Genomic DNA, 54,787 nt, shown 5'->3' with positions numbered 1-54,787 from the left:
CATGCCGGCGCCGGCGGCCTCGCACTCGCAGGCCGTCTCGACGAGCTCCTCGAGCGTCGTCGGGAGCTGCGGGCAGTCGGCCTTCGCGGTCTCCGCGCCGGTCGGGGCGACGGTGATGAGGATCTGGTCGGGTGACGTCGTCGGCACGGGTGCATCGTGCCAGAGGGAGCGGTTGGGGTGCCTCGGGCCCTGCCTCGGCTTACGGGGTCTCGACGACGCTCACGCGCTAGCGCGCCTTCGCTGCTCGACCACCGGCACGTCGTACCCCCCGGCCCAGCCTTCCCTTACGGGGTCTCGACGACGCTCACGCGCTAGCGCGCCTTCGCTGCTCGACCGGCGGCGACACCCAACGCGGCCTTCGCTGCTCGACCACCGGCACGTCGTACCCACGGGCCCAGCCTTCGCTTACGGGGTCTCGACGACGCTCACGCGCTAGCGCGCCTTCGCTGCTCGACCACCGAGCGAGAGCTCGACCACCGGGCGAGAGACTGTGCGGCGTGAGAGCGGTGATCCAGCGGGTGCTGCGGGCGAGCGTGGAGGTCGACGGCGTGGTCGTCGGGGCGATCGAGGGACCGGGGCTACTGGTCTACCTCGGGGTCACGCACGGGGACGGCGCGGACGAGGTCGCGTGGGTGGCGCGGAAGATCTGGGACCTGCGGCTGCTGCGCGAGGAGCGGTCGGCCTCCGACGTCGGGGCGCCGGTGCTCGTGGTCAGCCAGTTCACGCTCTACGGCGACGCGCGCAAGGGCCGGAGGCCGACCTGGGAGGCGGCGGCCCCCGGCCCGGTGAGCGAGCCCCTCTACGAGGCCGTGTGCGCCGAGCTCGAGCGGCTCGGCGCCCACGTCGAGCGCGGCGTCTTCGGCGCCGACATGCGCGTGGAGTCGACGAACGACGGGCCGATCACCCTGCTGCTGGAGCGGTGACCGGCCCGTCGCCGGCGTCAGATCGAGACGAGGACCTCGGCGACGGTGCCCACCGAGGCGTGCACCTTCTTGTCCACCGGGTCGGCCTTCGGCGCCAGGGTGCGCAGCGTCCACTCGCCGTCGCCGGCGAAGAAGCGGAAGTGCCCGGTCGCGGAGGTCGGGACCTCGGCGGTGAACTCGCCGGTGCGGTCGAGCAGGCGCACGTAGGCGTTGCTCACCGGCTCACCGGCACGGACGACCTGGCCCTGGACGATCGCTTCCTTCTTGGTGTCGATGCCGTCGAGCGACAGCCCACCCTCGGTCGCGCCGCACATCAGGCGTCACCGCGGTCGTCGCCGAGCGCGACGGGGACGCCGACGAGGGAGCCGTACTCGGTCCACGAACCGTCGTAGTTCTTCACGTTCTGCTGGCCGAGCAGCTCCTTGAGCACGAACCAGGTGTGCGAGGAGCGCTCGCCGATGCGGCAGTAGGCGATGGTGTCCTTGTCCCAGTCCACGCCGGCCTCGGAGTAGATCTCGCGCAGCTCGTCGTCGGACTTGAAGGTGCCGTCATCGTTGGCCGCCTTGCTCCACGGGACGTTCGCGGCGGTCGGGATGTGGCCCGCACGCTGCGCCTGCTCCTGCGGGAGGTGCGCCGGGGCGAGCAGCCGGCCGGCGTACTCGTCGGGGCTGCGGACGTCGACCAGGTTCTGCGCGCCGATCGCGGCGACGACCTCGTCACGGAAGGCCCGGATCGAGGAGTCCTGCTCGGTGGCGGTGTAGGAGGTGCCGTCGCGCTTGACCGGCTCGTCGGTCAGCTCGCGGGAGTCGAGCTCCCACTTCTTGCGGCCGCCGTCGAGCAGCTTGAGGTCCTGGTGGCCGTAGAGCTTGAAGTACCAGTAGGCGTAGGCCGCGAACCAGTTGTTGTTGCCGCCGTAGAGGACGACGGTGTCGTCGTTGGCGACACCCTTGTCCGAGAGCAGGGCCTCGAACTGCTGCTTGTTCACGAAGTCGCGGCGGACCTGGTCCTGGAGGTCGGTCGTCCAGTCGAGCTTGATGGCACCCCGGATGTGCCCCTTCTCGTAGGCGCTGGTGTCCTCGTCGACCTCGATCAGCACCACCTTCGGGTCGTCGAGGTGGTCCTCCACCCACTGGGCGGTGACGAGGGAGTTCTCGCGGGTCATGTCTCTACCTTTCTTGTGCACCGGGGAAGCGGCGCGGGGTCTGGGGGTTGCGTTGGCTCTTGGGTTCGGGGGTCTCGACGACGCTCACGCGCTAGCGCGCCTTCGCTGCTCGACCACCGGAGGCGCGCGCTGCTCGACCACCGGTGGTGGCGCGCTTGAGGAGGAGGTACATCTCGCAGCCGAGGCAGAAGCGGAAGACCGCGTTCAGCAGGGCGGCGACGAGCGCGAACGCCACGGCCACGTAGCCGACGACGTCGAGGCCGGTGAGGAACCCGGCCAGGCCGACGAGGGCGAAGACCAGGCCGACGGTCTGCGCGAACCGCGGCGGCGCCGGGTCCTCGAGCTCGGTCGGCGCCGAGAGCCGCGGCCGGACGGCCGTGCGGAACAGCCAGGCGTACGGCGTGTGCTGGATGCCGCGCAGCGAGCCGATCGCGAAGACGACGGCCTGGGCGGCGAGCACGATGACGGCGGCCGGGCTCGGCGCCAGCAGCAGGGTCACGACCAGGACCACCGAGGTGAGGGTCGCGGCGAACTGCGGGCCACGCGGGTCGATGCCGGCGGCGGTGCCGGTGCCGGCGGCGGGCCGGTGGGTGCTGGTGGTGGACATGTCTCTCCTGCGGACGGATGCGGGTACCGGTGGGTGCAGGTCACGGCGCGAACCGAGCGGCGGCCACCAGCTCAGATTAGTCGACTATCTCAGTAGAGATAAGGGTTGCGCGCGACCCTCAGCGCATTCGACACAGGGACGAGCGCACGCGGCAGTGGTCCACTGCGCGGCGCTTCGTCAACATGGTCGAGGACATGACGACCACAGTAGGGACGCCGATCCGCGACAGGCAGTCACCGTCTCGGTGGGCGAGACGGAAGTCCATCATCTGGACACTCACGCCCAGCCCAGAGCGGCCAGCACCTGGTCGCGGCGCGGCGCCCCGGCCGCGCGGGTGACCTCGCGGCCGGCGCTGTCGAGGACGAGCGTGGTCGGGGTCCGCACGATGCCGAGGGCGCGGACCAGCTCGAGGTGGTGCTCGGCGTCGACCTCGAGGTGGGTGACCCCCGGCACCAGGTCGGCGACCTCCGCCAGCGTGCGGCGGGTGGCCCGGCAAGGGGCGCAGAACGCCGAGGAGAACTGGAGCAGCGTGGCGCGCTCGCCCAGGTGGGCGCCGGGGACCGCGGTGGTGACGTGGGCCCAGGGGGTCGGCGCCGGGGTGGTTTCGAGGCTCGTCGCTGGCGCTCCTCGCACCTCAACCACCGCAACCGACTCGCTCTCGCTGCCGCGCACCGCGTGGGTGCCGCGGAAGCGGCCGTCGGTCAGCAGCCGGTAGCCGCCGAACGCGAGCGCGACGGCGACGGCCACGAGGGCGACCCAGGCTCCGGTGCTCACGTCGGGTCAACGGCCGGGGTCGCGGAGTCATTCCGGGTCATCAGAGGTGCGTTCCGGTCACGGCGCCACGAGCGGGAACGACACGCAGAAGGTGCTGCCCACGCCGACCTCGCTCCGCACCTGCACCTCGCCGTCGTGGGCCTCGACGATCGCCTTGACGATGTTGAGCCCGAGACCGGTGCCCGGCGTCATCCGCTGCTGCGCCTGGCGGCCGCGGAAGAAGCGGGTGAACAGCCGGTCCAGCTCGGCCTCCTCGATGCCGATGCCCTCGTCGGCGACCTCGAACACGACCCGCCGGTCGCTCGCGGCGAGGCGGACCCGGACGGTGCTGCCGGGGTCGGAGTACTTCAACGCGTTGGACACCAGGTTGTCGACGACCTGGCGCATCCGCTGCTCGTCGACCATCGCGGGCAGGCTGTCGGGCGCCTCGAGCAGCAGGTCGATGTCGCTCGCCCCCGCGATCGGCCGGACCGCCTCGAGCGCGTCGCGGACCAGGTTCGCGAGGTCGACCCGGGTGCGCGCGATCTGCACGCCGCCGTACCGCACCTGGGCGACGTGCAGCAGGTCGGAGACCAGGTGGCCGAGCCGGAGCGCGTTGCGCTCGACGATGAGGACCTGCTCGGAGGCGTCGGACGGGAGGTCGGTGCGGTCGCGCAGCATCTCGAGGTGGCCGAGGATCGAGGTCAGCGGGGTGCGCAGCTCGTGGGAGACCGACGCGACGAACTCGTCCTTGACCTCCAGCGCCCGCATGAAGTCGGTGACGTCCTTGTAGGCCAGCGCCGCCCCGGCGAACTCCCCACTCGGGTCGTGGACGGTGCGCGCGGAGACCGACAGCGCGCGGCGGGTGATCGGGTCGGCGCCGACCCAGATCCGCTGGTCGTCGAACTCCTCGCCCCGGGTGGCGCGGTAGGTCGGCATCTCCTCGCGCGCCAGCAGCGTCGTGCCGTCGGGCTGGAACACCTCGCCGAGCTGGCCGGCGACGCCGCCGTGCCCGTCGGGGAAGGCGAGCGCCATGAAGTCGTGGTGGCGTCGGTTCATGCCCTCGTAGTGGCCCTCCCGGTCGATGAGGACCAGGCCCACGTCGACGGTGTCGTAGACCGCCTCCAGCATCCGCCGCTGGTGCCCGATGAGCCGGTTGGCGGCGGCGATCCGGAGCTCGTACTCCCGCTGCGCCGTCACGTCGATGATCTGGGAGATGAAGTGGATCGGCCGGCCGTCGGGGTCGCGGAGCAGCGAGACCGACAGGTCGCCCCAGACGATCTTGCCGCCGGCGTGGAAGTAGCGCTTGACGATCCGGTACGACGACCGCTTGCCGGCGAGGGTCTCCTGGAGGAGCTCTATGTCCGCGGCGAGGTCGTCGGGGTGGGTGATCTCCTGGAAGGTCTTGGCCCGCAGCTCCTCCGTGCTGTAGCCGAGCATCTCGCACAACGCCCGGTTGACCGCGAGCAGGCGACCGTCCGGAGCCACGAGCGTCATCCCGACCGGAGAGTTCTCCAGCGTCATCCGCCAGAGCTCGCCGCCCTCCGGGAACTGGTCCACGAGCACCTTCCTCCCTCCCCGTGGCTCCAGCGTGTCAGGTCGGCGGGAATCTGTCGCAGACACGACGAAACAGCGTTTCGACGCCCCCACGGCCGGTCTGACACAGTGGCCCGCCGTGGGGGCGTTGAGGGTGGACCGTCGGCTGTGCCAGGTGGCGCTGGCGATCTACGCCGTCTTCCTCGCCGTGGTGCTCCTCTCCCCCAGCTCCGGAGCCCAGTCGACCTCGGTCAGCTGGTTCGCGGACGTGTTGCGGGCCTTAGGAGCCCCCGACTCGCTGGTGACCGCCGGACGCGCCGAGCTCGTCGCGAACGCGCTCATCCTGATGCCGGTCTCCGCGCTCGGGTCGCTGGTGTGGCCGACGACCGGCTGGCGGGACTGGACGGCCTGGGCGTTCGTGATCGCCAGCGGCGTCGAGCTGGCGCAGGGGCTGCTGCTGCCGGCCCGCAGCGCGACCATGGTCGACATCGTCGCGAACACGCTCGGCGGGCTGCTCGGGGCGCTGGTGGTCCTCGCCCTGCGTCGGTGCGGCTGGCTCAGCGGCTGAGGTGGTGGTTTCGAGGCTCAGGCGCAGGGCGCCTTCGCACCTCAACCACCGAGCGGGTCAGGCGCTGGGCGCCTTCGCACCTCAACCACCGAGCGGGTCAGGCGCTGGGCGCCTTCGCACCTCAACCACCGAGCGGGTCAGGCGCTGGGGCGCCTTCACACCTCAACCACCGGGCGGCTCAGGCGCAGGCGCCTTCGCACCTCGACCACCGAACGGATCAGCCGCCGGCGAACGGCGGCAGGAACTCGACCGAGGAGCCCGGCTGCACCCACACGGACGCCGGGTCGTCGGCGTTCATCGGCCGGTCGCCGACCAGGGTCGAGCAGATCTGGAGCACGTCGCCGAGGCGGGTGCCCGGGTGCAGGTCGAGGGCGCGGCGCACGACGTCGGCCAGCGTGATCGGGCCGTCCACCACCAGGTCGTCGCCGGCGACACCGGCGGCCGAGCGTGCTGCGGCCCAGTAGTGGACGCGGATGACGTCGGTCTCATCGCCGTTGGATCGTTCCGAGGTAGCGCCCATGGTTCGGTATTCTTCCCGAACACGATCCGGCCGAAGCCCAGCGCTGCGTTTCGGTCCCCGTCCCGTCCTGGGAGGAGACCACGCCTTGAGCACGCTCCTGCTCCTCACCAGCGCGCTGCAGCCGTCCGCCGAGGTGCTGCCCGGTCTTGCCCTGCTCGGCCACCACGTGCGCATCCTCCCGGCCGAGGGCAGCGCGCTGCTCGAGGCGCCGGACGCGGACCTGCTGCTCGTCGACGGCCGCCAGGACCTCGCGCACGCCCGCGACCTGTGCCGCCTGATCCGCACCACCGGCACCGACATCCCGGTGCTGCTGATCTGCACCGAGGGCGGCCTGGCCGTCGTCCTCCACGACTGGGGCATGGACGACGTGGTGCTGCACACCTGCGGGCCGGCCGAGCTCGAGGCCCGGATCAAGCTGGCGATCGGCCGGCTGCTCGCCCGGCGCGAGGCCGACGACCCCGAGTCCCACGTGATCCGCTCCGGCGAGGTTCTCGTCGACGACGCGACGTACACGGCGAAGGTCAGCGGCCGCACGCTCGACCTCACCTTCAAGGAGTTCGAGCTCCTCAAGTTCCTGGCCCAGCACCCGGGCCGGGTCTTCTCCCGCCAGCAGCTGCTCCAGGAGGTGTGGGGCTACGACTACTTCGGCGGCACCCGCACCGTCGACGTCCACGTCCGGCGCCTGCGCGCCAAGCTCGGCCCCGAGAACGAGACCCTGATCGGGACCGTCCGCAACGTCGGCTACCGCTTCGTGCTCCCGGCCAAGGAGCAGCAGGCCGCCGCCGACGTACGCCGCGAGGAGCGCGCGGCCACCTAGGCTGGCCGCGTGCAGGCCATCTCCGAGATCGCCGCCGCGGCGGAAGCCGCGGACGGTGCCGCCCCGCTCGACGAGGCCACCTGGCTCGCGCTGCGCCACCACCCCGAGACGGTGACCACCTGGGTGCGCACCGACGGGTTCGCGCTGCTCATCGGCGAGGACCTCAGCCTGGTCGTGCGTCCCGAGGCCCGCGGCCAGGGCCTCGGCCGGTCGCTGCTCGAGGAGGCGCTGCCGGCCACCGGTCCGCTGCGCGCCTGGTCGCACGGGGACCAGCCCGCGGCCGCAGCGCTGGCCCGACGGTTCGGCTTCGACCGGGCTCGGGAGCTGTGGGTGATGCGGCGCCCCACGGCCGAGCCGCTGCCGGCGTACCAGGCCCCGGCCGGGCTCACCGTCCGCGGCTACCAGCCGGGCGACGCCGACGAGGTGCTGCGCGTGAACGCGGCCGCCTTCGCCTCCCACCCCGAGCAGGGCGCCATGGACGCGGCCAACCTGGCCGAGCGGATGGCCGAGCCGTGGTTCGACCCGGCGGGCCTGCTGGTCGCCACCGACGGCGACCGGCTGCTCGGGTTCCACTGGACCAAGCAGCACTCCGAGACGCTCGGGGAGGTGTACGTCGTCGGGATCGACCCGGCCGCGCAGGGCCGAGGTCTGGGCAAGCTGCTGACCCTCGCCGGGCTGCACCACCTCGCCGGTCTCGGCGTCAACGAGGTGCTGCTCTACGTCGAGTCCGACAACGCCCCCGCGGTGGCGGTCTACTCCGGTCTCGGCTTCCGGCACGCGGCCGCCGACACGCACGTGATGTACCGGCGCCCGTAGCCGGTCCAATCCACTCCTCCAAGAAGCTGCGAGGTTCGGCGGTTCTGCCGTCGGCGCCCGGGCGTCCTTCCTATGCTCGCCGCACTTCTCGGTGACCCCCGAGCGACAGTCCGCGCGACAGGCTGCCTCTCGTCCACACCTCTCGGGAGACAACCGTTGGAGAAGGTTGACATGGCCGTCGCCCACGACCCCGAGATCGCCGAGAGGCTCGGCCTCGACGTCGACGTCGAAGCCGTCATCGTGCTGAGGGCGAACCAGCCGTCCTCAGGGAGCATGACCGGCCGCCGGCCGGCCGGGGGGACCGACCGACGGCCGCCCCGTCCGAGTGCGCAGCGGTGACTCGGGGCGGGGACACCCGCCGCGCCGCATGAGGATCCCGAGTCCCGCGGCCCAGCACGATGACGTGCCCGGCCCCGAGGGGCTGCAGAGTCACGCCACCTAGGTGGTACAGACCAGCCTACGAGGGCCGTTCAACCGCACGGTCACCCGCCCGGTCACCCGCCCGGTCACCGGAGCGGGCGCACGTGCAGCCCGACCTCCGGGTCGACCACCATCTCCTGGGCCACGGGCATCCCGTCGACGGTGAGCTGGGCGTCCAGCGGGACGTTGCGCTTGACCATCGCCAGCGCAATCGGGCCGAGCTCGTGGTGGCGCGCCGAGGTGCCGACGAAGCCGACGACCTTGTCGCCGAGCAGCAGGTCGGCGCCGACGGCCGGGAGCCGGTTCTCGGAGCCGTCGAGGTGCAGCAGGGTCAGCCGGCGCGGCGGACGGCCGAGGGTGTGCACCCGGGCGACCGTCTCCTGGCCGCGGTAGCAGCCCTTGTCGAGGTGCACCGCCGGGCCGATCCAGCCGGCCTCGTTGGGGATGGTGCGGTGGTCGGTGTCCAGTCCGAGCCGCGGCTCGCCGCGCGCGATCCGGAGCGCCTCGAAGGCCCACAGGCCGCAGGCCGGGCCGGCGGCCTCGGCGTACGCCGTCAGCTGCTCGCGCGGGACCAGCTCGTAGCCGGCGTACGGACCGTCGCCGCTCGCGGACGGCCGCCAGGTGGTGGCCAGCTCGTTCGTCACGTCGGTGACCTCGACGCGCATCATGAAGCGCATCCGGTCGAGGAACGCGACGAGCGGGGCACCCGCCCCGGGCTCGGTGTGGGCGGTGAACGCCTCGCCGTCGTCGTACCCGAAGAACGCGTGCTCGACGTGGCCCTGCGGGCTGAGGACCAGCACGCCGGTCCACACCCTCGGCGGGAGCGCCTCGAGGTGCTGGGTGGTCAGCGAGTGCAACCAGGTCAGCCGGTCCGGACCGGAGACGCGGACGACGTCGCGGTGGGAGAGGTCGACGAAGCCCTCCCCCTTCTCGAGGGTGCGCTGCTCGCCGTTGAACGAGCCGTAGTGGGCCGCGACGTCGCGGTCCACGCCGTCGCCCGCGACGGCGCCGGGCAGGTCCAGCAGGGGGCTACGCATCTGTCTCCTCGGTCGGGTCGCACTCCACGCAGTGGCCGAAGACGGCCAGGTGGCCGATGTCGAGCACGAAGCCGTGCTCCTCGCGCAGCCGGTGCGCCAGCGGCGCGACCACCTCTGGGTCAACCGAGACGACGCGGTGGCAATTCCGGCAGACCAGGTGGAAGTGCTCGTGGTCGGTCACCGAGTGGTACGTCGGCGCGCGGTCGGACAGGTGCGTGTGTCGCACCAGCCCGAGCTCCTCGAGCACCTCCAGCGTGCGGTAGATCGTGGAGATGTTGACGGCGCTGGACTGGGTCTGGACCTCGGCGAGGATCTCGTCGGGGGTGGCGTGGCCGAGCTTCTCGACCGCCTGGAGCACGAACTGGCGCTGCGGCGTGAGCCGGTAGCCCAGGCTGTGCAGCCGCGCAGCGAGGTCCTCGGTCATCGGGCCTGCCTCCGGGACGGTGCGCCGAGCAGCGGTGACCTGTCCACCGAACCGGCAGCGGAGAAGGTGGCTCTCTCACCGCTGCCCCGCATGGCCCCACGCATGACCGGCCTCCTACTGGCGCTCGAGCGTCGCCCACAGGTGCGGCTGCAGCTCCTGGCCCATCGCGGCCATGTCGTAGGCGTAGAGCAGCCGACCCTCGACGTTGCCGTAGAGCCGGTGGCCGGCGGTGACCTCCTTGGCCGACTCGGTGAAGCTGACGCCGGCGGTGTGCAGCTCGAGCTTGCCGTCGGCGGCCTGGCCGTACCAGATCTCGGAGACGCCGGAGGAGTGCGCGAGCACGAGCTCGACCTTGCCCTCGGGGCGGCAGCGGAGGAACCCGGTCTCCTGGGCCGCGTCCCGGACCTTCTCGCCGTCCTCGTCGACGATCCACGACCTGGCGAAGTAGTGGAAGAACGGGCGGCCGTCCTGCTGGAACACCAGCTCCTGGCCGTAGTCGTAGGCCTCGATCGTCGGGTAGTCGCCCTTGCCGTGCCCACCCCACCGGCCGAGCAGCCAGGCCACGGGACCGCAGTCGGGATGGAGGTTCTGGGGCAGCTCGAAGGGCATGAGGTCACTCTAGGCTGGGCGACATGCCCCGCCCACTCGTCGTCAAGGTGACCTGCGGTGCCGACGACCCCGAGCGCAGCAACCAGGGCCTGACCGTGGCGGCCACGGCGCTCGCCGCGGGCGCGGAGGTCAGCCTGTGGCTGACCGGCGAGGGCGCCTGGCTGGGCGTCGCGGGGCACGAGGCGTTCACGCTCGAGCACGCGGCCGACCCGGTGGGGCTGGTCGGGTCCGTGCTGGCGGCGGGGCGGGTGACCGTGTGCACCCAGTGCGCTGCCCGGCGAGGGATCACCGAGGAGACCGTGCTGCCCGGCGTACGCATCGCCGGCGCGGCCGCGTTCGTCGAGGAGGCGCTGGCGCCCGAGGTGCAGGCGCTCGTCTACTGAGACGCCACCCACCCCTGCGGGCGAGTTCTCGCTGTTTCGGCTCGCGTCAGGACGTCCTTGACTAGCGTCCTCCTCACACCGGAACCCCGTGGTCGGAGGGGTGTCCGACGAGACGGGGGAGCTCGGGCATGCACGGGGGACACATCGGGACGCCGCGCCGTCCTCGACAGCTGGTGAGCGTGGTCGTAGCGGTGCTGGTCGCGTGCGGCGGACTGCTGGCACTGCCGCCGGCGCCGGCGACCGCAGGCGGGCACCACCCGGCCAAGGTCCGCCCGACCGTTGCCTCGGTGAAGCCCGCCAGCGGCGGGGTCACCGGCGGCACCAGGATCACCATCCGCGGGAAGAACCTGACCAAGGTCCGGTCGGTGACCGTCGGCGGGCTGCGCGCCGACTCCGTGCGGACGCTCTCGTCTCACAAGATCGTGGCGGTGACCCCGGCCGGGCTCCCGGGCCGCAGCCCCGTCCAGGTGCGCACCCAGGGCGGCACCAACAAGCCGAGCAGCCACAGCCGGTTCACGTACGTCGAGCCGCAGCCGGCCGACAGCTCGAGCTACGAGCCCGCCGAGGACACCGTCGTCGGGGACGGCGTGCAGTGGGTCTCGGGCGGCTCCGGCGTCGAGGACCCCCAGGCCGGCTCGACCGAGCCGTGGCTGGTTGGGCTCGCGCCCGGTGCCGATGTGCCCGACGTGGGCAGTGACTACTACCTCCCGCCGGGGGGTGACGTCTTCCCGAGCGGCCTGGCCGGGCGGGTCGCCGACGTCGCCACGCAGGCCGACGGTGGCACGGCCATCACGGTCCAGCCGGTCGCCCTCTCCGAGGTGATGGACGGCGTCGCGATCGACTACGCGGGCCCGGTGGGCGAGGACGTCGCCGAGCGACCCAGTGGGCGCCGCTCCTCCGGCGACTCGGTCACCTTCTCCAAGCTCGGGGCGAGCGCCTTCGAGTGCACCGACCGCAACCACCAGACCGTGGACATCACCGGCGAGCTCTCCCTGAGCGCCGAGAACGTCCGGACCAACTTCTACCTCCAGACCCCCGGGATCGGGGTCGAGCCGGCCCTCGACACCTGGGTCCTCGCCGACCTGGTGCTGAGCGGCAAGGTCACCGCGAGCACCGCTGCGTCGTGCAAGCTCCGCCCGGCGTGGCAGAACGCCCAGCGCAAGGTGATCCCGATCGGCACGACCGGTGCCACGATCTCGTTCGCCCCCACCGCGTCGTTCTCGGTGTCGGCCACGGGGACCGTGGAGATCACCCAGCGCACGCGGCGGATGTTCGGCCTGTCGATCTACCACGACCACCCCGAGGTCATCGACATCCGGAACAACCTCGGTATCGAGGTGAAGGGCTCGCTCAGCCTCAGGGCCAAGGCGAGCGTCGGGGTCTCCGTGCAGTTCGGCGCACTCGACCGGGTCGGCCTCGAGGGCAAGCTCCAGCTCGCCGCCGACGCGAAGCTGGTCGCGAGCGCCCCGCCGCCGAAGGTCTGCGCCGACGTCGACCTCAGCGTCATGCTCAGCATCGGCGCCTTCCTCGACCTGTGGGTGGCCCGCTGGGAGTCCCCGACCTACGACAAGACCTGGCACCTGGCCACCTGGGCGGGCTGCACCGGGCCGACCGACGACGCACCGGAGTCCAGCGACCCGGCGATCACGAGCCTGCGCCTGCCGGCGGCGACCAACGGCACCGACTACGAGGCACGGCTGACGACCGCTGACAACCGCAACGGCACCTGGTCCGTCGCGAGCGGCTCGCTACCGACAGGGCTGTCACTGGACCCGGGCTCGGGCGAGGTCACCGGCCGACCGCAGGCCGCCGTACGCGACTGGTCCTTCGGGATCCGCTTCACCGACGGCGACGGCCGGTCCACCACGTCCACGGTCCGGATCCAGGTCAAGCCGATGCCCGTGGGGTCCGGCGACCTGCAGGTCTCGCTGCTGTGGAACAGCCCGGCCGACATCGACCTGCACGTGGTCGACCCGTGGGACGAGGAGATCTACTACAGCAACCCCGAGTCCGACTCGGGTGGCCTCCTCGACCACGACGCCAACGCGGCGTGCGACGAGAACCTCGAGCACCCGATCGAGAACGTCTACTGGCCGCAGGGCACCGCCCCAGCCGGCACCTACACCGCGTTCGCCCGGGTGTGGTCGGAGTGCGCCACCTCCGACCTGAGCTGGCACCTCGTCATCCGGATCGGCGGCCACGTGGTCGTCGACGAGACCGGCTACGGCGACTCGGTGGGCTACACGGTGAACCTGGGCTCGGGCGCGGTCGGCGTGGTCCGGGTCCCGGCCTCGGTCGGGCACGGGCCGAAGCCGACCGACTGACCTCGGCCAGGCCGGTCCGTCAGCGCTGGGAGTAGTGCGGCAAGCGGAGCTCGGTGCGGACGCGGGGTGCCGGCACGGGTGGCGGCTCGGGCACGAAGCGGTACGACGGCGGGGCGGGCTGCCGGCACCAGCGGCAGCGCCGCGAGTCGGCGAGCAGCCGGGCGTGCCGCGGGCCGCGGACGTCGCCGCTCAGGGCGAGCCGCAGCATCGCGACGTTGTGCTTGAGGCAGGCCATGGTCGGTCAACGCCGGGCCGGCGGCGCGGTTACGAACTCACGGGGAACGCCCAGCGTCCGGCTCGTCTCCTCTCAGGTTCGGTTCCTAGGGTCGGCAGCGAGTACCGAACGACGGCGTAGCCCAGATGTGCCCCTTGGCCCGGGTACGCCGATGGTGCCGGGACCGACAGGAGACTGGGGAGCTCCTGACGCTCCGGCACCGCCGAACAACGGGGGGTGCTCGACGGCGTGCGTCCGCTGGCCTGGGCGCACGATCCCGGACCCGGTGCCGACCCGACCCGGCGGCACCGGTCCGGGAGACCGGTGGACGCTCCGCCTCTGCATCGGACGTCCACCGGTCCTTCCGGCGCCCGCGACGGTCGGCCGTCGCGGCAGTCGTCACACCCGGCGGGTAAAGACTGCGAGCCGCCGCGCCAGCCTCTAGGCTCGCGGCTGATGGACTCGAACGATCCAACTCCCACGCGGTGGTGGCAGCGCAAGGCCGACCAGCCGGACGCCCAGCAGGGCGACGAGCAGGACGCCCGGCCCGAGGCTCCGGGCGCCCCACCGGTGGCGCGCACGCCCGCCGACCTCCAGGCCGCGATCGAGCGCGCTGCGGAGCTGCGCCGCCGGGCCGAGCAGGCCGCCGCCGAGCAGGCCGCCGAGCGGCTGGTCGCCGAGGAGGCCGCCCAGGCCGCCGCCCTCGCCCGGGCCGAGGCTGACGAGAAGGCCGCCGAGCACGCCGCCGCGGCCCAGGAGGCGTACGCCGCCCGCCAGGTCGCCGAGGAGGAAGGGGCCGCCCACGCGGCCGAACGAGCCCGGCTCGAGGAGCTCGCCACCGAAGCGGTCCGCGCCAAGGTCGAGGCCGACGAGGCCGCCGTCCGCCTGGTCGACACGGCCAAGGTCGCGACCGCGCTCCGGCTGGCCGCCGAGCAGGCCGCCGCCCAGCAGGCCGTCGACCGCACCGCCGCCGAGGAGGCCGCCCAGGCGGCCGAGGCCCGCGCCGAGGCCGCCGCCGAGGCCCGCGCCCAGGCCGAGGAGGCCGCCCGCGCCCACGCCGAGCGCGCCACCGCCGACACCCGCGCCCGCGAGGAGGCCGACCGGGCCGCCCGCGACGCCGCCGAGTCCGCGCGCCAGGCGCACGCCGACCGCGAGGCCGCCGAGGCGCGCATCGCCGAGCTGGTCACCGCGCTCGCCGCGGCGCAGGAGGCCCGCGACGCCGCCGCTCAGCAGATCGTCGAGCGCGCGGAGCAGCAGGAGGCGGCGTACGAGACCCGCGTCGCCGAGCTGACCGCCCGGCTCGAGGGTGCCGAGCAGGCCGCGTCCGCGCGTCTCGCCGCGCTGGCCGACCAGCACGAGCAGGAGCTCGCCGCCGGCGCCGCCGCCCGCGAGGCCGCCGCACAGCAGGCGGTCGAGCGCGCGCAGGAGCAGGAGGCGGCGTACGAGGCCCGGCTCGCCGAGCTGACCGTCCGCCTCGAGGGCGCCGAGCAGGCCGCCTCCGCGCGCCTGGCCGCGCTCGCCGAGGAGCACGAGCAGGCCCTGGCCGCCGGCGCCGCGGCTCGCGCCGCCGCCGAGGAGCAGGCCGCGCAGCGCGCGCAGGAGCAGGAGGCGGCGTACGAGACGCGCCTCGCCGAGCTGACCGCCCGCCTCGAAGGCGCCGAGCAGGCCGCGTCCGCACGCCTGGCCGCACTCGCCGAGGAGCACGAGCAGGCCCTCGCGGCCGGTGCCGCCGCCCGGGCCGCCGCCGACGAGCGCGCCGCCCAGCAGGCCGAGGCGCGGGCCCGCGCCGAGCAGGTCGCGCAGGAGCAGACCGAGCTGCGCACCGCCGCCGAGGACGCCGCCGCCGAGCAGGCCCGGCTCGCCGGTGCCGCGCACGCCGCGCGGACCGACGCCGAGCAGGCCGCCCAGGCGCAGACCGAGCTCGCCGCCGCGGCCACCGCCGCCCGCGAGGAGGCCGACCGGGCCGCCCAGGCCGCGGCCGACGCTGCCGCCCAGGCCCACACCGACCGCGCCGGGGCCGAGGCCCGGGCCGGGGCGCTCGCCGAGCAGGTCGCCGCCGCCCACCAGGAGCACGAGGACTTCGTGCGGGTCACCGCCGAGGCCCGCGCCGCCGCCGAGCAGGAGGCCGCCGACCAGGCGACCGCTCGCGCCGCAGCCGAGGTCCGCGCCACCGAGCAGGCCGAGGCGCGCACCCGCGCCGACGCCGCCGCGGAGGAGCACGCCCGGCTCGCCGAGCAGGCGCACGCCGCACAGCTGGCCGCCGAGGAGGCCGCCCAGGAGCGGGCCGCCGCGGCCCAGCAGGCGCACGCCGACCGCGCCGCCGCCGAGGCCGCCGCCCGCGAGCAGGCCGACCTGGCCGCCCAGGCCGCGGCCGCCGAGCAGGCCGCGCACCACACCGCCTCCGAGCTGGCCGAGGCGCTGCGCACCGCCCACGAGGCGCGGATGGCCGCCGACGAGAACTCCCGCACCCACGCCGACCTCGCCCGCGAGGCCCACGAGGCCCGCACCGCCGCCGAGACCGCCGCCGCCGAGGCGGCCGCCGCGCGCCAGCAGGCCGAGGAGACCGCGCACGGCCACGCCGACCTCGCCCGTGCGGCCCACGAGGCCCGCACCGCAGCCGAGACCGCCGCCGCCGAGGCGGCAGCCCGGGCCGAGGCGGCGCAGGAGGCGCGGACCGCGGCCGAGATGCGCGCCCACGAGCAGGCCGAGGCCGCGGCGTCGGCCGCGACCGACCAGACCTCGGCGCACCAGCGGGCCGAGCAGCAGGCCGAGGCCGCCCGGCTCGCCCACGAGGCCCGAGCCGTCGCCGACGCCACCGCCCAGCAGCACGCCGAGGCGCGTGCGGCCGCGGACCAGGCCGCCGAGCAGGCCGCCCAGCAGCGGCGGGCCGCCGAGGAGGACGCCCGCGCGCACGCCGAGCTCGCCGCCGAGGCCGCCGCCGAGCGGCAGGCCGCCGACGCGCGGCTCCAGGAGGCGCTTGCCCAGCTGCAGGCCGCCGTCGCGGCCCGCGAGGCGGCCGAGCGGGAGGTCGCCGAGCAGGCCCGGCTGCGCGGCGAGGCCGAGGAGGCCGCCTCCCAGCGGGCTGCGGACCGCAGCGCGGTCGAGGCCGCCGTACGTCGGCAGGCCGAGATCGCCGAGGACGCGATGCGCGAGCGGGCCGAGGCCGAGGAGAAGGCGCGCGACCTGGCCGTCCAGCTGGAGCAGGCCCGGGCCGAGCTGCTGGAGCAGTCGCAGAAGCGCGGCCTGTTCCGCCGCTGACCGTCTCACGAAACGCACTGTTCACCCGATTCGGTCACCAGACCGACGAGACGTGTCCGAGAATGAGGACATGATCTCGGGGGATGGTGAGGTGTGCGCGCGCTGCGGTCACTCTCGCAGGGTTGCAGTCAGCACGACGACGAAGTTCGCGAGGAAGCTGCGCGGGAGGACCGCCCGCGCCACCTGCGGCGAGCCGACCGAGCACGGGTGGGTCTGTCCGTGCCGGAGCCGCTTCCACGTGCTGTGAGCGCGGGGCTGCTTGCAGGTTTCCCCGGCTGACCGGGGAAGCCTGGACTTAGTGGGCGTTGCAACACCCACTAGGTCCAGGGATTGCCCACGGAGTCGTTGTCCACAGATCCGAGATCGGCCGCGTGCGGTGATCCGGCGGCGGGCAGGCGACTTCCATGATGGTGCGAATGAACGATCCCCGCCGCGGCCAGGTCATGCTGCGCAGCCAGCTCCTCGCGGAGGGGTACGACGACCGCTCGATCGCCAAGCGGGTGAAGGCCGGCGAGTGGGTGAGGGTCCGGCACGGCGCCTACACCGAGCGCGCGTCGTGGGACCGCCTCGATGAGGCAGGGCGCCACGCGGTCGTGGCTCGCGCCGCCGTCGCCCAGTCCAAGACCGACGTGGTCGTCTCGCACGTGTCGGGGACGCCCTTCCACGACTCACCGACGTGGGGGCTCTGCCTCGACCTGGTGCACCTCACCCGAGTGGACGGGCGGGCCGGGCGCGCCGAGGCCGGCATCAGACAGCATCGGGGGACGATCATCGAGGGCGACATCGTCGACCGCGACGGGCTCCTGGTGATGTCGCCGACCCGGACGGCGCTGGAGGTGACCACGGTCGCCGACGTCGAGGCGAGCATGTGCGTCGTCAGCCACCTCCTCCACACCAAGCAGACGACGGCGGCTGCCCTGCAGGAACGCTACGCGCTGATGATGCATTGGCCGGACACGCTTCACACCGACCTGGTGCTCCGCCTCTCCGACCACCGGTTCGAGTCGGTCGGCGAGACCCGGACCTACTACCTCTGCTGGCGCGAAGGGCTGCCGATGCCGGAGCCGCAGTACGAGATCGAGGACGAGCGCGGGCGGGTGATCCACCGCGTCGACTTCGCGTGGCCGGAGTACGGCGTCTTCCTGGAGTTCGACGGGTTGGTGAAGTACGAGAAGTACCTCAAGGAGGGCGAGCGGGCTTCGGCTGCCGTCGTCCGCGAGAAGCGGCGCGAGGAGCTGGTCTGCCGGCTCACCGGGTGGCGCTGCATCCGGATCGTCTGGGCCGACCTCGCCCGACCGGCGCAGACCGCCGGCATGATCCGCCGCTTCCTGCACGCCGCGGCCTGAGGCCGTCAGGTCCGGACGCCAGGCCCGACTTCGTGGGCAATCCCTGGACTTGATGGGTGTTGCAACACCCATCAAGTCCAGGGTTCCCCGGCTGACCGGGGAAACCTGCAGGAGCGACCCAGCAGCCCCGGGCGGTCAGCTGAGGGCGGCGCGGAGCCGCGCGGCGATGGCGGCGTTCGCGGCCCGGCTGGAGCGACCCACGCCGACGATGTTGAAGAACCCGTGGATCTGGTCGGGGAACCGGCGCAGCTCCACGGGCACGCCGGCGTCGACCAGCTGGCGCGCGTAGGCCTCGCCCTCGTCGCGCAGCGGGTCGAAGCCCGCGGTGACGACGAGCGCCGGCGCGAGGCCGGCGGGCAGGTCGGCGTAGCGCGGGGAGTAGCGCGGGTCGCGCAGGTCGACGCCCGCGCCGTACTCCGCGTTGGCGAGGTCCATGAACGCGCGGGTCAGGTAGAACCCCTCGGCGAACGACGCCGCGCTCGCCGTCTCGCGCACCCCGTCGGTCGCGGGGTAGACGAGCAGCTGGAAGGCCAGCGGCAGCCCGGCCCGGGCCGCCTCGACCGCCACGCCCGCGGCGAGGTTGCCGCCGGCGGAGTCGCCGCCGACCGCGAGCCGCGCGGGGTCCGCGCCGACCTCGGTCGCGTGCTCGACGAGCCAGCGGTGGGCGGCCAGCGCGTCGTCGTACGCCGCCGGGAAGGGGTGCTCGGGGGCCAGCCGGTAGTCCACGGCCAGGACCCGGACGCCGGACCGCTCGGCCAGGAAGCGGCACGGGGCGTCGTGGGAGTCCAGGTCGCCGTAGAGGAACCCGCCGCCGTGGAAGAACAGCAGCAGCGGGCCGACCGCGGGCGCGCCGGTCGGGACGTAGAGCCGGGCGGGTCGGGCGGCGACCGTCAGGTGCCGGACCGCGCCGATCGGCTGGTGGCCGGCTGTGAGCCGGGCGTGCTCGAGGATCGCCTGCCGGCCCTCGGGGATCGGCATCGTCTCGGCGCCCGGCTTGCGGGTCAGCCGCTGCAGCCGCAGCGCGAGCTGGGTGTCGACGGCAAGGGTCTGGCCGTCGCGGACGACCGGCCGGCCGGCCAGCCACCGCTGCACCCGCTCGGGCAGCGCCAGCAGCGCACGGAGGAAGAACGTCTCGACGCGCTCACGGAGGCTCACGAGGCGCAACCTACCGTTCACCGCCGGGTGCCGGAGCAGGTGCCAGACTGGGCACATGTCTCTCGAGAGCCTCTCCCCCGCCGGCGCTTCGAGCCACGGCGAGGGCGTGCCCGAGGAGACCTTCGAGGTCGAGCCGCCCTACCAGCCCGACCACGAGGCGATCGCGGCCGTCGAGAAGTTCGAGGACCGGTTCCTCGACCGCGAGCTGTCCTGGCTGCGGTTCAACCAGCGAGTGCTCGAGCTGGCCGAGGACCCGCACCTGCCGCTGCTCGAGCGCACCCGCTTCCTGGCGATCTTCACCAGCAACCTCGACGAGTTCTTCATGGTCCGGGTGGCCGGCCTCAAGCGCCGGATCGCCGCCGGCCTGGCCGTCCCGGCCGCGTCCGGGCTGATGCCGGCCGAGGTGCTCGACCTGATCCTCACCACCACCCGCGGGCTCTCCGAGCGGCTGGCGCACGTGTTCACCGACGAGATCGTGCCCGCGCTCACCGGCGCCGGCATCGAGCTGGTGCGCTGGGACGACCTGGACCGCGAGGAGCAGAAGGCCTGCAAGCGGTTCTTCCGCGACCGGGTCTTCCCGGTGCTGACACCGCTGGCCGTCGACCCGGCCCACCCGTTCCCCTACATCTCCGGGCTCTCCCTCAACCTCGCCGTGCTGCTGCGCAACCCGCGCACCGGCAAGGACCACTTCGCCCGGGTCAAGGTGCCGCCGATCTTCGACCGGTTCGTCGCGGTCGGCAACCAGCGGTTCGTGCCGCTGGAGGACGTCATCGCCGAGCACCTCAAGCGGCTCTTCCCGGGCATGGAGGTGCTCGAGGTGCACACCTTCCGGGTCACCCGCAACGAGGACCTCGAGGTCGAGGAGGACGACGCCGAGAACCTGCTCGCCGCGCTCGAGAAGGAGCTGCTGCGCCGCCGGTTCGGTCCGCCGGTGCGGCTCGAGGTCGAGGAGTCGATCGCCCCGCAGGTGCTCGAGCTGCTGGTCTCCGAGCTCGGCGTCAGCGACGAGGAGGTGTTCCGGCTCCGCGGCCCGCTCGACCTGCGCGGCCTCCACGACATCGCCGACCTGCCGCGCCAGGAGCTGAAGTACCCCGCGTTCCTGCCGACCACCCACCACCGGCTCGCCGAGGTGGAGTCGTCCGCGCCCGTCGACGTCTTCAAGGCCGCCCGGCGCCACGACGTACTCCTGCACCACCCCTACGACTCGTTCGCCACCTCGGTGCAGCGGTTCATCGAGCAGGCGGCCGCCGACCCGCTCGTGCTCGCGATCAAGCAGACGCTCTACCGCACCTCCGGCGACTCCCCGATCATCGACGCCCTCATCGACGCCGCCGAGGCCGGCAAGCAGGTGCTGGTGATCGTCGAGATCAAGGCCCGCTTCGACGAGCAGGCCAACATCCGCTGGGCGCGCAAGCTCGAGCAGGCCGGCTGCCACGTCGTCTACGGCCTGGTCGGCCTCAAGACGCACTGCAAGATCGCGATGGTGGTGCGCGACGAGCCCGACGGCATCCGCCGCTACCTCCACATCGGCACCGGCAACTACAACCCCAAGACCTCGCGGATGTACGAGGACCTCGGGCTGATCACCGTCGACGAGCGGATCGGGGAGGACGTCGCCCACCTCTTCAACAACCTGTCCGGCTGGTCGCGCAACGCGACGTACGACGAGCTGCTGGTCGCCCCGGACTCGATCCGCACCGGGCTGGTCGACCGGATCCACCGGGAGGTCGCGAACCTCCAGGCCGGCCGCCCCGCCGGGATCCGCCTCAAGGCCAACTCGGTCGTCGACGAGGCGGTCATCGACGCGCTCTACCTCGCCTCGCAGGCCGGCGTGCCGATCGAGCTGCTGGTGCGCGGCATCTGCGCGCTGCGGCCCGGCGTCCCCGGCCTGTCCGAGACGGTCACGGTCCGGTCGGTGCTCGGCCGGTTCCTCGAGCACAGCCGCGTCTTCTGGTTCGAGAACGGCGGCGAGGCCGAGGCCTGGATCGGCTCGGCCGACATGATGCACCGCAACCTGGACCGCCGCGTCGAGGTGCTGGTGCGGCTGCCCGGCGAGGAGGAGCGGGCCGCGGTCCGCGACGTCCTCGACCTCGCCTTCGACGAGCAGACCAGCGCCTGGCTGCTCGACAGCGACGGCGTCTGGACCCGGAACGACGGGCAGGTGCACCTCCAGGAGCGGCTGATCGAGCGGCAGCGCCGGCGGCGGTAGCCCCTCCTCGGGTCTCACCCGAAGGTTCGGTGACGGATGTCGGCGCGGAGGACTAGCGTCACGGCATGCGCCGCTCGTGGTCGGTCCTCGTCAGTGCGCTGCTCGGGGCGCTGGTGCTGGCCCTCGGAGCGGCGTCGGTCCCCTCGTCCGCCTCATCGGCGGCCCCCGGCTCGGCCGGCCCGGCCGGGCCGCCCCGGCTGGTCACGCTGAGCGTCGGGTCGGATGGTTCGCTGCGGGTGGTGGGGGTCCGCCCCGACCGCGCCGTGCAGCTGCCCGCCTCGGAGTCCGCGCGGCAGGCCGAGCGCAGCGCGCGTCGTACCCTCGCGACCCGGGCGGGCGTCGACGTCGTCACCGTCGAGGTGCTGGACGCGGCCGGTCACGTGACCTACCGGCGCAGCGCGACCGTGGAGCAGCGGGTGCGCGCCGAGCTGCCGCGCGCCGGCTCCGACGTGCTGACCGGGCGCACCGCGCCGGGGACCGACCGGGCCGTGACCCTCGGCCTGCCCGGGGCCGGCGTTCTGGTGCGCACCACCTCGGCCCGCACCGGCGCCACGTCGGACGCGGTGCCGCTCGCGGCCGGCGCGTCTGCCGGCGCGGCCGGCGGCGCGGCGCGGGCGGGCGACCCGCAGCTGGTGCCGATCGCGGGCTACCCGTCGCACGACCCGGCCAACCGGCTCGACGTGGTGATCCTCGGCGACGGCTACACCGCGGCCCAGGCCGACGACTTCGCGGCCGACGCCAAGCAGGTCGCCGACGGGCTCTTCGACATCACCCCCTACTCCGACTACCTGCCCTACCTCAACGTCGTGGGCGTGTTCGCACCGTCCGCGCAGAGCGGGGCCGACCACCCGGCGTACGACCCCGGCTGCGCCGACGGCGGCACCAGCCACCCGATCAGCTGCTGCCCGGACTCGACGGCGCCGGCCACAGCGAGCTACAAGGACACCCGCTACGACTCGTCGTACTGCTACTACGGCATCCAGCGGCTGCTCGTGCCGATCGACGAGCCGGCGGTGCAGGCCGACGCGACCGCGGCGTACCCGGACTGGGACCAGCTGCTGATGGTGGTCAACGACGAGGAGTACGGCGGCTCCGGCGGCAGCCTGGCGACCACGTCGCTGAACCCGAACGGTCTCGAGGTGATGAAGCACGAGCTCGGGCACGGGCTGCTGAAGCTCGACGACGAGTACACCGACTTCACCCCCGGCTACCCGCCCTGCTCGGACACCGGGCGCGCCGGGATCACCGACCCCTGCGCGGCGAACGTCACCGACGCGACCACCCGTGCGCAGCTGAAGTGGGTGCGCTGGGTCGACGTCGACACCGCGATCCCGACCAGCAGCCCCAAGCCGCCCAGCGTGGTCGGGCTGTTCCAGGGCGCGCACTACTCGCCGACCACGTGGTACCGCTCGTGCGACTCGTGCCTGATGCGCTTCCTCGACCGGCCGTTCGGCGCGGTCTCGGCGGAGCAGATGCCGGTGCGGCTCTACAGCGGCGGCTGGCAGGGGCCGGCCGGCGACGGCACCCGGATCGAGCTGGTCGAGCCGGGGAGCGCCACGCCGTCGACCCCGGACGTCACCCTCGAGCCCGGCGCGCAGCGGACCTTCACCGTGACCGTGCTGAGCCCGGCCGGCGGCCCCGGCACCCGCGTGGTCTGGTCGCTCGACGGGGACCCGGTCAAGGCCGAGACGGTCGGCGGCGGCGCGCAGTCGTCCTACCGCTACACCGGCGAGGGCACCGACCACGTCGTGAGCGTCCGGGCCACCGACGTCGCCGGGGTCCTGCACCCCGACCTGCGGTCCCTGAGTGCGTCCACCCACGACTGGCAGGTCCACGTCACCGGGACGACGAGCCGACAGCTGCTGACCAACGGCGGATTCGAGAAGCCGCTGACGAAGGGCTGGAAGCGGTCGAACGTGCCCGCGTCGGCCCGGCACTGCTCCGGGTCGGTCGGGGAGGGCCGGTGCGCGCTGGCGCTCACCGCGGCTCGGAAGCCCCGGTCGCTGACCGCGCGGGTGGGGACGGTGGCCGGCTCGGCCGCCGGTGACGAGCTCGAGCTGGGCGCGCTCTTCGACCCGGCGAACCTGCAGGCCAGGGGCACGATCACGGCGACCGTGGTGCTCGCCGACGGCAGCCGGCACCGGCTCGGCCTGCGCACCTTCCCGCGCGACCCGGGCGACACCTCGACGTACCTCAACCGTCGCGACGCGCTGGTGCTGACCGCCCCCGTGTCGTCGGCGACCGTGCGCGTCGCCCTCGGCCGCGGCAGCGGACGGGTGCTCGTCGACGGCGTGGGGCTCTGGCTGCACCCGGGTTCCTGACCCCGGCGCCGGACGCACCAGGCGTCCGGGACGTTCGGCCCCTCTTCCGCCCCTGTTCGGCCCCACTTCGGCCCGGCTTGCGCGGATGCCCGAGGCACCCCCTAGGCTGTTCCGCGTTCTCTTCCTCCTCCGCAGGAGTTATCCGTGGGTTTGCGATTCCGGCCCGTCGACACGTCCTTCTTCGACCTCCTCACCCAGTCCGCCCAGCACCTGGTCACCGGTGCCGGGCTGCTGGCCGAGATGCTCAGCGAGACGGCTGACCGCGAGGACGTCGCCCGTCGGATGCGCGAGGCCGAGCACACCGCCGACGAGACGACCCACGAGCTGATCCGCAAGGTCAACTCGACGTTCGTGACGCCGTTCGACCGCGAGGACATCTACGCGCTCGGGTCCGGCCTCGACGACGTCATGGACTGCATGGACGAGGCCGTCGACCTGATCCTGCTCTACGAGGTCAAGGTGCTGCCCGCCGAGATGTCCACCCAGGTCGAGGTGCTGCAGCGCTGCGCGGACCTGACCGCGGCCGCGATGCCGGGCCTGCGGTCGATGCAGTCGCTCGAGGAGTACTGGATCGAGATCAACCGCCTCGAGAACGCCGGCGACAAGAACCACCGGCACACGCTGGCCCGGCTCTTCAGTGGCGAGTTCAAGACCATCGAGGTGCTGAAGCTCAAGGACGTCGTCGAGTCTCTCGAGGAGGCGATCGACGCGTTCGAGAAGGTCGCCAACATCGTGGAGCAGATCGCCGTCAAGGAGTCCTGACGCGATGGAGCTCGCGCTCGTCATTGCCGTGGTCGTCGTCGCCCTCTTCTTCGACTACACCAACGGCTTCCACGACGCCGCCAACGCGATCGCGACCTCGATCTCGACCCGGGCGCTGACGCCGCGGGTCGCGCTCGTGCTCGCCGCGGTCATGAACTTCGTCGGCGCGCTGCTCGGCCAGAAGGTCGCGCACACCGTCAGCGACGTCATCAACCCGCCGTCGGGCGTGAACGGGCTGGTCGTCATCCTCGCCGGCCTGCTCGGCGCGATCGTCTGGAACCTCACGACCTGGTACTTCGGGCTGCCGTCGTCCTCGACCCACTCGCTGATCGGCGGCCTGGTGGGCGCGGCGATCGCGTCCGGGAGCCTCGTGCACTGGCCGACCGTGTGGGACAAGGTCGTCATCCCGATGATCGCCTCGCCGCTGGTCGGCTTCGCCCTCGCCTTCCTCGTGATGCTGACGATCATGTGGATCTTCCGGCACCGCAACCAGCACCGGGTCAACCGGGGCTTCCGGGGCGCGCAGACCGTCTCGGCCGCCGCCCTGGCGCTCGGCCACGGTCTCCAGGACGCGCAGAAGACGATGGGCGTGATCTTCCTGGCGCTCACGACCGCCGGCTACTACCTGACCCCGGACGGCGAGCCCCAGTCCCAGCTCCCGCTCTGGGTGATCATCGGCGCGGCGAGCGCCATCTCGCTCGGCACCTACTCCGGCGGCTGGCGGATCATGCGCACCCTCGGTCGCCGGATCATCCACCTCGACCCCGCCCGGGGGTTCTCGGCCGAGTCGGTCGGCGCGAGCGTGCTGTACACGACGGCGTACCTCTGGCAGGCCCCCGTCTCGACCACCCACATCATCACCTCGGCGATCATGGGCGCCGGCGCCACCAAGCGCTTCTCCGCCGTCCGCTGGGGCGTCGCCCGCTCGATCGTCTTCGCCTGGGTGCTCACCTTCCCGATGGCCGGCCTCGTCGCCGCCGCGTGCTACGGGGTCCTGAACGCGATCATCGGCTGACGTCGGTCTGGCTGCGGCCGGTCGGTGCGGTCGGTCGAGGTGCCGGTTCGGGGGGTCGGCGAGCTGGTCGGTGGGGATAGCTACGGACGAAATGGCGGTTTCCACGCCGCTGGAACGACCATCTCGTCCGTAGGTATCCCGCCGCACCGGCGCCGCACGAGTCCCCAACCAGCGGGTCACCGGGCCGGCCGGAGGGCTCAGCCCGTACGGCGGTAGCGCAGGAACCGTTCGCGCTGGGCCGGGCTGAGCGCTCGGCGCAGCTCGACGGTATGGGTCGGCACCCACCAACGAGGGGGGTCGACGGTCCAGGCCCGACGGTCCGCCGGCTCGAACCGCGCCCGAGCGCGCGCGGCACGCATCCGCTCCACCATCCGCCAGGTCTGCGTGGTGTCCTCGGCCACGATCGTGAAGCACTCCAGCCCGACTCTGCGGTAGTCGTCCTCCTGCCGGAGGTCGTGGGCGTGCTGGGCACCCGCGAGGTGCAGCCTCCCGTCGTACTGGCCGACGACCCCTGCCTCCACGTCGATCAGGTCGGGAGTCCCGATGCGGCGGCCCGACCGGTCGAAGACCGGCCGGTTGAGGAGCGGGCGCGGGAACCGGGCATCCAGCTGCCAGACGAGCGACATGTCCATCTCCCGGGGCGACCAGGCGTTCTCCTCCCCGAGGTCGACGCCCTCACGGCCCTGCGGGATCCCGGTGAAGTGCTTGAGCAGGTCGTGGTAGTCCCGCATCTCCTCGATCGACACCAGGTCCGCCGCGGCCGCCATCGCGAGAGCCCGCGCCGCCGCACGGGCGCCGTCGGCGTACCGCATCACGAACGAGAGAGCGCAGACCGGCACCACGACCTGCAGGCCGTCGTGGACGGCGCGGTCGCGCGGGGGGGAAGTACTCCGACGTCACCGCGATCCCCCGCTGGCTCCTGAGCTTGCCGTGCATCACGGCGAGGTCGACCGGCAGCAGGCGACGCCCGGAGTCGTCGCGCCCGGCGAACCACGGTGCACCCCACCAGCGCAGGGCCGCCCAGCCGGTGACCGAGGTGCGGTCGTCCTCCAGGAAGTGACCAGCCTCGACGATGCGTTGCTCGCGCACCGACTCGTCGACGTGGCTGGGGACGTAGAACCCGTGGCTGCTGACCCGCCAGGCCGAGGACCGCGCCTGACCCCGCGTCGGCCCCGCGATCCCCGCCGGGTCGACGGGGACCGGCCGCACCAGGCCGGGCCGCGCCGGGTCGAACGGCGGCGGCCGCATGTGCGGGCGGCGGGACATGGCGGGCAGCCTGCCCGGGACGCAGCCGCCGCGCCGCGGTCATCCACAGCCCCGTCGTACCGGCCCCGGGGTCCTCGCCCTCGGGCGGGATAGCTACGGACGAGATGGTCGTTCGTAGCGCCGGGAAACGACCACTTCGTCCGTAGCTATCCCCCGACCACGCTCCCGACCCGGCCCGGCCCGACCCGACCCCGGCTCAGCCGAAGCGACCCGAGATGTAGGCCTCGGTGGACTCCTCGTCCGGGTTGGTGAACATCTTGTTGGTGGGGTTGAACTCCACCAGGTGGCCGGGCTGGCCGGCAGCCTTGAGGTTGAAGAAGCCGGTGTCGTCGGAGACGCGGGCGGCCTGCTGCATGTTGTGGGTGACGATCACGATCGTGTACTCGGTCTTGAGCTCGTGGATCAGGTCCTCGATCGCCGCGGTCGAGATCGGGTCGAGGGCCGAGCACGGCTCGTCCATCAGCAGGACGTCGGGCGAGACGGCGATCGCGCGGGCGATGCAGAGCCGCTGCTGCTGGCCGCCGGAGAGGCCCATGCCGGGCTTGTTGAGGCGGTCGTGGACCTCGTTCCAGAGGTTCGCGCCGCGCAGGGACTTCTCGACGATCGCGTCGGCGTCGGACTTCGAGAGCCGCTTGGCGTTCAGGCGCATGCCGGCGAGGACGTTCTCGTAGATCGACATGGTCGGGAACGGGTTCGGGCGCTGGAAGACCATGCCGATCTGGCGGCGTACGGCGACGGGGTCGACGCCCGGGTCGTAGAGCGACTGCCCGGAGACGATGACCTTCCCCTCGACGCGGGCGCCGGGGATGACCTCGTGCATCCGGTTCAGGGCGCGCAGGAAGGTGGACTTGCCGCAGCCGGAGGGTCCGATGAAGGCGGTGACCGCCTTCGCGCGGATCGTCATGTTGACGCCCTCGACGGCCTTGAAGTCGCCGTAGTAGATGTCGAGGTCGGAGATGTCGATGCTCTTGGCCATTCTCGGTTCCTTCTGCGTGCTCAGCGGCGACGGTCGGTCTTGGGGGCGAACATCTTCTGCAGGATCCGCGCGACCAGGTTGAGGATCATCACGATCGCGATCAGGACCAGTGCCGCGCCCCAGGCGCGCGCGTAGCCCGGCGGCGGGCCGTCGGTGCCGAACGCCGGGACGCCCGGCGAGCTGTACTGGCTGAAGATGTAGACGGGCAGGGTCATCATCCGACCGGAGAACAGGTTCATGTTCACCGAGTCGGTGGCGCCGGCGACGACCAGCAGCGGCGCGGTCTCGCCGATGACGCGGGAGATCGCGAGCACGATGCCGGTGACGATGCCGCCGAAGGCGGTCGGCAGGACCACCTTGACGATGGTGCGCCACTTGGGCACGCCGAGGGCGTACGACGCCTCGCGCAGGTCGCTCGGCACCAGCCGGAGCATCTCCTCGGCCGAGCGGACCACGGTCGGGATCATCAGCAGCGACAGCGCGATCGAGCCGCCGAACCCGATCCGGATCGCCGGGCCGAACAGCACGACCAGCAGCGCCAGCGCGAACAGGCCGGCGACGATCGAGGGGATGCCGGTCATCACGTCGACGAGGAACGTCGTCACCCGGGCGAGCCGGCTGCCCTTGCCGTACTCGACGAGGTAGATCGCGGCGAACAGGCCGACCGGCACCGAGATCAGGGTCGCGGCCAGCGTGACGAGCAGGGTGCCCATCAGCGCGTGGTAGATGCCGCCGCCGTCGCCGACGATGCCGCGCATCGACTCGTTGAGGAACGCCCAGCTGATCGCGGAGGCGCCGTTCTTCAGCACCAGCCAGATCAGCCAGATCAGCGGGACGAGGACGACGACGAACGAGCCCCACACCAGGGTGGTCGCGAACCGGTCGGCGGCCGAGCGGCGGCCCTCCACGAGCAGCGACCACACCGGCATGCCGACGACGAAGAGCAGCCCGGCGACGATCGCGCCGGCGACCAGGCCCCAGCCGAGCAGCAGCACCAGCAGGCCGGAGATCGCCAGCGACATCGCGCCGATGAGCAGCTCGGCCCACCGCGGGAGCTTGGGCTGGGTCAGCCCGGCGGTGATCGAGTCGAAGTCGTGGTCGAGAGGCGTGGTGGTCATCGCGTCACGTTCCTCTCGCTGCGGGCCACGATCAGCCGGGCGATGAAGTTGACCACGAAGGTCACGAAGAAGAGCACCAGGCCGGTGGCGATGAGGAGGGCCTGCCGGTCCGGGGTCGCCTCCTTGTAGTTGGCGGCGATGTTCGACGCGATCGTGGCCGGGTTGCTGTTGGAGATCAGGTTGAGCGTGACGATCGGCGTCGCGGAGAGCACCATCGCCACCGCCATCGTCTCGCCGAGCGCCCGGCCCAGGCCGAGCATCACGCCGGAGACGACGCCGGAGCGGGCGTAGGGAAAGACCGCGAGCCGGATCGTCTCCCACCGGGTCGCGCCGAGCGCCATCGCGGCCTCCTCGTGGAGCCGCGGCGTCTGGGCGAACACCTCGCGCGAGATGGCGGTGGTGATCGGGATGATCATGATCGCCAGGACGATGCCGGCGGTGAGCATGGTCCGCCCGGTCACCGACGGCGGGCCCGCGAAGAACGGGACGAAGCCGAGGTTGTCGTAGAGCCAGTCGATGACCGGTCGCATCGCCCCGGCCAGCGCCAGGCCGCCCCACAGGCCGTAGACGACCGAGGGGATCGCGGCGAGGAGGTCGATCACGTAGGCGATCGGGGCCGCGAGGCGCGGCGGCGCGTAGTGGGAGATGAAGAGGGCGACGCCGATCGAGAACGGCACCGCGATCACCAGGGCCACGACCGCGGCCAGGATGGTGCCGAAGACCAGCGGGCCGACGTACGACCAGAAGTCGTCGGCGGGCCGGTAGATGTCGGTCGGTGCGGTCAGCCCGGGGAGGCCCTCGATGAGGAGGAAGACGGCCACGCCCGCCAGCGCGGCCATGATGAGGATCGCCGCGGCACGCGCGGTGCCCGAGAAGATGCGGTCACCGAGCCGGACGACGGACTTGTCGGGTGCCCGGGTGGCGGTGTCGGTCACGTGGCTCCTGTCATGGACGTACGGCGGCCCGGTCCACCGGGCCGCCGTACTTCACGGTAGTGCTCCTGGTCAGTTCGCGGAGATGGCTCCCACGATCTCCTGCGCCTGAGCGGCGACCTCGGAGTCGAGGGGGGCCGAGCCCGCCTGCTGCGCCGCGGCCTGCTGGCCCGCGTCGGAGACGATGTAGGAGAGGAACCCGTTGACGAGGTCGGCCTCGCTCGCGTCGTCGTAGTGCTGGCAGGCGATCAGGTACGACGCCAGCAGCACCGGGTAGGCGCCCGACTCGGTCGTGGTGCGGTCGATGTCGTACGGCATCATCGTCGCCGAGGCGGTGTCCGCCGGCTTCGAGACCGCGAGCGCCTTGGCGGCACCCTCGGCGGACGGCGCGGTGTACTCCTCGCCGACCTTCACCGACACGATGCCGAGACCGGCGGCCTGGCTCTCGTCGGCGTAGCCGATGGTGCCCTCGCCGCCCTTGACCGCGGCGATCACGCCCGAGGTGCCCTCAGCGGCCTCGCCGCCCTTGATCGGCCACACGCCGTCGGGGTCGTAGGGCCAGGCACCCTCGCCGGCCTGGTTGAGGTAGTCGGTGAAGTTGCCGGTCGTCCCGGAGTCGTCCGAGCGGTGCACGGGCGAGATCGCGGTGCTCGGCAGGTCGACGCCGTCGTTCTGCGACGCGATCGCCGAGTCGTTCCACTTGGTGATCTTGCCGTCGAAGATCTCCGCGATCGTCTTGGCGTCGAGGTTGAGGCTGTCGATGCCCGGGAGGTTGAAGACGACCGCGATCGGGCTGACGTAGGCCGGGACCTCGACCGGGTCCTCGCCACCGCAGCGCTCCTTGGCGCCGGAGAGCTCGCCCTCGTCGTCGGTCAGGTAGGAGTCGGAGCCCGCGAAGGCGTAGGCGCCGGAGTTGAAGCTCTCGCGGCCGCCGCCGGAGCCGACCGGGTCGTAGGTGATGGTGACGTCGGGGTTCTCGGACTGGAACGCCGCGCGCCAGGCCTGCTGGGCCGAGTCCTGCGAGCTGGCGCCACCGCCGGCGAGCTCGCCGCTGAGGCTGCCGCTGCTGCTGCTGCCGCCGTCGCTCGAGCCGCCGTCGCTGCTCTCGTTGCTGGCGCCGCAGCCGGTGAGGGCGAGGGCGAGGACCGCGATGCCGGGCACGACTGCCCGGCGGATGGAAGTGCGAATCACTTCGGAGCTCCTGAGTCTTCGGATGCTTCTGCTGTCATCCATGACGTTAGGAAGCCGAGGTGGACGGATCCGTGGTCGTCGGTGAACGAGGGGTGAACTCGATGTGCCCAGTCGGCGAAGCACCGGCTGGCACGAGACGACGATCACATGAACAAGCCCGGAGGGGCTTGACGTCAGCGCGCCGCGTGCACCTCGGTCGCGACCACGCCGCCCCGGCGGACGTGGACCACGAGCATCGCCCCGGTGTCCAGCTTGGGGTCCTTCAGACCGAGGCCCTCGAAGATCGTCGGCAGCACCGGACGGTGGCTGCAGAGCACCGACCCGTCGTCGCCGTGGACCAGCTCGTCCACGATCGCCATCACGGTCCGCGGGCTGGCCTTCTCCTCGCTCAGGCCGTCCTCGAGCTCGAGCTTCCAGCCGGTGACGTCGGCGTAGGGACCGACGGTCTCCACGCAGCGGGTGCTGCTCGAGCTGACGATCCGGGTGACGTCGTACGCCGCCAGGAGCGGGACCAGCCGCTGGGCCTGGTGCCGACCGGCCTGGAGGAGCGGGCGCAGGCGGTCGTCCTGGCGGCGCCAGGCCTTGCGCGAGCGGGCCTCGCCGTGCCGGAGCACGACGAGCGCGTGGGTCCGGCGGCGCAGCGGGTAGGCCTCGCGCAGGGTCACCCGGTCGTGCTCGTAGGTGAGCTTGCGCATCGCGTCGTCGAAGGAGAACCAGGCGACCTTGTCGATCTCGGCGTTCGAGCGGTAGCGGCTGACGTCGTCGGAGCCGACGGCGCGGCCGACCCAGTAGGACACCGCCTTCGTCCGGCCGCCCGCGACCGGGTAGCGCTGGCCCGTCAGCGGCGGGCCCAGGCGCACGTGCAGCCCGGTCTCCTCCTCGACCTCGCGCACGGCCGCGGACAGCACGTGCTCGCCGCGGTCCAGCTTGCCCTTGGGGAACGACCAGTCGTCGTACCGCGGACGGTGGACGAGCAGCACCCGCTTGCCAGGACGGAAGACCACAGCACCGGCAGCGAGGACGTCCTTCCCGGGCATGGCGTTAGTCTCACACCACCCGACCCCGAACAGGAGCCCAGGTGCGCAGACGCCTCACGGTCGCCGTGCTGGTGGTCCTGGCGGTGGCGCTCGTGGCGGCCGCGGCGCTGGTCGCCGTGCGCTGGTGGCGCGACCGGGACCGCACCGCGCTCGAGCAGGCCACGTCGTACGCGCCGGCCGACGCGCAGCGGCTCTCGTGGACCGACTGGGCCGCGGTGCGGGACGCGCTCGGCGCCGACCTGGACGGGTCCTCCTCGGCCGGCCAGGTGCAGTCGTTCCTCGACGACGGCTTCGACCGCGACCTGACCTCGACGTCCGCGCTCGTGCAGTCGGCGCCGGTGCTGCAGGAGCGGTTCGGCTTCTCGCCCGCGACCGCGCAGTGGGAGCTGTTCAGCCAGTCCGAGCAGGGCGCGGTGGTGATCGTGCAGATGCCCGACGACACCGACCTCGGCGACGTCGCCGACGAGCTCGAGCACAGCGGCTTCACCCCGCCCGGCTCCGACCCGACCGCCGGCGGGGTGTGGGACGGCAGCGACGTGCTCCCCCAGGTCGGCGCGAACCTCACCCCCGAGCTCCAGTACGTCGCGCTGGACGCCGACGAGCACCTGGTGCTGACCAGCGACAACGCCGGCTACCTGCGCGACACCGTGGACCAGCTCGGTGACGGGTCGCTCCCCTCCGGCATGGCCGACGTCGTGGCCGCCTCCGGCGAGCCGCTGTCCGCGGCGGTGTACGACGGCCCGTACGCCTGCTCGGCGCTCGCGATGAGCCACGCCGACCGGTCCGACCAGCAGGAGGCGGACCAGCTGGTGGCGCAGGCCGGCGAGGTCAACCCGGTGACCGGGTTCGCGATCTCGGCCCAGCCCGGCGGCGACGTACGGGTCGCGCTCGGCTTCGAGAACGGGGACCAGGCCCGGACCAACGCCGACACCCGCTCGGTGCTCGCCAGCGGACCCGCCCCCGGGCAGGGCGGTGACTTCACGGACCGGTTCTCGGTCGACTCCGCCACCGCCGACGGCGACGTCGTCACCCTCGACCTGACCCCGACCGAGGGCAGCTACGTGCTCTCCGACCTGTCGTCGGGGCCGGTGCTGTTCGCGACCTGCTGAGGGCTCTGACCGGGGGATAGTCCCTGACGTTCTCGCCCTCAGCAGGGCGTGCCGGGGGCCAGAAGGTCAGGGACTACCGCCCGGACCGGGCTAGGAACGGACCAGCCGGGAGATCGCGTCGACCGCCTCGGCGACCTTGGCGCGGGCCTCGTCGTCACCCGCGCGGGCGGCGTCGACGACGCAGTGGTTCATGTGGTCCTCGAGCAGGCCCAGGGAGAAGGCCTGGAGCGCCTTCGTCATCGCGGAGACCTGGGTGAGGATGTCGATGCAGTACTTCTCGTCCTCGACCATCCGCTGGAGGCCGCGCGCCTGGCCCTCGATGCGGCGCAGCCGCTTGAGGTAGTCGTCCTTGCTCGAGATGTAGCCGTGCTGGTGATCGTGCTGGTGATCGTGCTGGTGATCGTGCTCGTGCTCCGCCATCCGCCCAGCATACCCCGAGGGGGTATGCCGGGCGTGCTCGTCAGATTTCCTGCCGAGGCTCCGGCACCACGCCCAGAATCTCGTCGATCTGGGCTTCGGAGAGGTGGTCGTCCGACTCGCTCGCGGCGATGATCAGATTGGTCGTGAGCTCCACCTCGCCCAGGAGGTCGGAGTCCTCGAGGGTCACGTCGAACTGGTCGTGCACCTCATCACTCCTCGTGTCCATCCGTTGGACCTCCTCGTCCTGCAAACGTTGCCCGAGGCACGGGGGCGCCAAACGCAACCTCCACCTATTTGGCCCGGTCGGACCATGAGGCATGGCCCACACGGGCTCGTTCGCGGGGCCCGAACGCGGGTGCGGGACCGGGTCCGGCCCCCGGGTGGGACTGGGGCGGGCCTCCGGCGGACCGGGTCCGGACATGGAAGAAGGCCCCACCCGGAGGTGAGGCCTTCTCCGAAGACTGTGGCAGAAGCCCGAGTCTTCCCCGCGATCAGAGCGGGCGGACGTTCTCCGCCTGGGGACCCTTGGGGCCCTGGGTGACGTCGAACTCGACCTTCTGGTTCTCGTCGAGGGACTTGTAGCCCTGCGACTGGATGGCCGAGTAGTGCACGAAGACGTCGTCGCCGCCGTCCTCCTGCGCGATGAAGCCGAAACCCTTCTCGGCGTTGAACCACTTCACGGTGCCCTGAGCCATTGCTCGATTACTCCTTAGTCGGGGCGAGAACCGCCACTTCGGCGATCCGCAGAAGCTGCGGTGACACCGTCGCTCCGACTTGCGTGAGTGGCAGGCCCACGAAAGAAGAAACGCCGTTGGATCACAAACTCCGCGGGCGTCAGACCTGCTGGAACTTGCACCTTCTGCGGGTCATACGTTACCAATTCGCGATCTGCTGCCAACCACCCGTCCGAGGAAATCTCAGAGCGTGCGATGAAGGTTCTGTGACGCACGTGTGACAGGGCGGCGCCGAGCGCTCCCATCTGTCCCCGGTCTAGCCCATGCGCGCTATGGCTGGCGGGTCGAGCCGCGCGCAGACTGGCTCGAAGACTCGGGGAGGTGGAGCCGGTGGTGCTGCTCGTGGGAGAACCACCAGACCGGGCCGACGTCGTCGTCATCGGCAGCGGCTTCGGCGGGTCGGTGGTCGCCGAGCGGCTGGCGGCCGAAGGGCTCGACGTGTGCGTGCTCGAGCGCGGCAAGGCCTACCCGCCCGGCTCGTTCCCGCGCACCCCGTCCGGGCTGGGCGCCAACTTCTGGGACCCGAGCTCGGGGCTGCACGGCATGTTCGACGCGTGGTCCTTCTCCGGCCTCGACAGCATCGTGTCGAGCGGCCTCGGCGGCGGCTCGCTGATCTACGCCAACGTGCTGCTCCGCAAGGACGCGAGCTGGTTCCGCCAGCCCCACCCCTACCGGCCCGGGGTGGAGGAGGTCTGGCCGATCGGGTACGACGACCTGGAGCCGCACTACGAGCGGGTCGAGCAGTTCCTCGACGTCCAGACCATGCCGTTCGACGGGCCCAGCGCCTTCCAGCTCCCGAAGACCGTCGCGATGCGCGACGCCTCCGCGGGCACCCGCGGGTCGTTCTCGCTGGCTCCCCTGGCGGTCCGGTTCCGCGACGCCGCGGGCGAGCCGGCGGTCGGCGCCGAGCTGCCCCTGGACGGCTACCCGAACATCCACCGGCCGGACAGCCCGAGCAGCGGCCGTCGTACCTGCCGGCTGCTCGGCGAGTGCGACGTCGGCTGCAACGAGGGCGCCAAGAGCAGCCTCGACCACACCTACCTGTCCGCCGCCAGCCACCACGGCGCCCATCTCCACGTGCTCACCGAGGTGACCGGGATGGCGCGGACCCCCGACGGCTTCGAGATCACCGTCGCCGTCCACGAGCCGGACGCCGGGCCGCGGCCGACCGCGGAGCGGCCCCCGCACACGATCCACGCGAAGCGCGTGGTGCTGGCGGCGGGCACGCTCGGCAGCACCTACCTGCTGCTGACCAACCGGGACGCCCTCGGCGTGACGTCGCCGGCGCTGGGCACCCGGTTCTGCGGCAACGGCGACCTGCTCGGCTTCATCCTCGGCGCGGCCCGCGCGCTCGAGGGCACCCGCGGCCCGGTCATCAGCTCCTACCTGCGCTTCGCCGACCAGGTCGACACCGGCGACGACCTCGACCACGGCATGTACGTCGAGGACGCCGGCTACCCCGCGATCGCCGCCTGGCTCGCCGAGCTCAGCCAGAGCCCGGCCATGGTGGGCCGGCTCGGGCGGCTGGTCGCGATGCGGCTCCGCGAGCGGTTCACCGGCGGCGCCCACACCCACCTGTCGGCGGACATCTCCCGTCTGATCGGTCGCGGCTCCTTCTCCGACGACAGCCTGCCGCTGCTCGGGATGGGCCGCGACGTCCCGGACGGCACCCTGTTCCTCAAGGACCCCGACGACCGGCCGACGCTCGACAGCACCTGGACGACCCGGACCTCGCAGCGCTACTTCGCGACGATGGTGCGCCGGATGGAGCAGCTCGCCGACGCGCTCGACGGCCGCTTCGAGGTCAACCCCACCTTCTGGTTCCGCCGCGTCATCACCGTCCACCCGCTGGGCGGGGTGCCGATGTCGACCTCCGAGCACGAGGGCGTCGTCGACTCCTACGGACGGGTGCGGGGCGTCGACGGGCTGCGGGTCTGCGACGGCTCGGTGATGCCCGGTCCGGTCGGCGCCAACCCGTCGCTGACGATCGCGGCCTTCGCCGACCGGGTGGCCGACGACCTGCTGGCGGAGGTGGCGTCGTGAGCGTGGAGTTCACCGAGGAGATGAAGGGCTTCTACACACCCGGCGCACCGGCGTACGACGCCGGCGAGGTGACCGGCGTCCGGGACTGGAACCGGGTGATGTTCCACCTCACCATCGGCACCCAGGACCTCACCGCCGCGCTGAGCGACCCCCAGCACGCGATGGCGGCGCGGGGCTACGTCCGCTGCCGCGCCCTCGGCGCGGCCGACCACCCCGTCCACGACGGCCGCTTCGACCTCTTCGCCCCGAGCCCGGTGCCCGGGCGGCTGCTGATGCGCTACCGGCTGCCGTTCGACAGCAACCTCGGCCCGATGACCCTGCTCGGCTTCAAGGACGTCGGGAACGACGGCGGCATGGACGCGTGGCCGGACACCACGACCCTCTACACGCGGCTGGTGCGCGGCACCGTCGACCACGACCACCCCGACGACGCGGGCGACGAGTACGGGCGCGGGATCCTCCGCCTCGACGCGCCCATGTTCGCCCGGCAGCTCACGACCTACCGCGGGAGCCTGCGCGACATCACCCGCTTCAACGTCTTCTTCCTCCGCCGTCTCCTCGGCGTCTACGGACGCCCACCCGCACTGGAGGTCCGGGCATGACCACGACGACCGAGGCCCCGGCCGCGACCCGCACCGAGGTGGTGCCGTTCCGGGCCGGCGACGGGATGGAGCTGAACCTCCACCACGTGACCAGCGACCAGCCGGTGACCCGCGGGCCAGTGCTGCTGGTGCACGGCGCCGGGGTGCGCGCGGACATCTTCCGGACCGCGGACCAGGAGACGATCGTCGACGCGCTGCTGGCCGCCGGCTGGGACGTCTGGCTGGAGAACTGGCGGGCCAGCATCGACCTGCCGCGCAACCGGTGGAACCTCGACCAGGCCGCCGTCCACGACCACCCGGCCGCGGTCGCGGAGGTGCTGGAGCGCACCGGTGCCGACACCCTCAAGGCGGTCATCCACTGCCAGGGCTCCAGCAGCTTCGCGCTCGCGGCCGTGGCCGGGCTCGTGCCCCAGGTCGACACGATCGTGTCGAACGCGATGTCGCTGCACCCCGTCGTACCGCGCCTCTCGGCGCTCAAGCTCTCGCGTGTGGTGCCGCTGGTGGCGCTGGCGATGGACTACGTCGACCCGCACTGGGGCACGGTCGCGCCGGCCGGCTTCCTGGAGCGGCGGATGGTCGACCTGGTCCGGCTGAGCCACCGTGAGTGCCGCAGCGGCTCCTGCCGGATGGTGAGCTTCGTCTACGGCGCCGGCCACCCCGCGCTGTGGTCGCACGAGAACCTGGACGCCGGCAGCCACCGGTGGCTGAACGAGGAGTTCGGCCCGGTGCCGCTCACCTTCTTCGCCCAGATGTCCCGCTCGGTGCGGGCCGGCCGCCTGGTGCCCACCGGCAGCGTCCCCGGCCTGCCGGCCGACCCGGTCGGCGGCGCCCCGCGCACCGACGCCCGGTTCGCGCTCATCGCGGGCCGCGACAACCTCTGCTTCCTCCCGGAGAGCCAGGAGCGCACCTTCGACCACCTCGAGCGCTACGCGCCGGGTCGGCACTCCGTCCACGTCGTCGAGGGCTACGGCCACCTCGACGTCTTCATGGGCCGCTACGCGGCCCGGGACACCTTCCCCCTGATCCTCGAGGAGCTCGACCGATGATCCCCCTGGCACCGCGCCGGCAGCGGGCCCTCGCGGGCCGCGACTCGCTGGTCGACGGCATCCCGTTCTCCCTCCCCGTCAACTCGCTGGACTCGCCCGCGCTGATGGCGGCGTTCACCGCGGACCTCGAGGGCATCCGCAGGCTGCTGCCCGGCGACGAGCTCGTCCCGGTCCGCCTCCCCGGCGGTCGCGGCATCCTGCTGGTGACCGTCATCGACTACCGCACCACCGACATCGGGGCGTACGTCGAGTTCAGCATCGCCTTCGCCTGCGCCCACCGGCGCGCGGGGAGCCCGCTGCTCGCGACGCTACTGCGCGAGCGGACCACCGCGGTCGGGCAGTACGTGTGGGACCTGCCGGTGAGCTCCCAGGTGTCGGTCAAGGGCGGCAAGGGGATCTGGGGCATGCCCAAGCACCGGGCCAACCTTGACTTCCGCGTCGACGACCGCGAGATGTCGAGCCAGTACGACCTCGACGGGCAGCTGTGCCTGCGGATCACGGTGCAGCGGCCCCGCGGCCCGAAGGTCCCGCTGCGCAACTTCGGCGCCGCGAACTACTGCCAGTTCCGCGGGATGCTGATGAAGTCGACGATCTTCTTCTCCGACGACGTCGAGGTGGCGGTCGGCAGATGGGCGAAGGCCGAGATCCGGCTCGGCCCGCACCCGCGGATGGACCCGCTGCGCGAGCTCGACCTGTCGCCCGACCCGCTGTTCGTCGCCTGCCTCCCGCACTCGCACGGGATCCTCGACGACCACTACGAGGGCTGGTTCCTCACCTCGGCCGACCCGCCGGACCCGACCCGGCCGCCGGAGGGCCTGGACTCGGTCGTCGACCTGCCGATCGACGAGAGCTGGCTGCCGGCACCGACGGCGGACGGCCGATGACCACCGAGGCCTGGCTCGGCGCCGGGCTGCTCCTCTTCGCCTCGCTCTACCTCGGCATGGGGTTCTCGCTGGTCGTCCTCCAGTTCCCGGGGGCGCTCGCGACGACCAGCAGCGCCGACTTCCCGCAGCGGTTCGGCGACCCGGTACGCCGGGCCGTCGGGTTCTTCACCGTCGGCAGCCTGCTCATGGTGGTCGGTGCCGTCTGGCTCACGGTCCTCGAGTGGGACGACGGCACCCGGCGGCTGCTCCCGCTCGCCTACCTGGTGCTCGCGGTCCTGGCGACGGCGTTCACGGTCGTGTTCATCCTCCCGGTCAACCGCCGGCTCTACCAGGAGATCCCCGACCAGCGGGAGTTCAGCCGGGTGCTGGAGCGCTGGATCCGGCTGAACGTGGTCCGCTACGGCTTCTGGGTGCTGGAGTGGGCCGCGATCACCGGCTGGTTCGTGGCGGTGGTGTCATGACCGACGAGACCACCCTCGCCCGCCTGATCGGCGCGACGACCCTCGCCTCGGGCCTCGGCCTGGTGGTCGCGCCGCGGACGTCGCTGCGCCTGATGGGCGCCGCGACCCCGGACCCCGCGCCGCTGCTCTACCGCGTGGTCGGCATGTTCATGACCGTGTCGGGCGGGCTGCTGCTCGACGGCGCCGAGCAGCGCGTCGTGCTGCGCTGGAGCCTGGCCCAGAAGACCGGGGCGGTCGCCGGCGTCGGCCTCGGGGTGCTGCGCGGCGACTACCGCAAGCGCGCCCTGCTCGTCGCCTCCTTCGACGCCGTCAGCGCCGTGGCCCTCGCCCGGATGCTCGCGAGCCGACCGGACGAGCACCCCGGGGAGCCGGGGTGACCCGGCGCGCCCTGGTCCTGGCCGGCGGCGGCATCCGCGTCGCGTGGCAGACCGGGGTGGTGGCGGCGCTGGAGGAGGACGGGCTGACCTTCGACCACGGCGACGGCACCTCCGGCGGGATCTTCACCCTCGGGATGCTCCTCTCGGGGCAGCGCCCCGACGAGATGGTCCGCCGCTGGATCGACCTCGACGTCCGGCGGTTCGTGTCGCCGCTGCCGCTGCGGTCCTACCTGCGCTCCCCCACCGACTGGACGGCGTTCGGCGGGGCCGGCGGGGTCCGCGATGCGGTGCTCCCGGCCCTCGGCATCGACCTGGCGCGGGTGCGCGCGGCTGGGCCGATGACCGGCACCTTCAACGTCTGCGACTTCGGGCGGAAGCGGTGCGTGCCGATCCCGCACACCGAGATCGACGAGGACCGGCTGGTCGCCGGCGTCTCCCTCGCCGGGGTGATGCCGGCCGTCGAGCACGACGGCCGCACCTGGACCGACGCGGTCTGGATCCAGGACGCCAACCTGCTCGAGTCGGTGCGTCGCGGCTGCGACGAGCTGTGGGTGCTGTGGTGCATCGGCAACACGCCGCGGTGGGGCACCGGCGCGCTGGAGCAGTACGTCCACATGATCGAGATGAGCGCCACCGGGGCGCTGTCGGCCGAGCTCGACGCGATCGCCGACCTCAACCGCCGCCGGGCCGGCGGCGAGGCCGTGCTCGGCTCGACCGACCCGGTCACCGTCCACGTCATCCGCCCCGACCTCCCGATCCCGCTCGACCCCGACCTCGTCGTCGGCCGGATCGACGCCGAGACCCTGATCGCGATGGGCTACCGCGACGCCCGCCGCTACCTCTGCTCCCGCTCGCCCGCCGGCACCCCGCTGACCGAGGACGCGACCCGGACGCCGGCTCGCGAGCTGGGCGCCCGGATCACCCTGCGCGCGACCGGGTCGACCGACCTCGGTCCGCTGGCCTACACGCTCGTCGTCGAGGCCGACGACCTCGCCGCGCTGCGCCGCACGCCGGGCGCCGAGATGCGGGCGGTCGGCACGCTGCGGTACCCGGAGCAGGGCCTGCGGCTGCTCGGCCGGGGCACCGCCCGGCTGGCCGGGGACGGCGCCGGTCGGCGGCTCGAGGTGCGGGCCGACGTACGCCTGGCCGACGGCGTCGGCGAGCTGGCCGTCGACGTACCGCTCCCCCGGGGCCGCCCGCACGCCGCGCGGCACCACACCTGGCGGATCGCCGAGCCGCACGGCGCCGGCCGGTCCGGGACGGCCACCATGACGACCGGCCAGGCCGTGCGGGCGCTCGCGTCGTTCGAGCCGAGCGGCGCACACCACCTGACCGACCGGGCCCGCGCGCTCGGCCTGGCGGTCGCCCTGGTCCGTCGCGCCCGCTGGTCCGCACCCGTCCGAGAGCCCGCCTGAGGCACCGCGATGGAGGTCTCGATCCGTCCGCTCGTCGCCCCGGGGAAGCCGGCCGGCACGGTCCGGGTCTGGGTGGCGGTGCTCGGGTACGGCGCCCTGCCGGACCTGGCCTGGACGGTCGACGGGGCCGCCGTCGCGCCGCAGCCGGTGCTGCCGCTGCGGCCCGCCTACCCGGAGGCGGGGTCCCTGCGGGTGGCGACGGGGGTGGTCGACCTCATCGGCCTGCCGGCCGACCGCACCACCCGGACCGTGCGGGTCGTCGCCAGCGCGCCAGGGGTGCCGCCCGTCGACTGCGCGCTGGCGGTGCGGTCCGTGCCGGCCGAGGTCCCGCGGGACGGCTCGTCGTTCAACGTCCTGCTGGTCTCCTGCTTCTACCGCGGCGGCGACAAGGCCGGCCGCTGCGGGGTGGTCGTGGACGGGCTGACCGGCCTCGACCGGCCGGACGTCGTGCTCACGGTCGGCGACCAGGTCTACCTGGACCAGCCGCCGCTCATCGGCAGCTTCGACGACGAGCGGCTCGCGGCGACGTTCGCGCAGAAGTACCGCGACAACTTCGTCGGCACCGACGGTTACGCCGCCGTGCTCCGCGCGGCAGCGGTCGCGGCGATCCCCGACGACCACGAGTACTGGAACAACTACCCGCACCCGGCCGTGCTCACCCTGCAGAGCCTCTGGCGCCGCGACGACCTGGCCCAGAACCCGTGGCGACGCGCGGCGCGGGCGATGTACGACGCGTTCCAGCTGGGGAGCCCGGACGGCTACTCGACGCGGTTCGACGTGCCACCGCTGTCGTTCTTCATGATGGACAACCGGACCTTCCGCGCCACCGACGGGGAGACCACGCTGCGGGCGGCCGACCTGCAGCGCTACCGGGACTGGGTCGAGGACGTGGTGGCCGACCGGCTGGTGCCGGTCCTGGTCACCGGCCCGTCGCTGCTCCAGCCGGTGAAGCACGGGTGGGACAAGGTGAAGGACCGCAACTTCGCCAACTACGGGGACTACGGCGCCGTCATGGACGGGCTGACCGGCCTGGCCCGCCGCGGGCGCGGCGTCCTGGCGCTGACCGGGGACGTGCACTACGGCCGGGTCACGGACGCGCGCATCTTCGGGACGACGCCCGAGGCCGGCACGCCCTTCGGCACGATCCGCGAGGTGATCTCGTCACCCACCGCGCTGGTGTGGGGGTCGGACCACCAGCGCGCCGACGTACCTCCCACGCACTTCGCGCCCGGCGAGCCGGCGGTGAAGCTCGACACCTCCGCCACCTGGCCGGCCCCCGCCGACATCCGCGGCGACCACGTCGCGCTGCTCAAGTTCACCCGGAACGCGGGCGGCGTCGCCCTCGAGGTCCAGTACCGGATGATCCGCGAGGTCCACGGCCCCAAGCGCGGCAGCTACGCCCTGCCCCCGGTCGTCCTCCCCGCCTGACCCGCGCCCTCGAGATCGGAGCGACATGTACGCCATCCGCGGATCCACCGCCACCTCGGAGAACGAGGCGCTCGTCGAGCGCGAGCGCACCGGCACCGGCCCCACGGCCAACGTCGAGTGGGTGGCCGGCTGCCTCGCCGACCTGCGCGCGACGGGCGAGGACGAGACCCTCGTGCTGCTCCTCGGCGGGCGCAGCGCCTACGACTTCCGGGTGCGTGTGGCCCAGTCGCACCTGCGGGGCGACATGTCACCCAGCCACTGGTCGCACACGGCCCTCGTCGACGCCGTCGGCGAGCCGGTCGGGGCCACGGTGCTGCGGGAGGTCTCGCTCGAGCCGCGGGAGGGGTTCGGGATGCCGGCGACGACCAACGCCGTGCAGTCCACGCCGCTCGACTGGTACGCCGACCCCGCGCTCGTCCCCAACATCGCCGTCCTCAGCGTGCCGGCGCCGCCCTCCGAGTGGCAGGGGCGCAGCGAGGGCGCGGGCCGGCCCGAGCAGACCTCGGTCCTCGAGCAGCTCACCCAGCAGCGGGTCGTCGTCGACCTGCCGGCGCTGCTGCTGCGGTGGCTGGCCTTCGTGTGGGGCGTGGGGCGCTCGGGCAACCCGCTCCTCGACGGCGACGGGCTGCCGTCGGCGGTGATGATCGAGACGCTGGTCAGCGCGGCCGGCTTCGACCTCACCCCGGGGCTGGACAGCCGCGCCGCGACGCCGGAGGGCTTCTGGCAGACGGCCCGCTGGTGGCACACCTACTTCGAGCTGCAGGACCGGCCGCCCGTCCGCGGCTTCTACTGGGTCCCCGACCGGCTCGACTACGCCGCTCCCCGCTCCCGCCGTACGACTCCCGACGCCGGCTGACGGCCCCGGGTCAGGGAGTGGTCTGGTCGGGCCGCGTCGAGCCCGGGCCGGCTGGGTACGGAGGCCGCAGCGCGGGCGGGGGCCCGCGCTGACGGTGAGGGGTGGGACATGTCGTCGACCGAGGTGACCGGCTGGCGCGAGCGGCCCGACGACGGGATGTCGTCGTCGATCGAGCAACGCGATGGGTTCGACGTGATCCGCCTCAGCGGCGAGCTCGACGTGTCGTCGACCGCCGGCGTGCGGGCCGCCGTCGACGCGCTCGTCATCGACGAGGCCCGCGTCCACCTGGTCGTGGACCTGACCGAGGTGATCTTCATGGACTCCAGCGGGCTGGGCACCCTCGTGCGCGCCCAGCGCCGGTGCCGCGGCCTGCGCGGCTCGTTCGCCGTCGTCTGCCCCGACGGGCCCGTCCTCCGGGTCATCACCCTCACCGGCCTGCTGCGGGTCCTCCGGGTCTTCGACACCCTCGACGCCGCCACCAGCGAGCCGCCGCCCGCGTGACGCGTGCCGGGTAGCAGCGCCACGCGGCCGTGCGGGTCTACTGTCGCCGGGTGGCCACTCGTCAGCAGCCCGTCCCGCGTCGCCGGCTCCGGACGGCGCTGGTGGCACTGACCGCGCCCGTCCTGGTGGGCACGTCCGCCGCTGCCGACGGAGCCGGGCCCGATCCGCGTCCGCGGGCGCACATCCTCAGCGCGTCGTGGGGCACCGACGACGCGGTCGGCTGCCCGACCGGCGAGACCGGCCTGGACAACATCCCGGTCACCTTCAACTGGTTCATCGATCCCACGTCGATCCAGCCCGCCGACTTCAGGATCGTGCGCAGCGACGGGACCACGACCACCCCGGTCTGCGCCCTGCAGTTCCCGCCGGACGAGCCCGACGAGGCGCAGACGGTGAACCTCATCGGCGACTTCGGTGACTCGGTCGACGGCCCGACGCCCGAGACCGTCCGCGTCGTCGGGGGCCTGCAGGGCCACGGCCCCCAGGCGACCCGGTCGCGGCCGGTCGGACACCCCCGTGCCGACGTCGAGCCACTGTCCGGTGGCCCCTACATCGTCGACGCCTGGACGATCCGGCCCGCGGTCTACGCCGGCGACGCCAACCGGTGCACGGTCGGCCGGACCTTCGTGCGCGTCATGTGGTCGAACGGGCTCACGGCGTACCCCACGGGCGAGGAGGTCGGCGAGCCGGTGGTGGCGTCCTACCGCGCCGTCTACCGCAGGACGGACGGCCGGGTCGTGCGGCTCGCGCCACTCGCCGTCGCCGACCTCTACGACCAGGAGACGACCTTCAACTCCGACAACATGCACGACCTGTGCCTGCCCCGCCGGCCCCGCGGTGCGCAGCTCGAGCGCATCACGATCGCCGCCGGGCTGATCCAGGACCCCAACGGGGACCCGAACCTCGCGCAGCGGTTCGTCCGGGTGCGCTGAGACCGCCCGGACCGCGGGGGGCCACGGCAGGAGGAGCCTCGGGGTCAGTCCCCAGCCGGGCGGACGTGCGCGGCAGGCACCCACTGGCTGGTGATGGTGACGTCGACGTTCCCGCCTCCGGTCGCGTACACGACCAGCGCCGACCACTGGCCGTCGCGGCCCCTGCGCCACCCGATCAGCACCCCGGGTGAGGCCAGGGAACCGAACTTCACCCAGACGTGCCGTGGGGACACGTGACGACGGTTCCCCGTCCCGTCGCCCGCGGCCACCGCCATCGAACCATCGTAAGGTCTGAAGTCGAACATGTGTTCGACAACGCTGACGGACGAAACTCGGGTCGTCAGAGGGTTGTTCCGGGGACAACGGCCGGCGCTGGCCACTCCCGCCGCCATGACTGACTCGGGGCGGGTCGGGCAGTATGTGCACCGGCGTGGTCGGCAGTCTCGAGGACGAAGATCCCCAGGGCGGGCCGAGCAGGAGCAACCACGTCCCGGGCCTCTAGCTCAATCGGCAGAGCAGTGGACTTTTAATCCATGGGTTGTGGGTTCGAGTCCCACGGGGCCCACGCCGGGTCGTTCGGGGCCCGGGCCCTCCGCACCGGAGCGGCTCGGGCCCGGGCTCAGGCCTCGTCGCCCTCGAAGCCGACGAGCCAGTGCAGGCCGAACCGGTCGACGACCTGACCGTCGCTCGCGCCCCAGGGGCGGCGCTGGAGGTCGTCCACGACGCGGCCGCCGTCGGACAGCCCGTCGAACCACCGGCGAAGGGTGGCCGGGTCCGCGGTGCCGAGGAGCGAGAACATCAGGCCCTCGCTGCTGAAGGCCGGCTCCCCCTCGGCGACGTCGGCGGCGAGGAGCGCCACCGGCCCGCCGGTGAGGTAGCCGTGGGCGATCGCGTCGGGCGGCCCGTCGGTGCGCTGGAACTCGGCGAAGCTGTGCAGCTGCACCGCGCAGCCGAAGACGTCCCCGTAGAACGTGAGGGCATCCCGAGCGGTGCCGGCGAAGTGGACGTAGGGCGCGAGACCGGTCATCCGGCGATGCTACGGACCGCCCCCGACGGACCGGTCTACTCCACCTCGGAACTTTGCCCGGAAGGTGATGCGCAGGGGGTCCGCGTGCGCCTAGCCTCACGGCTGTTGAACCGTCGGTGACCCGAGACGCCGGCGGTTCACTCTATTTGCGCCCGGTGCGGTGGACCAGACCAGGAGCGGAGGGAGATAACGCTGCTGGTCGGCTGCGCGTTCACTGGGTACGACGTCCCGGCAGTCGGATCCTGCCGAGCTCGCCCCGTCGCCGGAGTACGGGGCGGGCGTGGACGGACGGGGGCCGGCGGGCCCGCACGGCGTTCAGCGCCAGGTGCGGGGCTCGTCGGCCGACCCGGACGCTGCCGCTGACGCGCCGGTCGTCGCCGGCGTCGTGATCCAGTAGCGCCGCTTGCCGTTGCGGGAGTCCTCGTACACCCCGCCGGCCGCGAGGATGACCTGCTGGGAGCCGAGATTGTCCTCGTCGGCGGTGAGCAGCACCCGGTCGAGCCCGAGCGCCGCGGCCTCGGGGAGCGCGAGCAGGAGCGCCCGGGTGGCGTGGCCCTCGCGGCGGCGCGAGGGGCGGACGGCGTACCCGATGTGCCCGCCCTCCTCGAGCAGCCACGGCGTCAGGTCGTGCCGCAGGGCGAGGTAGCCGACGAACACCCGCGCGTCCGGGTCGTCGGCCGGGCCGTCGGTGATCCAGAAGTAGGTGCAGCGCACCCGGCCCTCGGGCGGCATGAAGGCCGGGTCGGCCTGGACGAGCAGGTGCTCGACGATCGCGTCGGCGCCCGCCTCGGTGGTGTCGACCTGCTCGAAGTCCCACAGCCCGGAGCCGTGCATCGTGGCCTCTCCAGCGGCGGCGAACTCGACGACGGCGTCGGCCCACGAGGCGCGGAGCCGGAGATCGGGGCGGTCCAGGAAGGTCATGCGGCATTCCAGCAAATGGAACGTGTTCTAGCATCTGGTTTTGTGGCCGGCTACGTGCGTGACGACATCTCCGAGGACGAGCACGAGCGGCAGCGTGGTCTCTACGGCCCGTTCACGCAGGCGGTGCGCGACCTGCTCGACGCGACGATCCGCACCGAGGTCGACGACGACGAGGTCCGCGCGGTCCAGGCGGAGGTCGAGGCGCTGACCGAGCGGCTCCGCGTGCGCCAGCTCGACGGCCCGTACGGCGTCCGCTTCTCGGCCTCGGGACGCGGTCGACCGTGGGGCAACCCGGTGGTCGGCGTCCGCAACGCGGCAGCGCCACCGCTGGAGGTCGAGCGCGACCCGGCCGGGCGGGCGTGGGCGAGCTTCCACCTCGGTGCGGCGTTCGAGGGGCCACCCGGGCTGGTGCACGGCGGGGTGTCGGCGATGATCCTCGACCAGCTGCTCGGCGAGGCGACCGGCGCGGGCGGCAAGCCCGGGATGACCGGGACCCTGACCCTGCGCTACCGCCGCGGCACGCCGCTGGGCGACCTGCGGGTCGAGGCCTGGATCGACCGCACCGAGGGGATCAAGACCTGGGCGCGCGGGCACCTGCTCGACGCGGAGGGGGTCACCGTCGAGGCCGAGGGGCTGTTCATCCTCCCGCGGTGGGCGCGGGAGCGGCGCGCGGAGGCCGACACCGCGCCGTCGTACTTCGAGTAGCACTGGCTGGCGGGCTGGCGGGCTGGCGAGCTGGCGGGCGTCGGTTTCCGTTCAATTGCGCGGTCCGGCCCTGCTTACCGGCCAGTAACCGGGACCTTTCCCAGCAATTGAACGGAAACGACCAGCCCCGCCGCGACCAGGTCGTCCTTCGAGTAGGACTGGCGCGAAGGAACTGGGTCTCGACACGCCGGTCGCGGCCTCGTTCCTCAGCCGCGCGGCTTGCTCGACCACCATCAGCGGGTCCGCTGACGCGTACCCGCTCAGCCGACGCGCTGCTCCGCGCGGACGCCCCGCTCGCCGGAGTCGGTGAGCCGGGCCTCCTCGGCGGCCTGCGCCTCGAGCTCGGCGCGCCGGGTGGTCTCGAGGAGCGCCCGGGCGGCGTCGTACGAGCCCGGGTCGGAGACCAGGTCGGCGGCGCCGCGGCGCAGGCGGTTGAGCGCGCTGCGCGCGAAGATCTGCTGCTCGGTCGTGGTGCGCTCGGAGCGGCCGCGGCCGATGAACGAGACCGCCCAGTGCAGCAGCGCCGTCACCCGGCTCTTGAAGCCGGTGATGTAGATCAGGTGCAGCGCCAACCACATCAGCCAGGCCAGGACGCCGGTGATCCGCAGCTTGCCGATCAGCGCGACCGCGCGGAAGCGGCTGATGATCGCCATCGAGCCCTTGTCGAAGTAGTGGAACGGGCCCTGGGAGGGCTTCGACTTCAGCCGGTTGTCGATCTCCTTGGCGGCGTACTTCGCGCCCTGGATCGCGACCTGGGCGACGCCCGGGAGGTTGTCGAGCGCGATCATGTCGCCGACGACGAAGACCTCGGGGTAGCCCGGCAGCGTCAGGTCGGGGTTGACCGCGATCCGGCCGGCCCGGTCCAGCGGGGCGCCGGTCTGCTGCGAGAGCGTCTGCCCGATCGGGCTGGCCTGGACACCGGCCGCCCAGATCTTGGTGACGCTGTCGATGCGCTCGACGCGGCCGTCCTTGAACTTCATCTCGATGCCGCGCTCGTCGACGTCGGTCACCATCGCGCCGAGGACCACCTCGACGCCGAGCTTCTCGAGCTCGGCCTTGGCCTTCTCGCCGAGCTTCTGGCCGAACGGCGGCAGCACCTGCGGCGCCGCGTCGACCAGCATCACGCGGGCGTGGCGGGAGTTGATCGCGCGGAAGTCGCGCTTGAGGGTGCGGTGTGCGAGCTCGGCGATCTGGCCGGCCATCTCGACCCCGGTCGGGCCGGCGCCGACGACCACGAAGGTCAGCAGGTGGTCGACGTTCTCGCCGCGGGTCGCGCCGAGCTCGGCCATCTCGAACGCGCCGAAGATGCGGCCGCGCAGCTCGAGGGCGTCGTCGATGCTCTTCATGCCGGGCGCGTACTCGGCGAAGTGGTCGTTGCCGAAGTAGGACTGGCCGGCGCCGGCGGCGACGATGAGGGAGTCGTACGGCGTCACCGTCTCGCGGCCGAGGACCTGCGAGGTGACGGTGCGTGCCTCGAGGTCGATGCCGGTGACCTCGCCGAGCAGGACCTGGGCGTTCTCCTGGCCACTGAGGATCTCGCGGGTCGGGGGTGCGATCTCGCCCTGGGACAGGATGCCGGTCGCCACCTGGTAGAGCAGCGGCTGGAAGAGGTGGTGGGTCGTCTTGGCGATCATCGTGACGTCCACGTCGGAGCGCCGCAGGGCCTTGGTGCCGAACAGGCCTCCGAAGCCGGAACCGATCACCACGACCTGGTGACGGGACGACGTACGAGCTGGCTGCGTGGCTGCCATGCCGGGCCTTTCAGAACTGGGGGTGGAACTCGGGACTGACGGGGTGTGTTGCCGGGTACCAGGTGAACACCGGACGAGTACCCCATTCTTCCGCCGCGACCCCGCACGGACGCAATCGTGAGGGTCACCTCGGTCACAGTCGGGGCGCCGGCCTGGCTCCCCGAACGGAGAGCTCGACCGCCCCGGCGCAAGACCCGGCTGGACCACCGCGGACACGCTCCCAACCCGAGGTTTCGCGCCGATTTCGCCCGGGTACACGAGCCGTCGATGGCGTGGCCGTTCGCCATCGGTCACGACCGCCGTCAACCGGAGACTCTTTGTGCCACTGAACAGGCCAGCCCTGTCCTTGGGCTCGGGTCCTCGCGGGGTGCAGGATGCACGCCGCTGGGTGGTCGACACCTGTCACGACATCGGTCGGCCCGACCTGGTCGAGTGCGCCGAGCTGGGCGTCTCCGAGCTGGTGACCAACGCGCTCCTGCACGGCTCCCCGCCGCTCACGGTGCGGGTCCGCGGCACCCGGGAGCACCCCCGCGTCGAGGTCCGCGACGGCTCGACGGAGCTGCCGGTCATGCCCGAGGACGCGACCCACGACGAGGACGACCTGCTGCTCACCTTCGGTCGGGGTCTGAGCATCGTCGCCCGCTGCTCGGCGGCCTGGGGGGTCGCGGTCGAGGACGACGGCAAGGTGGTCTGGTTCGTGCCCGCGGCGCACAGCGGCGAGCACATGGTCCCCGGGGTCGTCACCGGCGAACCGCCGCCGCCCCCCTCCGAGCCGGCGCCGGACGAGATGCACGTCGAGCTCCTCGAGGTGCCGCTGCGCTCCTACGTCGAGTTCCAGCGGCACTACCGCGAGCTGCGCCGCGAGGTGCGGCTGCTCGCCCTCGCCCACGAGGTGGAGTACCCCCTGGCGCGCGACCTCGCCGCCCTCTTCGGCGACCTCGACCACCACCTGCGCGAGGGCCTCGGCGCCGACCAGATCGAGCGGGCCCTGCACTCCGGCGCGGCGAGCGCCGACCTGCTGGTCGCGATGCCGCGGCCGACCGCCGCGACCATCCGGCGGTTCATCGAGATGCTCGACCTCGCCGACGCCTTCTGCCGCGAGGAGCGGCTGCTGTCCCTGGCCCGGACGCCCGAGCAGCAGCGGTTCCAGCGGTGGTTCCTCGGCGAGTTCGTGCGGCAGCAGGCCGGCGAGGCGCCGCTGCCGTGGCAGGATGCGGCCGTGTCCCGGTCGCAGAGCAGCGTCTCGTGACGACACCGGCGAGGTGACGCCGGCGCTCGCGCCGCGGCTGGTCCTCGCGGTCGCGGCCGGCGGTGCCGTGGGGGCCCTGGCGCGGTGGGCCCTGACCGAGGCGTGGCCGGCCGAGGCCGACGGCTTCCCCTGGGCGACCTTCGCGATCAACGTGGTCGGGTCGTTCCTGCTGGCGCTGCTGCCCGCCCTCGCGGTCGCCCGCCGGCACCGGGTGGTCGCGGTCGCGCTGGGGCCGGGCGTGCTGGGCGGCTTCACCACCCTCTCGGCGTACTCCGAGCAGGCACGGGCGCTCCTCGACGCCGGCCGCACCGGGGTGGCGCTCGTCTACCTCCTCGGCACCCTCGCGGCCTGCCTGGTCGCCGTCGCCGTCGCCGACCACTGGTCGACAGCCGTGGAGCGCTCCGCCTTCTCCGCCGAGGGCGGCGACGAGTGAGCACCCCGTGACCGCCCTCCTGGTCGTCCTGGGCGCCGCCGTCGGCGCGCCGCTGCGGTACGTCGTCGCCAGCTCGTTCGACGGCCGGGTCACGGACAGGTTCCCCGTCGGCACCCTCGCGGTGAACGTCGTCGGCTCGTTCCTGCTCGGCCTGTTCTCGGCCCTCGCGCTCTCCGACCACGCGGCCGCGCTGCTCGGCACCGGCTTCTGCGGCGGGTTCACGACCTACTCCGCCTTCGCGGTCCAGACCCACGACCTCGGGCCGCGGACCGGTGCGGCGTACGCCGTCAGCACGATCGTGCTGGCGCTCGGGGCGTGCGCGCTGGGCTTCTGGGTGGCGTAGGGGGTCCTCGCCGGCCGACAGCTACGGACGAGATGGCGGTTCGACGGCCTGCGGAACGACCAGAACGTCCGTAGCCATCCCGCCAGCCCAGCCCAGCCCGACCCGGAGGCGGGCGACGACGACCCCGGTGCCGGAGCAGCTAGGCGTAGCCGAGGTCGTGCAGCCGGTCGTCGTCGATCCCGAAGTGGTGGGCGATCTCGTGGACGACGGTGATCCGGACCTCCTCCTCCAGCTCCTCGACCGAGTCGCACATGTCGAGCAGGTTGTTGCGGAACACGAAGATCCGGTCGGGCAGCTCCATCATCGGGTCGCCCCAGCGCTCGGTGAGCGCGATGCCGTCGTAGAGGCCGAGCAGGTCGGGATCGTCCTCGGGTGCCTCGTCCTCGATCAGGACGACCACGTTGCGCACCAGCCGGGCGAGCTCGTCGGGGATGCCGTCGAGCGCGCGCTCGACCATGGCGTCGAACGCCACGGGGTCCATCTCGACGGGCACGGACCCATTGTGCCGAGTCCCGGGTAGCGGTTCAGCGCCCGGCGACGAAGTCGCGCACCTGCTCGCCGAGCGGGTCCACCAGGTCGTAGCCGTGGCCGACCGGGGCCGGCACGAACACGCTGCCCGCGGGTGCGTGCGCGGCGATCGAGCGGGCGCCGCGGACCTCCTCGGGCCCCTCGTCGTGCGCCATCGCGACGAGCACCGGCACCCGCAGTGCGCGGCCGCCGCGCACCGCCTCCAGGCCCGGCCACTCGACCGGACCCGAGAGGTCGACGGCCGCGTCCACGCCGTCCAGGCGGGCCGCCGACATCAGGGCGACCGAGCCGCCCATCGACGCGCCGACGAGCACGACCCGCCGGGCGTGCAGCTGCTCACGTGCGTGCCGCACGGCCACGGCGACCGCGTCCGTCTCGGTCCGGTCCGGACGACAGGCGGCGTCGCCGTACTGGCACAGGTCGACCGCCAGCGCGGTGATCCCGGCCCCGGCGACCAGCCGGGTCGCGGGGTCCAGCCACCCGCACAGCCCGTTGCCGTCGGTCTGGTGCAGCAGCACGGCGACCGTGCGGCCCGAGCCGAGGGTGACCGACGGGATCCGCCCGACCGCCGGGTCGCGCAGCACGGCGTACCGGAGCCGGGTGTCGGACAGGTCGGGGGGCTGCGGGCCGCACCGGCCGAGCGGCCCGTCGAGCGTCTGCCACGGCTCCTCGGTCGGCGAGGGCGGGACCGACGGCGAGCTGCTCGCCGTGGACGACCCCGTGGACGGCGCGGCCGCGTCGGGTTCGTCGCTCCCGGTGCCGCAGGCGGCCAGGAGGAGGAGCAGGAGCAGCGTGACGGCGGGTCTCATGCGCCGACGATAGTACGAACTCGTATTATCTGCCCATGGTGATTCCCTCGGACCGGCAGGTCGGCGCCCGCGACGGCAACGTGGTGCTCGACCTGTTCGTGCTCCAGCAGCGGATCGGGGAGCTCATGGAGCTGGCGCTGGCCGGCACCGGCGTGCGCCCGGCCGAGTACGCCGTCTACAGCCAGCTCGGCATCGCCGCGATGACTCCGCGTGAGCTCGGCGCCCGGCTCGGCGTCACGCCCTCGACCCTGACCGGGCACCTGGCCGCGCTGGAGCGGCGGGGGCACGCGCGCCGCACGCCGAACCCCGACGACGGGCGGTCCGCACGCCTGGAGCTGACCGCGGAGGGACGGACGACGCTGGCCGCAGGCCGGCTCGGGTTCCGGCGGATGCTGCGTGCCCTCGAGGTCGAGCTGCCGCTGCCCAACGCGGAGGTCCGCGCCGTGCTGCAGGAGGTGGACGCCGCCGCCGCGCGGACCGTCGCCGCCCTGGCCTGACCGGCCCGCCGGAGGCCCCCGGACATGCGAGACGCCCCCGGACCAGTGGTCCGGGGGCGTCTGCTGGCGACCCCGACGGGACTCGAACCCGCGGCCTCCGCCGTGACAGGGCGGCGCGCTAACCAACTGCGCTACGGGGCCAGGATGCTCTCCTTGCGGAAGCGGTGGAACTCTAACCCACACCCGTCGCGGAGTCCCAATCGGCACCGGGCGGGCCGGGCCGGGGGTCCTCCTTTGGTACGACGCCGGGGTCGGTCCGGCTGTCGTACCTTGACCGCATGGACCGAGTGTGGCGGTTCGCGACCGCGTGGGGCCTCGACGTCCTCATCGTCGTGGCCGCCCTGGAGAGCGGGATCGGCGCGGCGCTGCGCACGGACGCCGACCGCCCCGACGGTGCCCTGCTCTCGCTCGAGGTCCTGCTCATCACCGGCCTGGTGCTCGTCCTGCTGGCGCGCCGCCGGTTCCCGTTCCTCGCGCCGGCCGTCCTCTGGATCGGCTGCGCCGCCGCGAGCCTGGTCGACGGCCAGCTCATCTCCAGCCAGGCAGGGATCTTCGTCGCCGGCCTCTTCGCCGCCGTGCTGCTCGGCCGGCTCCGGAGCCCCGTCCAGTCCCGGGCGGGCCTCCTCATCGTCGTGGCCTGCTCGGTGACCGTGGTCTACGACGTCCCGAACCACGACCCGGCCGACCTCTTCTTCACCCCGCTCATCTTCGTCGTCGGCTGGGTCGTCGGCTTCGCCCTCCGGGAGCGCGACCAGCAGGCCGAGGCCGCCGAGGAGCGGGCGCTGCGGGCCGAGCGGGAGCGCGAGTCGGCCGCCCGCCTGGCCGTGGCCGAGGAGCGGGCCCGGATGGCCCGCGAGCTGCACGACGTCGTCGCCCACGCGGTCAGCGTGATGGTCCTCCAGGTCGGTGCGGTCCGGCACCGGCTGCCGGCCGGCTCCGAGGAGGTCGAGGCGCTGCAGAACGTCGAGCGGGCCGGCCGGTCGGCCCTCGCCGAGATGCGCCGGCTGCTCGGTGCCCTGCGCGAGGGGGACGACGCGCTCGAGCTCACCCCGCACCCCGGCCTCGAGGACCTCGAGACCCTGGCCGGCGACGTCCGGGCGGCGGGGCTCGACGTGCGCCTCCACACCGGCGGCGAGCCGGTCCCCCTGCCGCGGTCGCTCGACCTGTCGGCGTACCGGATCGTGCAGGAGGGGCTCACCAACGCCCTCAAGCACTCCGGCGCCCGGCGCGCCGACGTCACCGTCGACTACGCGCCCGACGAGCTCCGGCTCGAGGTCCGCGACGACGGTCCGGGCGGCGTCCGGCGGGTCGCCGGGTCGGGGCACGGGCTGATCGGCATCGGGGAGCGGGTGAAGACCTACGGCGGGGACATGTCGACGTTCGTCGCCACCTCGGGCGGGTTCGTGCTCCGGGCGACCATCCCGCTCGACGGGGAGCACCGATGACGATCCGGGTGCTGGTCGTCGACGACCAGGCGATGGTGCGGGCCGGCTTCCGGCTGCTGCTCGCCGACGAGCCGGACATCGAGGTCGTCGCCGAGGCCGGCAACGGCCTCGAGGCGGTCGCCGAGGCCGCCCGCTGCCACCCCGACGTGGTCCTGATGGACATCCGGATGCCCGAGCTCGACGGGCTCGAGGCGACCCGGCGCATCCTCGCGGCCGACCCCGCGAGCCGGGTCCTGATCCTGACCACGTTCGACCTCGACGAGTACGTCTACCGCGCGCTCCGGGCCGGGGCCAGCGGCTTCGTCCTCAAGGACGAGCCGCCCGAGCAGCTCATCGCCGCGGTGCGCACCATCGCCGGCGGTGACGCGCTGCTCTCCCCGGCGGTCACCCGCCGGGTGATCCAGCAGTTCACCCGCGTCCACCAGGCGCCGCCGAAGGCGGTCGAGACGCTGACCGACCGGGAGATGGACGTCTTCCGGCTGATCACGAAGGGCTACTCCAACGCCGAGATCGGCCGCGAGCTGTTCATCAGCGACACCACGGTGAAGACCCACGTCACCCGGCTGCTCCAG

General features: G+C 73.0%; 59 protein-coding genes and 2 tRNA genes (2 of these 61 cut by a window edge). 33 read left to right on the top strand and 28 right to left on the bottom strand.

Translation table 11 applies throughout. The features are described 5' to 3' along the window. Positions 1–147, bottom strand: the start of a protein-coding gene (locus ACILQ5_RS07205) for a 3-keto-5-aminohexanoate cleavage protein (RefSeq protein WP_395657298.1). It extends 711 nt beyond the left edge of the window; only the first 147 of its 858 coding nucleotides appear in the window; its start codon is at positions 145–147; its stop codon lies beyond the left edge, outside the window. Positions 148–497: 350 nt separating this feature from the next. On the opposite strand from ACILQ5_RS07205, the gene dtd reads away from it, so the two are divergent. Further along, positions 498–923: a D-aminoacyl-tRNA deacylase gene (dtd, locus tag ACILQ5_RS07200; RefSeq protein ID WP_395657297.1), complete on the top strand. Its 426-nt coding sequence runs from the start codon at positions 498–500 to the stop codon at positions 921–923. A 17-nt stretch (positions 924–940) separates the two neighbouring features. On the opposite strand, the gene ACILQ5_RS07195 is transcribed toward dtd, so the two are convergent. From ACILQ5_RS07195 to ACILQ5_RS07175, 5 genes are all read right to left on the bottom strand, one after another. Next, a complete protein-coding gene (locus tag ACILQ5_RS07195) occupies positions 941–1,237 on the bottom strand; it encodes a DUF1416 domain-containing protein (protein ID WP_395657296.1) in 297 nt (98 codons plus the stop codon). Next, positions 1,237–2,085, bottom strand: coding sequence for a sulfurtransferase (locus ACILQ5_RS07190; RefSeq protein WP_395657295.1), 849 nt, complete (start codon positions 2,083–2,085; stop codon positions 1,237–1,239). Before ACILQ5_RS07190 ends, ACILQ5_RS07195 begins: the two co-directional genes overlap by 1 nt. A gap of 91 nt (positions 2,086–2,176) precedes the next feature. Further along, complete coding sequence (locus ACILQ5_RS07185; protein WP_395657294.1) at positions 2,177–2,692, bottom strand: DUF4395 domain-containing protein; 516 nt, start codon at positions 2,690–2,692, stop codon at positions 2,177–2,179. A gap of 276 nt (positions 2,693–2,968) precedes the next feature. Continuing rightward, complete coding sequence (locus ACILQ5_RS07180) at positions 2,969–3,466, bottom strand: thioredoxin family protein (protein WP_395657293.1); 498 nt, start codon at positions 3,464–3,466, stop codon at positions 2,969–2,971. A 57-nt stretch (positions 3,467–3,523) separates the two neighbouring features. Next, on the bottom strand, positions 3,524–5,005 hold the full coding sequence (locus ACILQ5_RS07175; protein WP_395657292.1) for an ATP-binding protein: 1,482 nt from the start codon (positions 5,003–5,005) through the stop codon (positions 3,524–3,526). A 130-nt stretch (positions 5,006–5,135) separates the two neighbouring features. Here ACILQ5_RS07175 and ACILQ5_RS07170 point away from each other — a divergent pair, with 130 nt between their 5' ends. Continuing rightward, entirely contained in the window at positions 5,136–5,549 is a 414-nt protein-coding gene (locus ACILQ5_RS07170; protein WP_395657291.1) for a VanZ family protein, read from the top strand. A gap of 217 nt (positions 5,550–5,766) precedes the next feature. On the opposite strand, the gene ACILQ5_RS07165 is transcribed toward ACILQ5_RS07170, so the two are convergent. Then, positions 5,767–6,069, bottom strand: coding sequence for a MoaD/ThiS family protein (locus ACILQ5_RS07165; RefSeq protein WP_395657290.1), 303 nt, complete (start codon positions 6,067–6,069; stop codon positions 5,767–5,769). Between the two features lie 85 nt (positions 6,070–6,154). Between ACILQ5_RS07165 and ACILQ5_RS07160 the strand changes: the two genes are divergently transcribed. From ACILQ5_RS07160 to ACILQ5_RS07150, 3 genes are all read left to right on the top strand, one after another. Then, positions 6,155–6,886 carry a response regulator transcription factor gene (locus ACILQ5_RS07160; RefSeq protein WP_395657289.1) on the top strand — a complete coding sequence of 244 codons (732 nt, stop codon included), beginning with the start codon at positions 6,155–6,157 and terminating at the stop codon, positions 6,884–6,886. Between the two features lie 9 nt (positions 6,887–6,895). After that, positions 6,896–7,702 carry a mycothiol synthase gene (mshD, locus tag ACILQ5_RS07155; RefSeq protein WP_395657288.1) on the top strand — a complete coding sequence of 269 codons (807 nt, stop codon included), beginning with the start codon at positions 6,896–6,898 and terminating at the stop codon, positions 7,700–7,702. 171 nt (positions 7,703–7,873) lie between these two features. Further along, positions 7,874–8,041: a hypothetical protein gene (locus ACILQ5_RS07150; RefSeq protein ID WP_395657287.1), complete on the top strand. Its 168-nt coding sequence runs from the start codon at positions 7,874–7,876 to the stop codon at positions 8,039–8,041. 167 nt (positions 8,042–8,208) lie between these two features. On the opposite strand, the gene ACILQ5_RS07145 is transcribed toward ACILQ5_RS07150, so the two are convergent. From ACILQ5_RS07145 to ACILQ5_RS07135, 3 genes are all read right to left on the bottom strand, one after another. After that, positions 8,209–9,159: a YgfZ/GcvT domain-containing protein gene (locus ACILQ5_RS07145; protein ID WP_395657286.1), complete on the bottom strand. Its 951-nt coding sequence runs from the start codon at positions 9,157–9,159 to the stop codon at positions 8,209–8,211. Further along, positions 9,152–9,583: a Fur family transcriptional regulator gene (locus ACILQ5_RS07140; RefSeq protein WP_395657285.1), complete on the bottom strand. Its 432-nt coding sequence runs from the start codon at positions 9,581–9,583 to the stop codon at positions 9,152–9,154. Before ACILQ5_RS07140 ends, ACILQ5_RS07145 begins: the two co-directional genes overlap by 8 nt. Before the next feature lie 114 nt (positions 9,584–9,697). Then, positions 9,698–10,192, bottom strand: coding sequence for an FABP family protein (locus ACILQ5_RS07135; RefSeq protein WP_395657284.1), 495 nt, complete (start codon positions 10,190–10,192; stop codon positions 9,698–9,700). 23 nt (positions 10,193–10,215) lie between these two features. On the opposite strand from ACILQ5_RS07135, the gene ACILQ5_RS07130 reads away from it, so the two are divergent. Both ACILQ5_RS07130 and ACILQ5_RS07125 read left to right on the top strand, forming a co-directional pair. After that, positions 10,216–10,575 (top strand): DsrE family protein, encoded by a 360-nt coding sequence (locus ACILQ5_RS07130; RefSeq protein ID WP_395657283.1) that lies wholly within the window; start codon positions 10,216–10,218, stop codon positions 10,573–10,575. 128 nt (positions 10,576–10,703) lie between these two features. After that, positions 10,704–12,899 carry an IPT/TIG domain-containing protein gene (locus ACILQ5_RS07125; protein ID WP_395657282.1) on the top strand — a complete coding sequence of 732 codons (2,196 nt, stop codon included), beginning with the start codon at positions 10,704–10,706 and terminating at the stop codon, positions 12,897–12,899. A gap of 19 nt (positions 12,900–12,918) precedes the next feature. On the opposite strand, the gene ACILQ5_RS07120 is transcribed toward ACILQ5_RS07125, so the two are convergent. Further along, entirely contained in the window at positions 12,919–13,134 is a 216-nt protein-coding gene (locus ACILQ5_RS07120) for a hypothetical protein (protein WP_395657281.1), read from the bottom strand. A 435-nt stretch (positions 13,135–13,569) separates the two neighbouring features. Between ACILQ5_RS07120 and ACILQ5_RS07115 the strand changes: the two genes are divergently transcribed. Together ACILQ5_RS07115 and ACILQ5_RS07110 are read left to right on the top strand one after the other, a co-directional pair. After that, the gene (locus ACILQ5_RS07115; protein WP_395657280.1) at positions 13,570–16,371 is read left to right on the top strand and encodes a hypothetical protein; all 2,802 of its coding nucleotides are present in this window, start codon (positions 13,570–13,572) and stop codon (positions 16,369–16,371) included. A gap of 416 nt (positions 16,372–16,787) precedes the next feature. Then, positions 16,788–17,717, top strand: a complete 930-nt coding sequence (locus ACILQ5_RS07110) for a type IV toxin-antitoxin system AbiEi family antitoxin domain-containing protein (RefSeq protein WP_395657279.1) — start codon at positions 16,788–16,790, stop codon at positions 17,715–17,717. Between the two features lie 135 nt (positions 17,718–17,852). Here the strand turns inward: ACILQ5_RS07110 and ACILQ5_RS07105 are convergent, their stop codons facing one another. Next, the gene (locus ACILQ5_RS07105) at positions 17,853–18,872 is read right to left on the bottom strand and encodes an alpha/beta hydrolase (protein WP_395657278.1); all 1,020 of its coding nucleotides are present in this window, start codon (positions 18,870–18,872) and stop codon (positions 17,853–17,855) included. Positions 18,873–18,927: 55 nt separating this feature from the next. On the opposite strand from ACILQ5_RS07105, the gene ACILQ5_RS07100 reads away from it, so the two are divergent. The 4 genes from ACILQ5_RS07100 (at position 18,928) to ACILQ5_RS07085 (ending at position 25,179) form a co-directional block, all read left to right on the top strand. Continuing rightward, positions 18,928–21,081, top strand: coding sequence for an RNA degradosome polyphosphate kinase (locus ACILQ5_RS07100; RefSeq protein WP_395657277.1), 2,154 nt, complete (start codon positions 18,928–18,930; stop codon positions 21,079–21,081). Between the two features lie 65 nt (positions 21,082–21,146). Further along, positions 21,147–23,402, top strand: coding sequence for a M64 family metallopeptidase (locus ACILQ5_RS07095; protein WP_395657276.1), 2,256 nt, complete (start codon positions 21,147–21,149; stop codon positions 23,400–23,402). 144 nt (positions 23,403–23,546) lie between these two features. Beyond that, positions 23,547–24,164 (top strand): DUF47 domain-containing protein, encoded by a 618-nt coding sequence (locus ACILQ5_RS07090; protein WP_395657275.1) that lies wholly within the window; start codon positions 23,547–23,549, stop codon positions 24,162–24,164. A 4-nt stretch (positions 24,165–24,168) separates the two neighbouring features. Beyond that, positions 24,169–25,179: an anion permease gene (locus ACILQ5_RS07085; protein WP_395657274.1), complete on the top strand. Its 1,011-nt coding sequence runs from the start codon at positions 24,169–24,171 to the stop codon at positions 25,177–25,179. Between the two features lie 197 nt (positions 25,180–25,376). Here the strand turns inward: ACILQ5_RS07085 and ACILQ5_RS07080 are convergent, their stop codons facing one another. The 6 genes from ACILQ5_RS07080 to ACILQ5_RS07055 form a co-directional block, all read right to left on the bottom strand. Beyond that, positions 25,377–26,018 (bottom strand): hypothetical protein, encoded by a 642-nt coding sequence (locus ACILQ5_RS07080; protein ID WP_395657273.1) that lies wholly within the window; start codon positions 26,016–26,018, stop codon positions 25,377–25,379. A 623-nt stretch (positions 26,019–26,641) separates the two neighbouring features. Continuing rightward, positions 26,642–27,421: a phosphate ABC transporter ATP-binding protein PstB gene (pstB, locus tag ACILQ5_RS07075; protein WP_395657272.1), complete on the bottom strand. Its 780-nt coding sequence runs from the start codon at positions 27,419–27,421 to the stop codon at positions 26,642–26,644. Between the two features lie 20 nt (positions 27,422–27,441). Next, positions 27,442–28,539: a phosphate ABC transporter permease PstA gene (gene pstA / locus ACILQ5_RS07070; protein WP_395657271.1), complete on the bottom strand. Its 1,098-nt coding sequence runs from the start codon at positions 28,537–28,539 to the stop codon at positions 27,442–27,444. Beyond that, positions 28,536–29,474, bottom strand: coding sequence for a phosphate ABC transporter permease subunit PstC (gene pstC, locus ACILQ5_RS07065; protein ID WP_395657270.1), 939 nt, complete (start codon positions 29,472–29,474; stop codon positions 28,536–28,538). The genes pstA and pstC overlap by 4 nt, the downstream gene beginning before the upstream one ends. Before the next feature lie 69 nt (positions 29,475–29,543). Further along, entirely contained in the window at positions 29,544–30,662 is a 1,119-nt protein-coding gene (locus ACILQ5_RS07060) for a phosphate ABC transporter substrate-binding protein PstS (RefSeq protein WP_395657269.1), read from the bottom strand. A 173-nt stretch (positions 30,663–30,835) separates the two neighbouring features. Next, the gene (locus tag ACILQ5_RS07055) at positions 30,836–31,699 is read right to left on the bottom strand and encodes an NUDIX domain-containing protein (protein WP_395657268.1); all 864 of its coding nucleotides are present in this window, start codon (positions 31,697–31,699) and stop codon (positions 30,836–30,838) included. A 41-nt stretch (positions 31,700–31,740) separates the two neighbouring features. Here ACILQ5_RS07055 and ACILQ5_RS07050 point away from each other — a divergent pair, with 41 nt between their 5' ends. Next, on the top strand, positions 31,741–32,808 hold the full coding sequence (locus ACILQ5_RS07050; RefSeq protein ID WP_395657267.1) for a hypothetical protein: 1,068 nt from the start codon (positions 31,741–31,743) through the stop codon (positions 32,806–32,808). A gap of 90 nt (positions 32,809–32,898) precedes the next feature. Here ACILQ5_RS07050 and ACILQ5_RS07045 read toward each other — a convergent pair whose 3' ends face one another. The 3 genes from ACILQ5_RS07045 to ACILQ5_RS07035 form a co-directional block, all read right to left on the bottom strand. Beyond that, positions 32,899–33,228, bottom strand: a complete 330-nt coding sequence (locus ACILQ5_RS07045) for a metal-sensitive transcriptional regulator (RefSeq protein ID WP_395657266.1) — start codon at positions 33,226–33,228, stop codon at positions 32,899–32,901. A 40-nt stretch (positions 33,229–33,268) separates the two neighbouring features. Continuing rightward, entirely contained in the window at positions 33,269–33,433 is a 165-nt protein-coding gene (locus ACILQ5_RS07040) for a hypothetical protein (RefSeq protein ID WP_395657265.1), read from the bottom strand. 286 nt (positions 33,434–33,719) lie between these two features. Continuing rightward, complete coding sequence (locus ACILQ5_RS07035) at positions 33,720–33,923, bottom strand: cold-shock protein (RefSeq protein ID WP_028650227.1); 204 nt, start codon at positions 33,921–33,923, stop codon at positions 33,720–33,722. Positions 33,924–34,283: 360 nt separating this feature from the next. On the opposite strand from ACILQ5_RS07035, the gene ACILQ5_RS07030 reads away from it, so the two are divergent. The 11 genes from ACILQ5_RS07030 to ACILQ5_RS06980 all read left to right on the top strand — a co-directional run bounded on the left by ACILQ5_RS07030 (position 34,284) and on the right by ACILQ5_RS06980 (position 44,507). Further along, entirely contained in the window at positions 34,284–36,005 is a 1,722-nt protein-coding gene (locus ACILQ5_RS07030) for a GMC oxidoreductase (protein ID WP_395657264.1), read from the top strand. Next, entirely contained in the window at positions 36,002–36,607 is a 606-nt protein-coding gene (locus tag ACILQ5_RS07025; RefSeq protein ID WP_395657263.1) for a hypothetical protein, read from the top strand. The genes ACILQ5_RS07030 and ACILQ5_RS07025 overlap by 4 nt, the downstream gene beginning before the upstream one ends. Then, complete coding sequence (locus ACILQ5_RS07020) at positions 36,604–37,653, top strand: alpha/beta fold hydrolase (protein WP_395657262.1); 1,050 nt, start codon at positions 36,604–36,606, stop codon at positions 37,651–37,653. Before ACILQ5_RS07025 ends, ACILQ5_RS07020 begins: the two co-directional genes overlap by 4 nt. Then, the gene (locus ACILQ5_RS07015; protein ID WP_395657261.1) at positions 37,650–38,537 is read left to right on the top strand and encodes an acetoacetate decarboxylase family protein; all 888 of its coding nucleotides are present in this window, start codon (positions 37,650–37,652) and stop codon (positions 38,535–38,537) included. The genes ACILQ5_RS07020 and ACILQ5_RS07015 overlap by 4 nt, the downstream gene beginning before the upstream one ends. Continuing rightward, the gene (locus tag ACILQ5_RS07010) at positions 38,534–38,998 is read left to right on the top strand and encodes an anthrone oxygenase family protein (RefSeq protein ID WP_395657260.1); all 465 of its coding nucleotides are present in this window, start codon (positions 38,534–38,536) and stop codon (positions 38,996–38,998) included. The genes ACILQ5_RS07015 and ACILQ5_RS07010 overlap by 4 nt, the downstream gene beginning before the upstream one ends. Continuing rightward, positions 38,995–39,375 (top strand): hypothetical protein, encoded by a 381-nt coding sequence (locus ACILQ5_RS07005; protein ID WP_395657259.1) that lies wholly within the window; start codon positions 38,995–38,997, stop codon positions 39,373–39,375. Before ACILQ5_RS07010 ends, ACILQ5_RS07005 begins: the two co-directional genes overlap by 4 nt. Beyond that, positions 39,372–40,790, top strand: a complete 1,419-nt coding sequence (locus tag ACILQ5_RS07000; RefSeq protein WP_395657258.1) for a patatin-like phospholipase family protein — start codon at positions 39,372–39,374, stop codon at positions 40,788–40,790. The genes ACILQ5_RS07005 and ACILQ5_RS07000 overlap by 4 nt, the downstream gene beginning before the upstream one ends. Before the next feature lie 9 nt (positions 40,791–40,799). Further along, complete coding sequence (locus ACILQ5_RS06995; RefSeq protein WP_395657257.1) at positions 40,800–42,218, top strand: hypothetical protein; 1,419 nt, start codon at positions 40,800–40,802, stop codon at positions 42,216–42,218. Positions 42,219–42,243: 25 nt separating this feature from the next. Beyond that, on the top strand, positions 42,244–43,074 hold the full coding sequence (locus ACILQ5_RS06990) for a hypothetical protein (protein WP_395657256.1): 831 nt from the start codon (positions 42,244–42,246) through the stop codon (positions 43,072–43,074). A 108-nt stretch (positions 43,075–43,182) separates the two neighbouring features. After that, positions 43,183–43,575, top strand: coding sequence for an STAS domain-containing protein (locus tag ACILQ5_RS06985; RefSeq protein WP_395657255.1), 393 nt, complete (start codon positions 43,183–43,185; stop codon positions 43,573–43,575). 50 nt (positions 43,576–43,625) lie between these two features. Further along, positions 43,626–44,507 (top strand): hypothetical protein, encoded by an 882-nt coding sequence (locus ACILQ5_RS06980; protein WP_395657254.1) that lies wholly within the window; start codon positions 43,626–43,628, stop codon positions 44,505–44,507. A 44-nt stretch (positions 44,508–44,551) separates the two neighbouring features. On the opposite strand, the gene ACILQ5_RS06975 is transcribed toward ACILQ5_RS06980, so the two are convergent. Beyond that, positions 44,552–44,740: a hypothetical protein gene (locus ACILQ5_RS06975; protein WP_395657253.1), complete on the bottom strand. Its 189-nt coding sequence runs from the start codon at positions 44,738–44,740 to the stop codon at positions 44,552–44,554. Between the two features lie 259 nt (positions 44,741–44,999). Here ACILQ5_RS06975 and ACILQ5_RS06970 point away from each other — a divergent pair. Continuing rightward, positions 45,000–45,072 (top strand) — tRNA-Lys (locus ACILQ5_RS06970). A gap of 54 nt (positions 45,073–45,126) precedes the next feature. On the opposite strand, the gene ACILQ5_RS06965 is transcribed toward ACILQ5_RS06970, so the two are convergent. Together ACILQ5_RS06965 and ACILQ5_RS06960 are read right to left on the bottom strand one after the other, a co-directional pair. Continuing rightward, complete coding sequence (locus ACILQ5_RS06965; RefSeq protein ID WP_395657252.1) at positions 45,127–45,534, bottom strand: VOC family protein; 408 nt, start codon at positions 45,532–45,534, stop codon at positions 45,127–45,129. A gap of 315 nt (positions 45,535–45,849) precedes the next feature. Then, positions 45,850–46,455: a GNAT family N-acetyltransferase gene (locus ACILQ5_RS06960; protein ID WP_395657251.1), complete on the bottom strand. Its 606-nt coding sequence runs from the start codon at positions 46,453–46,455 to the stop codon at positions 45,850–45,852. Between the two features lie 42 nt (positions 46,456–46,497). Between ACILQ5_RS06960 and ACILQ5_RS06955 the strand changes: the two genes are divergently transcribed. Beyond that, positions 46,498–47,160: a PaaI family thioesterase gene (locus tag ACILQ5_RS06955; RefSeq protein WP_395657250.1), complete on the top strand. Its 663-nt coding sequence runs from the start codon at positions 46,498–46,500 to the stop codon at positions 47,158–47,160. Positions 47,161–47,420: 260 nt separating this feature from the next. On the opposite strand, the gene ACILQ5_RS06950 is transcribed toward ACILQ5_RS06955, so the two are convergent. After that, positions 47,421–48,911 carry an NAD(P)/FAD-dependent oxidoreductase gene (locus tag ACILQ5_RS06950; protein ID WP_395657249.1) on the bottom strand — a complete coding sequence of 497 codons (1,491 nt, stop codon included), beginning with the start codon at positions 48,909–48,911 and terminating at the stop codon, positions 47,421–47,423. Positions 48,912–49,299: 388 nt separating this feature from the next. Here ACILQ5_RS06950 and ACILQ5_RS06945 point away from each other — a divergent pair, with 388 nt between their 5' ends. The 3 genes from ACILQ5_RS06945 to ACILQ5_RS06935 are packed head-to-tail and all read left to right on the top strand — an operon-like array spanning position 49,300 to position 50,936. Further along, positions 49,300–50,160: an ATP-binding protein gene (locus ACILQ5_RS06945; protein WP_395657248.1), complete on the top strand. Its 861-nt coding sequence runs from the start codon at positions 49,300–49,302 to the stop codon at positions 50,158–50,160. A 13-nt stretch (positions 50,161–50,173) separates the two neighbouring features. Next, a complete protein-coding gene (locus ACILQ5_RS06940) occupies positions 50,174–50,593 on the top strand; it encodes a fluoride efflux transporter FluC (RefSeq protein ID WP_395657247.1) in 420 nt (139 codons plus the stop codon). A 7-nt stretch (positions 50,594–50,600) separates the two neighbouring features. Further along, on the top strand, positions 50,601–50,936 hold the full coding sequence (locus tag ACILQ5_RS06935) for a fluoride efflux transporter FluC (RefSeq protein WP_395657246.1): 336 nt from the start codon (positions 50,601–50,603) through the stop codon (positions 50,934–50,936). A 139-nt stretch (positions 50,937–51,075) separates the two neighbouring features. On the opposite strand, the gene ACILQ5_RS06930 is transcribed toward ACILQ5_RS06935, so the two are convergent. Further along, positions 51,076–51,429 carry a metallopeptidase family protein gene (locus ACILQ5_RS06930; RefSeq protein WP_395657245.1) on the bottom strand — a complete coding sequence of 118 codons (354 nt, stop codon included), beginning with the start codon at positions 51,427–51,429 and terminating at the stop codon, positions 51,076–51,078. 31 nt (positions 51,430–51,460) lie between these two features. Next, the gene (locus tag ACILQ5_RS06925) at positions 51,461–52,273 is read right to left on the bottom strand and encodes an alpha/beta hydrolase family protein (protein WP_395657244.1); all 813 of its coding nucleotides are present in this window, start codon (positions 52,271–52,273) and stop codon (positions 51,461–51,463) included. 35 nt (positions 52,274–52,308) lie between these two features. On the opposite strand from ACILQ5_RS06925, the gene ACILQ5_RS06920 reads away from it, so the two are divergent. After that, positions 52,309–52,770, top strand: a complete 462-nt coding sequence (locus ACILQ5_RS06920; RefSeq protein ID WP_395657243.1) for a MarR family winged helix-turn-helix transcriptional regulator — start codon at positions 52,309–52,311, stop codon at positions 52,768–52,770. A gap of 64 nt (positions 52,771–52,834) precedes the next feature. Here the strand turns inward: ACILQ5_RS06920 and ACILQ5_RS06915 are convergent. Continuing rightward, positions 52,835–52,911, bottom strand: a tRNA-Asp gene (locus ACILQ5_RS06915). Positions 52,912–53,048: 137 nt separating this feature from the next. Here ACILQ5_RS06915 and ACILQ5_RS06910 point away from each other — a divergent pair. Next, positions 53,049–54,215 (top strand): sensor histidine kinase, encoded by a 1,167-nt coding sequence (locus ACILQ5_RS06910; RefSeq protein WP_395657242.1) that lies wholly within the window; start codon positions 53,049–53,051, stop codon positions 54,213–54,215. Next, positions 54,212–54,787 carry the 5' portion of a response regulator gene (locus ACILQ5_RS06905; RefSeq protein WP_395657241.1) on the top strand. The gene runs 69 nt beyond the window's last position, so only the first 576 of its 645 coding nucleotides appear in the window; the start codon lies at positions 54,212–54,214; the stop codon falls past the right edge of the window. Before ACILQ5_RS06910 ends, ACILQ5_RS06905 begins: the two co-directional genes overlap by 4 nt.

The organism is Nocardioides sp. (assembly GCF_044226305.1).
Taxonomy (GTDB): domain Bacteria; phylum Actinomycetota; class Actinomycetes; order Propionibacteriales; family Nocardioidaceae; genus Nocardioides.
This window is presented reverse-complemented; position numbering and strand designations above follow the sequence as displayed.

Excerpts from the sequence above, each read along its gene's own strand:
- ACILQ5_RS07035 (WP_028650227.1), bottom strand. The coding sequence starts at position 33,923 with ATGGCTCAGGGCACCGTGAAGTGGTTCAACGCCGAGAAGGGTTTCGGC.
- ACILQ5_RS07150 (WP_395657287.1), top strand. The coding sequence starts at position 7,874 with ATGGCCGTCGCCCACGACCCCGAGATCGCCGAGAGGCTCGGCCTCGAC.
- ACILQ5_RS07190 (WP_395657295.1), bottom strand. The coding sequence starts at position 2,085 with ATGACCCGCGAGAACTCCCTCGTCACCGCCCAGTGGGTGGAGGACCAC.
- ACILQ5_RS07100 (WP_395657277.1), top strand. The coding sequence starts at position 18,928 with ATGTCTCTCGAGAGCCTCTCCCCCGCCGGCGCTTCGAGCCACGGCGAG.
- ACILQ5_RS06995 (WP_395657257.1), top strand. The coding sequence starts at position 40,800 with ATGGAGGTCTCGATCCGTCCGCTCGTCGCCCCGGGGAAGCCGGCCGGC.
- ACILQ5_RS06960 (WP_395657251.1), bottom strand. The coding sequence starts at position 46,455 with ATGACCTTCCTGGACCGCCCCGATCTCCGGCTCCGCGCCTCGTGGGCC.
- ACILQ5_RS07020 (WP_395657262.1), top strand. The coding sequence starts at position 36,604 with ATGACCACGACGACCGAGGCCCCGGCCGCGACCCGCACCGAGGTGGTG.
- ACILQ5_RS06950 (WP_395657249.1), bottom strand. The coding sequence starts at position 48,911 with ATGGCAGCCACGCAGCCAGCTCGTACGTCGTCCCGTCACCAGGTCGTG.
- ACILQ5_RS06925 (WP_395657244.1), bottom strand. The coding sequence starts at position 52,273 with ATGAGACCCGCCGTCACGCTGCTCCTGCTCCTCCTCCTGGCCGCCTGC.
- ACILQ5_RS07125 (WP_395657282.1), top strand. The coding sequence starts at position 10,704 with ATGCACGGGGGACACATCGGGACGCCGCGCCGTCCTCGACAGCTGGTG.
- ACILQ5_RS07055 (WP_395657268.1), bottom strand. The coding sequence starts at position 31,699 with ATGCCCGGGAAGGACGTCCTCGCTGCCGGTGCTGTGGTCTTCCGTCCT.
- ACILQ5_RS07135 (WP_395657284.1), bottom strand. The coding sequence starts at position 10,192 with ATGCCCTTCGAGCTGCCCCAGAACCTCCATCCCGACTGCGGTCCCGTG.
- ACILQ5_RS07140 (WP_395657285.1), bottom strand. The coding sequence starts at position 9,583 with ATGACCGAGGACCTCGCTGCGCGGCTGCACAGCCTGGGCTACCGGCTC.
- ACILQ5_RS07120 (WP_395657281.1), bottom strand. The coding sequence starts at position 13,134 with ATGGCCTGCCTCAAGCACAACGTCGCGATGCTGCGGCTCGCCCTGAGC.
- ACILQ5_RS06990 (WP_395657256.1), top strand. The coding sequence starts at position 42,244 with ATGTACGCCATCCGCGGATCCACCGCCACCTCGGAGAACGAGGCGCTC.
- ACILQ5_RS07165 (WP_395657290.1), bottom strand. The coding sequence starts at position 6,069 with ATGGGCGCTACCTCGGAACGATCCAACGGCGATGAGACCGACGTCATC.
- ACILQ5_RS07145 (WP_395657286.1), bottom strand. The coding sequence starts at position 9,159 with ATGCGTAGCCCCCTGCTGGACCTGCCCGGCGCCGTCGCGGGCGACGGC.
- ACILQ5_RS07110 (WP_395657279.1), top strand. The coding sequence starts at position 16,788 with ATGAACGATCCCCGCCGCGGCCAGGTCATGCTGCGCAGCCAGCTCCTC.
- ACILQ5_RS07010 (WP_395657260.1), top strand. The coding sequence starts at position 38,534 with ATGACCACCGAGGCCTGGCTCGGCGCCGGGCTGCTCCTCTTCGCCTCG.
- ACILQ5_RS07115 (WP_395657280.1), top strand. The coding sequence starts at position 13,570 with ATGGACTCGAACGATCCAACTCCCACGCGGTGGTGGCAGCGCAAGGCC.
- ACILQ5_RS07130 (WP_395657283.1), top strand. The coding sequence starts at position 10,216 with ATGCCCCGCCCACTCGTCGTCAAGGTGACCTGCGGTGCCGACGACCCC.
- ACILQ5_RS06920 (WP_395657243.1), top strand. The coding sequence starts at position 52,309 with ATGGTGATTCCCTCGGACCGGCAGGTCGGCGCCCGCGACGGCAACGTG.
- pstA (WP_395657271.1), bottom strand. The coding sequence starts at position 28,539 with ATGACCACCACGCCTCTCGACCACGACTTCGACTCGATCACCGCCGGG.
- ACILQ5_RS07195 (WP_395657296.1), bottom strand. The coding sequence starts at position 1,237 with ATGTGCGGCGCGACCGAGGGTGGGCTGTCGCTCGACGGCATCGACACC.
- ACILQ5_RS07185 (WP_395657294.1), bottom strand. The coding sequence starts at position 2,692 with ATGTCCACCACCAGCACCCACCGGCCCGCCGCCGGCACCGGCACCGCC.
- ACILQ5_RS07085 (WP_395657274.1), top strand. The coding sequence starts at position 24,169 with ATGGAGCTCGCGCTCGTCATTGCCGTGGTCGTCGTCGCCCTCTTCTTC.
- pstB (WP_395657272.1), bottom strand. The coding sequence starts at position 27,421 with ATGGCCAAGAGCATCGACATCTCCGACCTCGACATCTACTACGGCGAC.
- ACILQ5_RS06965 (WP_395657252.1), bottom strand. The coding sequence starts at position 45,534 with ATGACCGGTCTCGCGCCCTACGTCCACTTCGCCGGCACCGCTCGGGAT.
- ACILQ5_RS07005 (WP_395657259.1), top strand. The coding sequence starts at position 38,995 with ATGACCGACGAGACCACCCTCGCCCGCCTGATCGGCGCGACGACCCTC.
- ACILQ5_RS06985 (WP_395657255.1), top strand. The coding sequence starts at position 43,183 with ATGTCGTCGACCGAGGTGACCGGCTGGCGCGAGCGGCCCGACGACGGG.
- ACILQ5_RS07045 (WP_395657266.1), bottom strand. The coding sequence starts at position 33,228 with ATGGCGGAGCACGAGCACGATCACCAGCACGATCACCAGCACGATCAC.
- ACILQ5_RS07095 (WP_395657276.1), top strand. The coding sequence starts at position 21,147 with ATGCGCCGCTCGTGGTCGGTCCTCGTCAGTGCGCTGCTCGGGGCGCTG.
- ACILQ5_RS07015 (WP_395657261.1), top strand. The coding sequence starts at position 37,650 with ATGATCCCCCTGGCACCGCGCCGGCAGCGGGCCCTCGCGGGCCGCGAC.
- ACILQ5_RS06910 (WP_395657242.1), top strand. The coding sequence starts at position 53,049 with ATGGACCGAGTGTGGCGGTTCGCGACCGCGTGGGGCCTCGACGTCCTC.